This is a genomic window from Nocardia sp. NPDC050697 (genome assembly GCF_040654395.1).
Taxonomy (GTDB): domain Bacteria; phylum Actinomycetota; class Actinomycetes; order Mycobacteriales; family Mycobacteriaceae; genus Nocardia.
Genome location: NZ_JBFAHY010000003.1, coordinates 502999 through 557295 on the forward strand (window position 1 = coordinate 502999; position 54297 = coordinate 557295).

At 70.8% G+C, this 54297-nt stretch carries 60 protein-coding genes (1 of these 60 only partly in view); 30 read left to right on the plus strand and 30 right to left on the minus strand.

The window, feature by feature from the left end:
* Positions 1-569, plus strand: the 3' portion of a protein-coding gene (locus AB0H71_RS14110) for an ATP-binding protein (protein ID WP_357019622.1). 892 nt of this gene lie to the left of the window's left edge; 569 of the gene's 1461 nt are visible here — the last part of the coding sequence; its start codon lies beyond the left edge, outside the window; it ends in the stop codon at positions 567-569.
* Here the strand turns inward: AB0H71_RS14110 and AB0H71_RS14115 are convergent.
* The 12 genes from AB0H71_RS14115 to AB0H71_RS14170 all read right to left on the minus strand — a co-directional run bounded on the left by AB0H71_RS14115 (position 556) and on the right by AB0H71_RS14170 (position 12078).
* Entirely contained in the window at positions 556-1038 is a 483-nt protein-coding gene (locus tag AB0H71_RS14115) for a h domain protein (protein ID WP_357019625.1), read from the minus strand. The two genes, AB0H71_RS14110 and AB0H71_RS14115, sit on opposite strands and share 14 nt — an antisense overlap.
* Positions 1035-1847, minus strand: a complete 813-nt coding sequence (locus AB0H71_RS14120) for a hypothetical protein (protein WP_357019627.1) — start codon at positions 1845-1847, stop codon at positions 1035-1037. Before AB0H71_RS14120 ends, AB0H71_RS14115 begins: the two co-directional genes overlap by 4 nt.
* A complete protein-coding gene (locus AB0H71_RS14125; RefSeq protein ID WP_357019630.1) occupies positions 1844-3250 on the minus strand; it encodes an MlaD family protein in 1407 nt (468 codons plus the stop codon). Before AB0H71_RS14125 ends, AB0H71_RS14120 begins: the two co-directional genes overlap by 4 nt.
* Complete coding sequence (locus tag AB0H71_RS14130) at positions 3247-4485, minus strand: MCE family protein (protein WP_357019633.1); 1239 nt, start codon at positions 4483-4485, stop codon at positions 3247-3249. The genes AB0H71_RS14125 and AB0H71_RS14130 overlap by 4 nt, the downstream gene beginning before the upstream one ends.
* Positions 4482-5756, minus strand: coding sequence for an MCE family protein (locus AB0H71_RS14135; protein WP_357019636.1), 1275 nt, complete (start codon positions 5754-5756; stop codon positions 4482-4484). The genes AB0H71_RS14130 and AB0H71_RS14135 overlap by 4 nt, the downstream gene beginning before the upstream one ends.
* Entirely contained in the window at positions 5753-6817 is a 1065-nt protein-coding gene (locus AB0H71_RS14140; protein WP_357019639.1) for an MCE family protein, read from the minus strand. The genes AB0H71_RS14135 and AB0H71_RS14140 overlap by 4 nt, the downstream gene beginning before the upstream one ends.
* Positions 6814-7845, minus strand: a complete 1032-nt coding sequence (locus tag AB0H71_RS14145; RefSeq protein ID WP_357019642.1) for an MCE family protein — start codon at positions 7843-7845, stop codon at positions 6814-6816. Before AB0H71_RS14145 ends, AB0H71_RS14140 begins: the two co-directional genes overlap by 4 nt.
* Complete coding sequence (locus AB0H71_RS14150) at positions 7842-8975, minus strand: MCE family protein (RefSeq protein WP_357020372.1); 1134 nt, start codon at positions 8973-8975, stop codon at positions 7842-7844. The genes AB0H71_RS14145 and AB0H71_RS14150 overlap by 4 nt, the downstream gene beginning before the upstream one ends.
* Positions 8976-9067: 92 nt before the next feature.
* Positions 9068-9919: an ABC transporter permease gene (locus tag AB0H71_RS14155; protein WP_357019645.1), complete on the minus strand. Its 852-nt coding sequence runs from the start codon at positions 9917-9919 to the stop codon at positions 9068-9070.
* Between the two features lie 4 nt (positions 9920-9923).
* The gene (locus tag AB0H71_RS14160; protein WP_357019647.1) at positions 9924-10688 is read right to left on the minus strand and encodes an ABC transporter permease; all 765 of its coding nucleotides are present in this window, start codon (positions 10686-10688) and stop codon (positions 9924-9926) included.
* Between the two features lie 252 nt (positions 10689-10940).
* Positions 10941-11846 (minus strand): 3-oxoacyl-ACP reductase, encoded by a 906-nt coding sequence (locus AB0H71_RS14165; RefSeq protein ID WP_357019650.1) that lies wholly within the window; start codon positions 11844-11846, stop codon positions 10941-10943.
* A 43-nt stretch (positions 11847-11889) separates the two neighbouring features.
* Positions 11890-12078, minus strand: coding sequence for a ferredoxin (locus AB0H71_RS14170; RefSeq protein ID WP_357019652.1), 189 nt, complete (start codon positions 12076-12078; stop codon positions 11890-11892).
* A 165-nt stretch (positions 12079-12243) separates the two neighbouring features.
* Between AB0H71_RS14170 and AB0H71_RS14175 the strand changes: the two genes are divergently transcribed.
* Together AB0H71_RS14175 and AB0H71_RS14180 are read left to right on the plus strand one after the other, a co-directional pair.
* Positions 12244-13437 (plus strand): acyl-CoA dehydrogenase family protein, encoded by a 1194-nt coding sequence (locus AB0H71_RS14175; protein ID WP_357019655.1) that lies wholly within the window; start codon positions 12244-12246, stop codon positions 13435-13437.
* 25 nt (positions 13438-13462) lie between these two features.
* Positions 13463-14566 (plus strand): acyl-CoA dehydrogenase family protein, encoded by a 1104-nt coding sequence (locus AB0H71_RS14180; RefSeq protein WP_357019658.1) that lies wholly within the window; start codon positions 13463-13465, stop codon positions 14564-14566.
* On the opposite strand, the gene AB0H71_RS14185 is transcribed toward AB0H71_RS14180, so the two are convergent.
* From AB0H71_RS14185 to AB0H71_RS14200, 4 genes are all read right to left on the minus strand, one after another.
* Positions 14563-14802, minus strand: coding sequence for a hypothetical protein (locus tag AB0H71_RS14185; protein ID WP_357019661.1), 240 nt, complete (start codon positions 14800-14802; stop codon positions 14563-14565). The two genes, AB0H71_RS14180 and AB0H71_RS14185, sit on opposite strands and share 4 nt — an antisense overlap.
* Complete coding sequence (locus tag AB0H71_RS14190) at positions 14799-14996, minus strand: antitoxin Phd (protein WP_357019664.1); 198 nt, start codon at positions 14994-14996, stop codon at positions 14799-14801. Before AB0H71_RS14190 ends, AB0H71_RS14185 begins: the two co-directional genes overlap by 4 nt.
* Positions 14997-15062: 66 nt before the next feature.
* Positions 15063-15917: an acyl-CoA thioesterase domain-containing protein gene (locus tag AB0H71_RS14195; protein WP_357019666.1), complete on the minus strand. Its 855-nt coding sequence runs from the start codon at positions 15915-15917 to the stop codon at positions 15063-15065.
* A gap of 64 nt (positions 15918-15981) precedes the next feature.
* Positions 15982-17628, minus strand: a complete 1647-nt coding sequence (locus tag AB0H71_RS14200) for an acyl-CoA synthetase (RefSeq protein WP_357019669.1) — start codon at positions 17626-17628, stop codon at positions 15982-15984.
* A 61-nt stretch (positions 17629-17689) separates the two neighbouring features.
* Here AB0H71_RS14200 and AB0H71_RS14205 point away from each other — a divergent pair, with 61 nt between their 5' ends.
* Complete coding sequence (locus AB0H71_RS14205) at positions 17690-18469, plus strand: crotonase/enoyl-CoA hydratase family protein (protein ID WP_357019672.1); 780 nt, start codon at positions 17690-17692, stop codon at positions 18467-18469.
* A gap of 104 nt (positions 18470-18573) precedes the next feature.
* On the opposite strand, the gene AB0H71_RS14210 is transcribed toward AB0H71_RS14205, so the two are convergent.
* The gene (locus AB0H71_RS14210) at positions 18574-18993 is read right to left on the minus strand and encodes a VOC family protein (protein ID WP_357019675.1); all 420 of its coding nucleotides are present in this window, start codon (positions 18991-18993) and stop codon (positions 18574-18576) included.
* 119 nt (positions 18994-19112) lie between these two features.
* Here AB0H71_RS14210 and AB0H71_RS14215 point away from each other — a divergent pair, with 119 nt between their 5' ends.
* The gene (locus AB0H71_RS14215; RefSeq protein WP_357019678.1) at positions 19113-20114 is read left to right on the plus strand and encodes a sigma-70 family RNA polymerase sigma factor; all 1002 of its coding nucleotides are present in this window, start codon (positions 19113-19115) and stop codon (positions 20112-20114) included.
* A gap of 15 nt (positions 20115-20129) precedes the next feature.
* On the opposite strand, the gene AB0H71_RS14220 is transcribed toward AB0H71_RS14215, so the two are convergent.
* Positions 20130-21167, minus strand: a complete 1038-nt coding sequence (locus AB0H71_RS14220; RefSeq protein ID WP_357019680.1) for an LLM class F420-dependent oxidoreductase — start codon at positions 21165-21167, stop codon at positions 20130-20132.
* 149 nt (positions 21168-21316) lie between these two features.
* Between AB0H71_RS14220 and AB0H71_RS14225 the strand changes: the two genes are divergently transcribed.
* Genes AB0H71_RS14225 through AB0H71_RS14245 form a run of 5 tightly spaced genes read left to right on the plus strand, consistent with a single transcriptional unit; the run spans position 21317 to position 25752 of the window.
* Positions 21317-22243: an OB-fold domain-containing protein gene (locus tag AB0H71_RS14225; protein ID WP_357020375.1), complete on the plus strand. Its 927-nt coding sequence runs from the start codon at positions 21317-21319 to the stop codon at positions 22241-22243.
* A complete protein-coding gene (locus AB0H71_RS14230) occupies positions 22240-23289 on the plus strand; it encodes a thiolase domain-containing protein (protein WP_357019681.1) in 1050 nt (349 codons plus the stop codon). Before AB0H71_RS14225 ends, AB0H71_RS14230 begins: the two co-directional genes overlap by 4 nt.
* Positions 23286-24455 (plus strand): thiolase domain-containing protein, encoded by a 1170-nt coding sequence (locus AB0H71_RS14235; RefSeq protein WP_357019682.1) that lies wholly within the window; start codon positions 23286-23288, stop codon positions 24453-24455. Before AB0H71_RS14230 ends, AB0H71_RS14235 begins: the two co-directional genes overlap by 4 nt.
* Positions 24456-24463: 8 nt before the next feature.
* Complete coding sequence (locus tag AB0H71_RS14240; RefSeq protein ID WP_357020378.1) at positions 24464-25348, plus strand: TIGR03619 family F420-dependent LLM class oxidoreductase; 885 nt, start codon at positions 24464-24466, stop codon at positions 25346-25348.
* Entirely contained in the window at positions 25345-25752 is a 408-nt protein-coding gene (locus tag AB0H71_RS14245) for a nuclear transport factor 2 family protein (RefSeq protein WP_357019684.1), read from the plus strand. The genes AB0H71_RS14240 and AB0H71_RS14245 overlap by 4 nt, the downstream gene beginning before the upstream one ends.
* Positions 25753-25871: 119 nt before the next feature.
* On the opposite strand, the gene AB0H71_RS14250 is transcribed toward AB0H71_RS14245, so the two are convergent.
* Entirely contained in the window at positions 25872-27113 is a 1242-nt protein-coding gene (locus tag AB0H71_RS14250) for a cytochrome P450 (RefSeq protein WP_357019687.1), read from the minus strand.
* 113 nt (positions 27114-27226) lie between these two features.
* Between AB0H71_RS14250 and AB0H71_RS14255 the strand changes: the two genes are divergently transcribed.
* Both AB0H71_RS14255 and AB0H71_RS14260 read left to right on the plus strand, forming a co-directional pair.
* The gene (locus AB0H71_RS14255; RefSeq protein WP_357019690.1) at positions 27227-28390 is read left to right on the plus strand and encodes a steroid 3-ketoacyl-CoA thiolase; all 1164 of its coding nucleotides are present in this window, start codon (positions 27227-27229) and stop codon (positions 28388-28390) included.
* Between the two features lie 364 nt (positions 28391-28754).
* Positions 28755-29171, plus strand: coding sequence for a helix-turn-helix domain-containing protein (locus AB0H71_RS14260; RefSeq protein ID WP_011207048.1), 417 nt, complete (start codon positions 28755-28757; stop codon positions 29169-29171).
* A 309-nt stretch (positions 29172-29480) separates the two neighbouring features.
* On the opposite strand, the gene AB0H71_RS14265 is transcribed toward AB0H71_RS14260, so the two are convergent.
* From AB0H71_RS14265 to AB0H71_RS14285, 5 genes are all read right to left on the minus strand, one after another.
* Positions 29481-30488, minus strand: a complete 1008-nt coding sequence (locus tag AB0H71_RS14265; protein WP_357019692.1) for a hypothetical protein — start codon at positions 30486-30488, stop codon at positions 29481-29483.
* Positions 30485-30988 carry an ImmA/IrrE family metallo-endopeptidase gene (locus AB0H71_RS14270; protein WP_357019694.1) on the minus strand — a complete coding sequence of 168 codons (504 nt, stop codon included), beginning with the start codon at positions 30986-30988 and terminating at the stop codon, positions 30485-30487. Before AB0H71_RS14270 ends, AB0H71_RS14265 begins: the two co-directional genes overlap by 4 nt.
* The gene (locus tag AB0H71_RS14275) at positions 30985-32265 is read right to left on the minus strand and encodes a hypothetical protein (protein ID WP_357019697.1); all 1281 of its coding nucleotides are present in this window, start codon (positions 32263-32265) and stop codon (positions 30985-30987) included. Before AB0H71_RS14275 ends, AB0H71_RS14270 begins: the two co-directional genes overlap by 4 nt.
* A 181-nt stretch (positions 32266-32446) precedes the next feature.
* Positions 32447-33355: an SDR family oxidoreductase gene (locus AB0H71_RS14280; RefSeq protein WP_357019699.1), complete on the minus strand. Its 909-nt coding sequence runs from the start codon at positions 33353-33355 to the stop codon at positions 32447-32449.
* A gap of 17 nt (positions 33356-33372) precedes the next feature.
* Entirely contained in the window at positions 33373-34164 is a 792-nt protein-coding gene (locus tag AB0H71_RS14285) for an SDR family oxidoreductase (RefSeq protein ID WP_357019701.1), read from the minus strand.
* A 55-nt stretch (positions 34165-34219) separates the two neighbouring features.
* Between AB0H71_RS14285 and AB0H71_RS14290 the strand changes: the two genes are divergently transcribed.
* The 11 genes from AB0H71_RS14290 to AB0H71_RS14340 all read left to right on the plus strand — a co-directional run bounded on the left by AB0H71_RS14290 (position 34220) and on the right by AB0H71_RS14340 (position 43142).
* Positions 34220-34984, plus strand: coding sequence for an enoyl-CoA hydratase family protein (locus AB0H71_RS14290; RefSeq protein WP_357019703.1), 765 nt, complete (start codon positions 34220-34222; stop codon positions 34982-34984).
* A gap of 10 nt (positions 34985-34994) precedes the next feature.
* On the plus strand, positions 34995-35861 hold the full coding sequence (locus AB0H71_RS14295; RefSeq protein WP_357019706.1) for a CoA-transferase: 867 nt from the start codon (positions 34995-34997) through the stop codon (positions 35859-35861).
* Entirely contained in the window at positions 35858-36604 is a 747-nt protein-coding gene (locus AB0H71_RS14300; RefSeq protein ID WP_357019709.1) for a CoA-transferase, read from the plus strand. Before AB0H71_RS14295 ends, AB0H71_RS14300 begins: the two co-directional genes overlap by 4 nt.
* Positions 36601-37680, plus strand: coding sequence for a nitronate monooxygenase (locus tag AB0H71_RS14305; protein ID WP_357019712.1), 1080 nt, complete (start codon positions 36601-36603; stop codon positions 37678-37680). The genes AB0H71_RS14300 and AB0H71_RS14305 overlap by 4 nt, the downstream gene beginning before the upstream one ends.
* 88 nt (positions 37681-37768) lie before the next feature.
* The gene (locus AB0H71_RS14310) at positions 37769-38329 is read left to right on the plus strand and encodes a DUF3558 domain-containing protein (protein WP_357019715.1); all 561 of its coding nucleotides are present in this window, start codon (positions 37769-37771) and stop codon (positions 38327-38329) included.
* A gap of 7 nt (positions 38330-38336) precedes the next feature.
* Complete coding sequence (locus AB0H71_RS14315; protein WP_357019717.1) at positions 38337-38711, plus strand: hypothetical protein; 375 nt, start codon at positions 38337-38339, stop codon at positions 38709-38711.
* Positions 38708-39847: a hypothetical protein gene (locus AB0H71_RS14320; RefSeq protein WP_357019720.1), complete on the plus strand. Its 1140-nt coding sequence runs from the start codon at positions 38708-38710 to the stop codon at positions 39845-39847. The genes AB0H71_RS14315 and AB0H71_RS14320 overlap by 4 nt, the downstream gene beginning before the upstream one ends.
* Positions 39844-39999, plus strand: coding sequence for a hypothetical protein (locus AB0H71_RS14325; RefSeq protein WP_357019723.1), 156 nt, complete (start codon positions 39844-39846; stop codon positions 39997-39999). Before AB0H71_RS14320 ends, AB0H71_RS14325 begins: the two co-directional genes overlap by 4 nt.
* The gene (locus AB0H71_RS14330; protein WP_357019726.1) at positions 39992-40738 is read left to right on the plus strand and encodes an ESX secretion-associated protein EspG; all 747 of its coding nucleotides are present in this window, start codon (positions 39992-39994) and stop codon (positions 40736-40738) included. The genes AB0H71_RS14325 and AB0H71_RS14330 overlap by 8 nt, the downstream gene beginning before the upstream one ends.
* Positions 40739-40758: 20 nt before the next feature.
* The gene (locus tag AB0H71_RS14335) at positions 40759-41940 is read left to right on the plus strand and encodes a hypothetical protein (protein ID WP_357019728.1); all 1182 of its coding nucleotides are present in this window, start codon (positions 40759-40761) and stop codon (positions 41938-41940) included.
* Positions 41937-43142, plus strand: a complete 1206-nt coding sequence (locus tag AB0H71_RS14340; protein WP_357019731.1) for a hypothetical protein — start codon at positions 41937-41939, stop codon at positions 43140-43142. The genes AB0H71_RS14335 and AB0H71_RS14340 overlap by 4 nt, the downstream gene beginning before the upstream one ends.
* On the opposite strand, the gene AB0H71_RS14345 is transcribed toward AB0H71_RS14340, so the two are convergent.
* Positions 43125-43316 (minus strand): hypothetical protein, encoded by a 192-nt coding sequence (locus AB0H71_RS14345; protein ID WP_357019734.1) that lies wholly within the window; start codon positions 43314-43316, stop codon positions 43125-43127. The genes AB0H71_RS14340 and AB0H71_RS14345 overlap by 18 nt on opposite strands.
* 143 nt (positions 43317-43459) lie before the next feature.
* Between AB0H71_RS14345 and AB0H71_RS14350 the strand changes: the two genes are divergently transcribed.
* Positions 43460-43867, plus strand: a complete 408-nt coding sequence (locus tag AB0H71_RS14350; protein ID WP_357019738.1) for a hypothetical protein — start codon at positions 43460-43462, stop codon at positions 43865-43867.
* A gap of 34 nt (positions 43868-43901) precedes the next feature.
* On the opposite strand, the gene AB0H71_RS14355 is transcribed toward AB0H71_RS14350, so the two are convergent.
* A complete protein-coding gene (locus tag AB0H71_RS14355; RefSeq protein ID WP_357019741.1) occupies positions 43902-44378 on the minus strand; it encodes a hypothetical protein in 477 nt (158 codons plus the stop codon).
* 123 nt (positions 44379-44501) lie between these two features.
* Between AB0H71_RS14355 and AB0H71_RS14360 the strand changes: the two genes are divergently transcribed.
* Positions 44502-44843, plus strand: coding sequence for a hypothetical protein (locus AB0H71_RS14360; RefSeq protein ID WP_357019743.1), 342 nt, complete (start codon positions 44502-44504; stop codon positions 44841-44843).
* 46 nt (positions 44844-44889) lie between these two features.
* Here the strand turns inward: AB0H71_RS14360 and AB0H71_RS14365 are convergent, their stop codons facing one another.
* From AB0H71_RS14365 to AB0H71_RS14380, 4 genes are read right to left on the minus strand one after another with little or no spacing between them, the layout of a single operon-like run.
* A complete protein-coding gene (locus AB0H71_RS14365) occupies positions 44890-46056 on the minus strand; it encodes an acetyl-CoA C-acetyltransferase (protein ID WP_357019746.1) in 1167 nt (388 codons plus the stop codon).
* An 8-nt stretch (positions 46057-46064) separates the two neighbouring features.
* Positions 46065-46679: a TetR/AcrR family transcriptional regulator gene (locus AB0H71_RS14370; RefSeq protein ID WP_357020381.1), complete on the minus strand. Its 615-nt coding sequence runs from the start codon at positions 46677-46679 to the stop codon at positions 46065-46067.
* The gene (locus AB0H71_RS14375) at positions 46679-47479 is read right to left on the minus strand and encodes an SDR family oxidoreductase (protein ID WP_357019749.1); all 801 of its coding nucleotides are present in this window, start codon (positions 47477-47479) and stop codon (positions 46679-46681) included. Before AB0H71_RS14375 ends, AB0H71_RS14370 begins: the two co-directional genes overlap by 1 nt.
* Positions 47476-48678: an acyl-CoA dehydrogenase family protein gene (locus AB0H71_RS14380; protein ID WP_357019752.1), complete on the minus strand. Its 1203-nt coding sequence runs from the start codon at positions 48676-48678 to the stop codon at positions 47476-47478. The genes AB0H71_RS14375 and AB0H71_RS14380 overlap by 4 nt, the downstream gene beginning before the upstream one ends.
* 56 nt (positions 48679-48734) lie before the next feature.
* Between AB0H71_RS14380 and AB0H71_RS14385 the strand changes: the two genes are divergently transcribed.
* Genes AB0H71_RS14385 through AB0H71_RS14405 form a run of 5 tightly spaced genes read left to right on the plus strand, consistent with a single transcriptional unit; the run spans position 48735 to position 54292 of the window.
* Positions 48735-50288, plus strand: coding sequence for a FadD3 family acyl-CoA ligase (locus AB0H71_RS14385; protein WP_357019754.1), 1554 nt, complete (start codon positions 48735-48737; stop codon positions 50286-50288).
* Entirely contained in the window at positions 50288-51163 is an 876-nt protein-coding gene (locus AB0H71_RS14390; RefSeq protein ID WP_357019757.1) for an enoyl-CoA hydratase, read from the plus strand. Before AB0H71_RS14385 ends, AB0H71_RS14390 begins: the two co-directional genes overlap by 1 nt.
* Positions 51163-52302 carry an acyl-CoA dehydrogenase family protein gene (locus AB0H71_RS14395; protein WP_357019760.1) on the plus strand — a complete coding sequence of 380 codons (1140 nt, stop codon included), beginning with the start codon at positions 51163-51165 and terminating at the stop codon, positions 52300-52302. Before AB0H71_RS14390 ends, AB0H71_RS14395 begins: the two co-directional genes overlap by 1 nt.
* Positions 52299-53270 carry an acyl-CoA dehydrogenase family protein gene (locus AB0H71_RS14400; protein WP_357019762.1) on the plus strand — a complete coding sequence of 324 codons (972 nt, stop codon included), beginning with the start codon at positions 52299-52301 and terminating at the stop codon, positions 53268-53270. Before AB0H71_RS14395 ends, AB0H71_RS14400 begins: the two co-directional genes overlap by 4 nt.
* Entirely contained in the window at positions 53267-54292 is a 1026-nt protein-coding gene (locus AB0H71_RS14405; RefSeq protein WP_357019764.1) for an acyl-CoA dehydrogenase family protein, read from the plus strand. Before AB0H71_RS14400 ends, AB0H71_RS14405 begins: the two co-directional genes overlap by 4 nt.
* Positions 54293-54297: the final 5 nt, after the last annotated feature.

A 54297-nucleotide genomic window follows, 5' to 3' on the forward strand; every position in this document is an offset into this window, starting at 1 on the left:
GGATCGAGCGGGAATCGCAGCGGATGGGGCTGCTCGTCGAGGACCTGCTCATGCTGGCCAGGATGGACGCCGACCGCCCGCTGGACCGGGCGCCGGTCGACCTGCTGACGCTGGCCAGCGATGCCGTGCACAGCGCACGGGTGCTGGCCGGGACCGGCACCGAGCCGCACACCATCGAGCTGGAGGTGCGGCCGGGCACGGGAACGCTCGAGGTGCTCGGCGACGACACCCGGCTGCGGCAGGTGCTGAGCAACCTGCTGAGCAATGCGGTGGTGCACACCCCGCCCGGCACGGCCGTCACCGTGCGGCTCACGCCCGCCGAGGACGAGGTGCTGCTCGAGGTCGCCGATACCGGCCCCGGACTGCCGCGCGACGAGGCCGAGCGGATCTTCGAGCGGTTCTACCGCACCGATACCTCGCGGACCAGGGCGAGCGGCGGCACCGGGCTCGGGCTGTCGATCGTGCGGGCGCTGGTGACAGCGCACGGGGGTGAGGTGCGGGCGGCGAGTGAGCCGGGGCGGGGCAGCACCTTCACGGTGCGGCTGCCCCGGAGCGTCACACCGGAGTGACGGCGGCGACCAGCCAGCGGTCGCCGTCCCGGTCCAGCTCGACCTTGACCCGGCTGCCGCTGGTGGTGCCCTGCGGGCTGTCCTTGCTGGTGGTGATCTGGTTCAGGAAGAGCATGACCACGGCGTTGCTCGCGTCGGCGGAGACGATGCCCGCGGCCTGGGCCTCGGCCTGCACGCTGAGCTGCTTCTCCTTGGCTCCCGGGGCGATGGCGTCCTGGATCAGGGTGAGGTAGTCGGCGCGGAAGTCGGGGGCCAGATTGTCGGCGGCCTTGGGCAGCTCGGTGTCGACGGTGGTGAAGTCGTAGCTGAACATGGCGGAGACGGTGCGGCTCGCGGTGCTGGCGGCGTCGGTGCGGGCCTGCTCGGTGCGGCTGTCGTCCCAGAGGCGGTAGCCGTTCACGCCGGCCAGTACGGCGGCGGCGAGCAGCAGGACGGCCGCGGCACCGGCGATGATCTTGGTCCGATTCATGCCACGAACTCCACTTTCGATGCCGTGAGCCCCTCGTCGCCGCGGGTGACGGTGATGCGGAACCGGTAGTAGCGGGTCTGTGGCTCGGCCTGGCCCGCATTGGTCAGGGTCTGCTTGGCGGCGACCAGGACCTGGGCGGAGTCCTCGTCGTCGCGCTCCAGCGCGGCCTCGACGATCTCGCCGGTGGAGACCACCTTGGCCTGCTGGACGATGTCGGTGAAGGGGTCGACGCGGCCGTCGAACTCGGTCTTGAAGTCGCCGGAGGCCACGGAGAGGATGCGGTCGATGTCCTCGCGGGCCGAGTCGGCGCGGATGGTGGTGAGGTTCAGGACGGTCTGGCGGGCGGTCTGCAGGTACTCGTTGCGGCGCTCGTCCCTGGCGTCGTTCGCCCGGACGGCGAGGGTGGAGAGGACCGCGCTCGCCACGATGGCGATGGCGGCGATGGCCGCTGCCGCGGTCAGGGTGAGACGCTTCCAGGAGCGGGTCGATACGGGCGGCTCGGAAGCCGTCTCGTCGGCGTCCTTGTCGAGCGCGACCACAGCCGCGGGCTTCGCCTTCGGGGCCGCGGGCTCGGCCTTCGACGGCGCGGGATCCCCCGCAGCCACGGACTTCGCGGCCACGGACTCGGCCGGAGCAGCGGTATCGGATGCCTCGGCCTGCGCCGCACCCGAACCGGACGCCGACGCGCCGGGACCGACCCCGTCGGAACCCGCGCCCTCGGACGCTTCGACACCGTCGGCCGGCGGCGGCCCCGCCGAGCGCATCGCCCGGCGGCGAGCACGCGGCTTATCGTCGTTGATCTCGCTCATCGTTGCTGCTCCTCGAGCATCGCCTGCCAGCTCGACGGTACCGTGCCCGACCCGTCGGCCACATCGCCTTGCCGATACGAGCGCCCGTCGGGCCCCATGTAGACGCCGGTGCCCGGGTCGTAGGCACGGGCCGAGGCGGGGGTCACGGCCGTGCTGTCGGAGCCGCCGGTGTACCCGGCGGGCTCGACCGGCTGCGGCGGGCCGAACGGCGGATTGTTGCCGAGCGGGGTGTAGGCGCCGGTGCGGCACAGCTCCGGGGTGGGGGCGCGCCGGCCCGGGTACTCCTGGCAGGGCGTGTTGCGGATGCCGCGCACCGCCTCGGGGGCGTCCTGCGGCACCTTGCAGTACAGCCCGGATGGGGTGTCGGGGATGTCGAGCAGGGTGGGGTCGCGGCGCTGCTCCGGCGGGAGGAAGCCGGTGGTGCAGGGCGGCGGGTCGTTGACGGTGACCATGAAGTCGACCATGGCGCCGTACTCCAGCGGCCCGCGCACGGCGGTGAGCAGCGCCGCCACCAGCGGCGGGTAGACGACCAGGATCTGCTCCAGCCCGGCGTGGTAGATGGTGCCCACCTGCCCGACGCTCACCAGGTTGGCGAGCAGCAGCGGCAGCGTCGGCCGCAGCGTCTGGAACAGGTCGGTGACCTGCTGCATCGCGCCAGGGCCCGTGGTCAGGATGTTGCGCAGCGCCGGGTCGTGCGCCCGGAGCTGGTCGGTGACGGTGGCGAGGTCCGAGGTCCAGCTGCGGATATTCGCGTCCGACTGCACCTGGGTGTCGAGCAGCGGGCCGATCTGGTCGAGCAGCTGCTTGGTCGGCTCGACGCTGCTCTGCGCCTCCTGTACAAGCAGCGCGGCCGAGTCGATGAAGCGCTGCAGGTCCGGCCCGGCGCCGTTGAAGGCGCGGAATGCCTCGTCGATGACCTGGCGCAGCCGGGTGTCGGCGACGCTGGAGAGCAGCCGATCGGTCTGGTCCAGCAGCGATCCGACGTCCTGCGGCAGCTTGGTGCGGTTCACCGGGATGACGTCACCGTCGCGCAGGTTCCCGTCGTCGGCGCGGTTTTCCGCGGGGATGAGGTCCACGTACTGCTCGCCGATGGCGGAGACGCTGCGCACCCAGGCGTCCACGTCGGCGGGGACCTTGTGGTCGCTGTCGATGGAGATGACCGCGTCCACCCCGGCCGGCGTCAGTTTCACCTCCTGCACCTTGCCGACGTTGGTGCCGCGGTAGGCGACATTGGCGTTCGGGTACAGCCCGCCGGTGGCGGCGAGCTGCACCGTCACCTGGTAGCGGCCGATGCCGAGCATGGCGGGCACACCGACGTAGGTGCCGCCCATGATGATCAGCCCGACCGCGGTCAGGATCGCGAAGATCACCAGCTGGATGCGGACGAAGCGGGTGAGCGTCATTGCCCGGCACCTCCGGGTGCGGCCGCTGCTCCGGGCAGCGGCACGGTGAGGCCGGGAATGGCGGGCAGCCCCGGGATCGGCGGCAGCCCGGGAATGGTCGGGGCCGGGCCCTGACTCTGGTCCGGGCCGGCCAGCGGGCCGAGCGCGGGGTTGCCGGGCTGGCTGGCGGTCTCCGGCGCGATGGTGCCGAGCACGCCCTCGATGCCGCCGAAGCGCCCGCCGAGCGGGGTGCCGGTGAGCCAGTTGGAGTCCAGGCGGGCCGCGGTCAGGTCCAGCGTCATGAAGAGGTTCAGGTAGTCGCCCTTGATCGCCCGGTCCAGGTTCTTCATCGGGAACGGGAAGGTCGCGATGATCTTGAGCGACTCGGTGAGGTTGTGCCCGGTGTCGGCGAGCGTCTGGAGTACCGGGTGCAGCGCGGCGAGGTTGGCCTTCAGGTCGTCGCCGCTGGCGTCGATGATCCGCTCGGTGACGTCGCTGAGGTCGCCGAGCGCGGTGAGCGCCCTGGTGATCTCGGCCCGCCGGTCGGCGAGCACGGTGAGCGCCGGGTGGATATCGGTGATGGCGGCGGCGAGCACGTCGCGCTGCGCCACCAGCTCCCCGCCGAGCCGGTCCAGCCCGCCCATGGCGTCGATGATGCTCTGGGTCTGGCCGTTCAGGCTGATGGTGAGGTCGTTGAGCTGCACGATCAGGTCGCGGACGTCGCTCTCCCTGCCGGTCAGCGCGGTATTGAGCTCGCGGGTGATGTTCTCCAGCTGGGAGATGCCGCCGCCGTTCAGCACCACCGAGAGCGAGGAGAGCACCTGCTCGGTGGTCGGGTACACCGAGGCGCGGGCCAGCGGGATGGTGTCGCCGTCGCGCAGCTCGCCCTCGGGCGCGATGTCCTTCGGCGGCGTCAGCTCGACGTGGTTGCTGCCGAGCAGGCTGGTCTGGCCGATGGCGGCGGTGGCATTGGCGGGCAGCCGCACGCCCTGCTCCAGCGAGACGGTGACCAGCGCGTGCCAGCCCTCGACCTCGATATCGGCGACCGTCCCGACCGCGACGTCGTTCACCCGGACCGGCGAATTGCGGGTCAGCGTGGTGACGTTCGGCATCTGGATGCGCACCTGGTAGGCGCCGGCGTCGGTGCCCTTGGCGCCCGGCATGGGCACCGAGTTCAGCCCGTCCCACTCGCAGCCGGTGGTGCCGAGCACGATCGCGGCCGCGGCGGCGAGCCCGGCCAGACCTCGGCGGTTCATCGCCCACCTCCCGGAATGGCGAGCCCGGCCAGCCCCTGCGGCACCGAGATCGGCGCCTGCGCCGGCACGGGCCGCTGATCCCGCGGCCCCTCGGCGGCCAGGCTCGGCGGGCTGTAGACGAGCTGGTCGGGGAAGGCGGTGACGCCGGTCGCCGGGTTGGTCATGATCGGCAGGTAGTTCATGCCGAGCGACTGGATGACCGGGGCGAGGAACTCGTTGCAGAGATCCGCGCTGCGGTCGGACTGGTTCTTCTCCAGCGCGCGCACCGAGCCGCAGAGGAAACTCATCGGGTTGCCCGGGTTGGCGAGCGCGATGGCGCCGGTCAGCGTGCCCTGGGCGGGCTTGTAGAGCTGGTAGAAGTTCACCAGCGCGGTCGGGCCGGAGTGCAGCGCCTGCTCCAGCTCCGGGCGCTTGTCGGCGAGGATCTGGGTGGCCTGGGCCAGCTTCTGCACGCTGTCGGTGAGCTGGGTGCCGCTGTCGTCCAGGAAGCGGCTGACGTCCGCGATGGCCAGGTCGAGGTTGTCCAGCCCGGCGCCGAGCTCGGCCGACACCCCGGCCAGCACCGAGGAGACCGAGGCCAGCCTGCCGCCGAACTGCACGATCTGCTCGTTGCTCGCGCTCAGCACCTCGACGAACTTCTGCAGGTTGCGAATGGTGCCGAAGAGGTCGGTGCGGCCGTCGGAGAGCGTGGTCAGGGTGGCGGAGAGCTCGCGCAGCGTATCCCGGAAGCGGTCGCCGTTGCCGTCCAGGTTGTCCGCGGCGACGTTCACGAAGCGGCCGAACGAGCCCTGCTCGTCGTCGCCAACCGGGCCGAGCGTGGTGGCCAGCTTGGAGAGCTCGGTCTTGATGTCGTCCCACTCGACCGGGACGGCGGTGCGGTCGAGCCCGATGGTGGCGCCCTCGCCCAGCTTGGCGCCGCCGGTGTAGGCCGGGGCGAGCTGAATGAACCGCGCCGAGACCAGCGAGGGGGCGATCAGCACGGCGCGCGCGTCGGCGGGGACGTCGACGCCGCGGTTCAGCGTCATGGTCACCGCGACCTTGTCGTCGCCGGGCTCGATCTCGTCGATCCGCCCGACCTTGACCCCGAGGATCCGGATGTCGTCGCCCTCGTACAACCCCGCGGTTGAGGGGAACTCGGCGGTCACGGTCGTGGTGCCGATATTGCGCAGGCCGAAGTACCCGGCCACCGCGAGCAGCGCGACGACCAGGACCGCGGCCCCGATGACGAGCGTCCGGCGCGGGATATTGCTGACGGTGTTCCGCACGGTCATCGCGGCGGCTCCTGAGCGGCGGGCCCGATGGAGGGCGGTGGGTCGGCGAGGTACTGGCGCAGCGAGTCCGGCAGGTGCTGCGGCCAGACCAGCGAGTCGACCAGGATCTGCAGCCCGGTGCTGGTCGCGTTCACCACGTACGCCTGGAAGTACGGGCCGCTGCCGACCTGCTCGCCGAGCGCGGCGGAGAACGGGCCGAGCCGGTCCAGCGCCAGCGAGATGTTCTCCCGGTTCCTGGTCAGCAGGTCGAGCACCTGGTCCAGCTTCTGCAGCGCCGGGTTCAGCTGGGCCTCGTTGTCCGCGATCACCCCGCGCAGCTGCACGGCGAGGCCGTTCACGTAGACGATGAGCTGGCTGATCGCGGTGCGCCTGCGGTCCAGCTCGCCGAGGAGCTCGTTGCCGTCCAGCAGCAGCGCGTTGATCTGGGTGCCGCGCTCGGCCAGGATCTCGGTGACCCGCTGCGCCCTGGCCAGCAGGTCGGTGAGGGCCTGGTCGCGGGTATTGATGCTGCGGGAGAGCGCGGTGACGCCGTCCAGCGCGGAGCGCAGCGGGGCGGGGGTGTCGGCGAAGCTCACCGAGAGCGCGTCCAGCGTCTCGTCCACCCGCTGCATGTCCAGCCCCTGCACGGTGCCTGCCAGGTCGCCGAGCGCCTCGTTCAGCGAGTAGGGCGAGTTGGTTCGCTCCAGCGGGATGGTGTCGGTGGTGCGCAGCGCGCCCGGCCCGTCCGGCGAAACCTCGAGCGACTTGCGGCCGAGCACGGTATTGGTCTTGATCGCCGCGCCGGTCTTCTCGCCGAGCACGATCGACTCATTGAGGCTGAAGGTGACGAGCACCCTGGCGCCGTCCAGCCGGACGTCCTCGACCCGGCCCGAGCGCACCCCGGCCACCTGCACGGCGTCGCCGGGGACCAGCCCGCCGGCGTCGCCGAAGAAGGCGGTGTAGGTGGCGCCGGAGCGGATGAAGGGCAGCCGGTCGAACTGCAGCGCCGAGAGGGCGATCGCGACCGCGAGCACGAGGCCGACGATGCCGATGGTCATGGTGGGGGAACGCTGTTCGCTCATTCTGTGTCAGCGCACCTTCCACTCGACTGCGGACCGGGCAGGTTGATCTGGATCGGCTGTCCGTTCGGGCCGTCCATCACGATGTTCGTCTCGCAGACGTAGAGCTGCAGGAAGGAGCCGTAGGAGCCGATCCGGATGAGCTTGCGGTAGGTCTCCGGCAGCTTGTCCAGCACCCACTGCACGTCGGCCTCGCCCGCGTTCAGGTTGGTGGCCAGCCGGTCGGTCTGCGCGATGGTGGCGCGCAGGTCGGGGCGGGCCTGGGCGAGCAGGTCGGTGAGGTCGCCGGTCGCGCCGGCGATCCGGGGCAACGCGGCGCCGATCGGGTCGCGGTCCTCGGCCAGCCCGCTGACCAGGCGCTGCAGCTCGGCGATGGTGGTCTCGAACTGGTCGCCGCGCTCGTCGATGGTGGCGAGCACGGTGTTCAGGTTGGTGATCACGCTGCCGATCAGGGCGTCCCGGTCGGCCAGCGTGCGGGCGAAGGAGCCGCCGCTGTTCAGCAGCGAGACCAGCGTGCCGCCCTGGCCCTGGAAGATCTGCAGCAGCGCGTTGGTCAGGTCGTTCACCTGGCCCGGGTCCAGCCCGCGGAGCAGCGGCTTGAAGCCGCCGAGCAGCATGTCGAGGTCGAGCGCGGGCGCGGTGCGCTCCAGCGGGATGCTGCCGCCGTCCGGCAGCTCCTCGGCCGAGCCGGGCCCCTCCAGCAGCTCCAGGTAGCGGTCGCCGACCAGGTTCTCGTACCGGATGGCGGCCCTGGTGCTGGTGAAGAGCGGGAACCGGCGGTCCACGTCGAACTCGACGTGCGCGCGGTGGTCGTCGCCGACTTTCACCGAGGTCACCGAGCCGACCGGCACCCCGGCGATCCGCACCTTGGCGCCCGGCAGCATGCCGGACGAGCTGGTGAAGACGGCGTGGTAGCCGTCCTCCCTGGAGAACCGCATCTGGCTGAAGACCACGACCAGCCCGGCGAAGATCAGCGTCATCACCACGGTGAAGATCGCCAGTTTGATGGCGGTGGCATTGCTGCGTTTCACGGCTGTCCCACCCCCGGCATGCCGGCGAAGAGGATCTCGAACACCTTCGGGCCGTTCACCGTGATCCTGGTGCTCGGGGTGTAGGGCGCGCCCTCGCTGGTGTCGGTGACGGTGTAGTCGGAGTGCATGCCCGGCGTCCGGTCGGAGATGCCCGCGCAGCTGGGCCCGCCGGTGGCGTTCACCTTGGGCAGGTCCCGCGGGTAGGTGTACGGCTCGGCGCCGTACATGAAGTTGGTGTTCAGCGCGACTCCCTCCTGGCCGCCGCCGAAGACCGCCTCGCCCAGCGGCAGCGCGGTGGCCAAGCCGTTGACCAGGCAGTACAGCGCGGGCGAGTACTGGTTGAGCAGCCCGGTGGTCGGGGTGAGCAGCTCCAGCGCGGTGATCACCTGGGTTTCGTTCTCGCGCAGCACCGCGCCGGTGGTGTCGGCCATGCCGATCACGTTCAGCAGCAGGCCGTCGAAGTTGCGCTGCTCCTGAACGAGGGTGCCGCTGGTCACGGTCAGGTTGTCGACCGTGCGGAGCAGGTCGGGCGCGGCGTCGGCGTAGATATTCGTGACCTGGGCGGTGCTGTCGAGATCGCGCTGCAACGCGGGCAGGTACGGGTTCAGCTCGCGCAGGTAGGCGTCGCTGGTGCTGAGCAGCTCGCCGAGCTTCTGCCCGCGGCCGTCCAGCGCCGAGCCGAGCGCGGCCAGCGTGGCGTTCAGCTTCTCCGGCTCCAGCTCGTTCAGCACCTGCGAGAGGTGCTGGAAGATGGTGTCGAACTCGACCGTCACCGACTCCGCGGAGACCGTCGCGCCCGCCTTCAAGGGGGTGCCGGACGGGTCGTCCGGGATCACGAAGTTGATGTACTTGGCGCCGAAGACGGTGGTGGAGCGGATGTCGACGCGGGCGTTCGAGGGCACCATGTGCAGCTGGTCCGGGTCGAGCGCCAGCGATATCCTGGCGTCCTCGCCGGTGGTGTCGACCCCGGTGACCCGGCCGATCTCCACCCCGCGCACCCGCACCTTGGCGTCCGGGTCGAGCACCAGCCCGCTGCGCGGCGCCTCCACCGTGACCGCCGCGACCGGGGTGAACCCGCCGACGAACATGGTCAGCGCCACCGCGGCGATCGCCACCAGCAGGAGCACCATCGCCAGCCCGGCCAGCTTGAGCCCGTACCGCTCCCGGAACCGGGCGCCCCGGCCCGGCTCGGCCGCGCGTTGCTGCGTCGTCATCGTCCGCGTCACCCCGAGAGATGGAAGTTGCCGGAGGTTCCGTAGATCGCCAGCGAGATCAGCAGCGTCACCGAGACCACCGCGACCAGCGAGGTGCGCACGGCATTGCCGACCGCGATGCCGACCCCGACCGGGCCGCCCGCCGCGGTGTAGCCGTAGTAGGTGTGGATCAGCATGATCGCGAGCGCCATGAAGATGGCCTGCGCGAAGGACCAGAGGATGTCGCTGGGGATCAGGAACGTGGAGAAGTAGTGGTCGTAGACGCCCGCCGACTGCCCGTAGATCACCACGGTGGCGAAGCGGCTGGCCACGAAGGAGGCGATCACCGCGAGCGCGTAGAGCGGGATGATCGCGATCATCCCGGCCAGCACCCTGGTGCCGATCAGGTACGGCACCGGCCGGATCGCCATGGATTCCAGCGCGTCGATCTCCTCGGCCACCCGCATGGCGCCGAGCTGCGCGGTGGAGCCGGCGCCGATGGTGGCGGCCAGCCCGATGCCGGAGATCACCGGCGCCGCGATCCGCACATTGATGAAGGCGGCGAAGAAGCCGGTCAGCGCCTCGACGCCGATATTGCCGAGCGAGCTGTAGCCCTGCACCGCGATGGTGCCGCCGGCGAAGAGCGTCAGGAACCCGACGATCACCACCGTGCCGCCGATCACCGCGAGCGCGCCGGTGCCCATGCTGATCTCGGCGATCAACCGGATGGTCTCGGTGCGGTAGTGCGTGAGCGCGCGCGGCACCGAGGCCAGCGCCTGCATATAGAAGACGGCCTGCTTGCCGATGGCGTCGAGCGAATCCGAGCTGCGGCGCAGCCGCCGGACGGTGCGCGGGAAGCGGGACTGGATCACGAAGGCCATGGCGTCACCGCACCGTGAACTTGATGCCGGCCGCGGTGACCACGACGTTCACCACGAACAGGGCCATGAAGGCGAAGACGACCGTCTGGTTCACCGCGTCGCCCACGCTCTTCGGGCCGCCCTTGACGTTCAGCCCGAGGTAGCAGGCGACCAGCCCGGCGATCAGCCCGAAGAGCCCCGCCTTGATTTCGGAGATGATCAGCTCGGGCAGGTGGGTGAGCAGCGTGATCCCGTTGACGAAGGCGCCCGGGTTCACGTCCTGCAGGAAGACCGAGAAGAGGAAGCCGCCCGCGATGCCGATCGTGCAGACCAGGCTGTTCAGCATGAGCGCCACGAACATCGAGGCCAGCACGCGCGGAACCACAAGGCGCTGCACCGGATCGATGCCGAGCACCCGCATGGCGTCGATCTCCTCGCGGATGGTGCGGGCGCCGAGGTCGGCGCAGATCGCGGTGGCGCCGGCGCCTGCCACGATGAGCACGGTGACGATCGGCCCCACCTGGGTCACCGAGCCGAACGCGGCACCGGCACCGCTCAGGTCGGCGGCGCCGATCTCGCGCAGCAGGATGTTCAGCGTGAAGCTGACCAGCACCGTGAACGGAATGGCGACCAGCAGCGTCGGCACCAGCGACACCCTGGCTATGAACCAGGACTGATCGATGAACTCCCGCGCCTGGAACGGGCGGCGGAAGGCCGCGCGCCCGACATCGGCGGTGAGTTCGAAGAATCCCCCGACGGCCCTGAGGGGCACAGCAAGGACGGGGTTCATCGGCGATCCTCCTTGCTCGACCCTGCTTCGCATGATTAGAACATGTTCACCCCGGTCGAAGGGGGATTTCAGCACTTTGAAGTGCTGATTTCCTCCAATTACGGGGTTGAAATTGTAACGAGTGTCTATTCAGAACCGGACAGGTGTCTGTGAGGCACCCCACAGCGCAATCCCATGTCTACCCTGCGTGGCCGCCGCGATCAACAGTCCTGGACAGGTGATCAATACCGCGGTTCCGTGACCGGACGGCTATCAGCCCAGGTCGTTCAGCGACTTGGCGGAGAAAGTACGCCCCTCGGGGCGCTCGGCGAAGTAGGCGCCGAGTGTCTCGGCCAGTCCCGCGTCCGACCACTCCGAGCCGGCCGCGTCGAACCGCTGCTCGACCTCCGGCGCCGCCATCAGCGCCACCATCGGGCCGTACACCACGAACACCTGACCGCTCACCGCCTCCGCGGCGGGCGAGGAAAGATAGGTCACCAGCCGGGCCACGTGCTCGGGCGCCAGCGGATCGACACCGTCGGCCGGCGCGTCGCTGAAGACCGCCGCCGTCATGGCGGTGCGGGCGCGCGGGCAGATGGCATTGGCGCGCACGCCGAACCGGGCCAGGCCGCGCGCCGCCGAGAGCGTCAGCGCGGTGATGCCCGCCTTGGCGGCGCCGTAGTTCGCCTGCCCCTCCGGGCCGAGCAGCCCGGCCTCGGAGGAGGTGTTGACGATCCGCCCGTACACCGGCGCGCCCGCCGCCTTGGACTTGCCGCGCCAGTAGGCGCCCGCGTTGCGGGTGAGCAGGAAGTGGCCGCGCAGGTGCACCGCGATCACCGCGTCCCACTCCTCGTCGGACATGTTGAACAGCATGCGGTCCCGGGTGATCCCGGCATTGTTGACCACGATGTCCAGCCCGCCGAAGGCCTCGTCGGCAATGGCGATCAGCGCGTCGGCGGTGTCCCGCTCGGCGATGCTGCCCGCCACGAACTCGGCCTTGGCGCCGAGCGCCCGGATGGCGGCCAGCGTCTCGGCCACCGCTTCGTTCTCGCTCAGGTCGTTGACCACGACCGAAGCGCCCGCGGCGGCAAGGGCGAGCGCCTCGGCCCTGCCGAGCCCGGCGCCCGCGCCGGTCACGATGGCCACTCGCCCCGCCAGGATCGGTTCTGCTTCGCTCACGGCGCCGACTTTAGAACGTGTTCCAGTTCACCGCAAGCAATTCTCAGGAGAGCCGCAGCGCGGCCTTGGGGCACTGCGCCACCGCCTCCTGCACCGCGGGCCGATCGGCCTCGGCCACCTCGTCGCCGTGGATGTGCAGGTAGTCGTCATCGTCGAGTTCGAACACGTCGGGGGCGATTCCGACGCAGACGCCGTTCGCTTCACACTGGTCGGTATCCAGATTGATCTTCATCGGGTTCTCCTCTGCCGGGGCTGCGGCTCGCGCGCCGGATCCGATCCGGGTCGTGGATCAATACTGGAACATGTTTCAGCCGATATGCAATGATCGGGTCAATCCATTCCCGTCGAAGCCCCTCGAGTGGCTCTCCTCGACCGATCCGAGTATGAGGTTCTGCCGATGCGCATCGCGTACACGCCGCAACAGGAACAACTCCGCGCCGAGCTCCGCGCCTACTTCGCGAAGCTGATCACCCCCGAGCGCCGGGCGGCGCTGAGCGCGCAGACCGGCGAGTACGGCGAGGGCAATGTCTACCGCGAGGTCGTCGCCGAGATGGGCAGGGACGGCTGGCTCGCGCTCGGCTGGCCGGAGGAGTTCGGCGGCCAGAACCGGCCGATCCTGGATCAGCTCATCTTCACCGACGAGGCCGCCATCGCCGGCGCGCCGGTGCCCTTCCTGACCATCAACTCGGTGGCGCCGACGATCATGCACTACGGCACCGACGAGCAGAAGAAGTTCTTCCTGCCCAAGATCGCGGCGGGCGAGCTGCACTTCGCCATCGGCTACTCCGAGCCGGGGGCAGGCACCGACCTGGCCTCGCTGCGCACCGCCGCGGTGCGCGACGGCGACGACTACGTGATCAACGGCCAGAAGATGTGGACCAGCCTGATCGCCTACGCCGACTACATCTGGCTGGCCGTGCGCACCGACCCGAGTGCCCGCAAGCACAAGGGCATCTCGATGCTCATCGTGCCGACCACGGCCGATGGCTTCTCCTGGACGCCGGTGCACACCATGGCGGGCCCGGACACCAGCGCCACCTACTACCAGGACGTCCGCGTTCCGGTGAGTTCCCGGGTGGGCGAGGAGAACGGCGGCTGGTCGCTGGTGACCAACCAGCTCAACCACGAGCGGGTGGCGCTCACCTCCGCCGCGGCGCTGCAGCTCGCGCTGCGACAGACCGTCGAGTGGGCGCGGGAGACCACCTCGCGGGACGGCAGCCGGGTGATCGACCAGGAGTGGGTGCAGCTCAATCTGGCGCGGGTGCACGCCAAGGTCGAGCACCTCAAGCTGCTGAACTGGGAGATCTCCAGCCGGGCCGATGCCGGTGGCGACGCCGCGCCGCGGCAGTGGGACGCCTCGGCCTGCAAGGTCTACGGCACCGAGCTCTCCACCGAGGCGTACCGGCTGCTCATGGAGGTGCTCGGCCCGCAGGCGTACCTGCGCCAGGACTCCCCCGGCGCGGTGCTGCGCGGGCGGCTGGAGCGCATGCACCGGGCCGCGCTCATCCTCACCTTCGGCGGCGGCACCAATGAGATCCAGCGCGACATCATCGCCATGACCGCGCTGCGCCAGCCCGCCGCCGCCCGCTGAACTTTCCCGAAGAGGTCGATGAATCATGGATTTCACCCCCACCGAGGCGCAGCAGGACCTGGGCAAGCTGACCGCGGAGGTCTGCGGCAAGCTCGTCACCGCCGACCGGCTGCGCGAACTCGACACCGCCGCCGTGCGCTTCGACGAGCCGCTCTGGGCGGCGCTGACCGAGGCCGGAGTACCTGCCGCGACGCTGCCGGAGGCGGCGGGCGGCAATGGTTTCGGCGTGCTGGAGCAGACCGCGGTGCTGCGTGAACTGGGCAAGCACGTGGCCGCGGTGCCGTACCTGTGGTCCGCGGTGCTCGGGGCCGGCGCGCTCGCCGAGTTCGGCTCCGGGGCGCAGCGCGAGCTGGCCGGGCGGGCGCTGCTCACCGTCGCGCTGGCCGAGGAGCGGAACTGGGGTGCGGCTCCCGCCGCCACCGGGGTCGCCGCCGGTGACGCGCTGACGGTGACCGGGGAGCTGATCACGGTGCCGTTCGCGGCGCAGGCGGAGCGGATCCTGGTGCCGGTCGCGGTGGGCGATTCGGTCGCCGTCGCGCTGGTCGACCCCGCGGGGTCCGGCGTCACCATCACCCAGCAGCTGGTGGTCGACCGCAGCCCGGAGTACCTGGTCGCGCTCGACGGCGCCCCCGCCGAGCTGGTCGGCGCCCTGGACGACGGCGCGCGCATCCTCGACTGGCTGCGGCTGCGCGCCTGGCTCGGGCTCGCCGCGCTGCAGCTCGGCACCCTGGAGCGGGCGCTGGAGCTGGTCGCCGGGTACGCCCGCGAGCGCGAGCAGTTCGGCAAGCCGGTCGGCAGCTTTCAAGCCGTCGCCCAGCGGCTCGCCGACGCCTACATCGACGTCCAGGGGCTGCGCCTCGCCGTCACTCAGGCCGCCTGGCAGCTCGCCGAGGGGCTGGACGCGGCCGGTGCGGTGCACACCGCCAAGTTCTGGGCCGCCGAGGCCGGGCACCGGGTCGCGCACACCGTGGTGCACGTGCACGGCGGTGTCGGCATCGACCGCGACCACATCGTGCAGAGCTACTTCATCGCCGCCAAGCACAACGAGTTCGCCCTCGGCGGCGCCACCGACCACCTCCGCGCCATCGGCGCGCTCTTCGCCGAGCGCGCGGATATCGCGGCGATCTAGGGGGTCGCGGCGAAGCTCGGCAACGCTGCCGCGATAGCCGGGACGTCGAGTTCGCCTTGGCAGACGGCCAGCACGAAACGCTCGGCTCGGTCGACGTGGAACGCGGCGTCCAGCGGGTGCCCGTTGAGGTGCAGGTACACCAGTGCCGAATCGAGCAGGCCGTAGTCGCGGACGTCCGGCGTCCCGAGCCGCTTCGCGAGGCCGAGCAGCTCGGGCAGCGTGAGGTACTCGGTCAAGCCAGCCTCCGGTTGAGCTCCTCACTCGCCCGGAGGACATGATCCGCTGCCTCGTTGAAGATCCGCGCCCGCTCGCTGATCGCGGTGATCACCGCGTTGCGCACGAACTGCTGCACGCTTGTTCCCTCGGCCTCGGCACGCTGCCGCAGCGCATCGAGTTCGTCGTCCGAGAAGCGGATGTTCAAGCCGGCCATGCAGCCGATGGCACCGCGCGGTACCACCCGGGAGAGCGAAGCCGGATCACCAGGGGTGAAACCGGCTCACGCGCCCCGCCGCTCGGCCGCGGCTTTGCGCCGCGCGTCCACCGCCTCGTTGTCCCGCGAGAAATCCACCTGCGCCGCCGGATTCGCGACGGCGGTGACGATGCAGCTGCCGAAGACCCCGTCGGCGTCGAAGAGCGTCGCGGTGCCGACCGAGACTCCATCGACCGCGATGTGGTTGTCCGCCTCGACCCCGATCGACGTCCCGCGCGGCAACCGGGCGAGGGCGAGCGTCAGATCACCGTTGATGAACCCGACCCCCTCGCTCCCCCAGTTCGTCATGAGGCTGGTGGACTCCCCGATGATCGCCGCGGCGGCGAAGGGGCCGGCCGGCTCGTCGAGCAGCACCGGGACCGGCTCCTGCCAGCAGCGTTTCCGGCTGTCGTTCTGGTGCTCGCCGAGCTCCGGGCTCCACCCGGCCGGGTGCGCGTCGCTACCCCAGATGTGCGTGGCCGGCCCGGCGCGCAGCGCGGCGGGCGGCGGCGCGGGCTGCTCGGCGCGGGTCCAGAGCGCGCCGGGCGGCTGCTCGGAGCGGCGCAGGAAGACCGCGCTGGCCCGCGCCACCACCTGGCCCTCCTGGCGCAGCTCGGCGTCGGCGACCACGATCCGGCGGCCGGTGCGGGCCGCGCTGGTGGTGAGCTCCACCGGCTTGCGCAGGGTGGGGCGGAAGAGGTCGACGGTGAGCCGGGCGGGCACGAACTCCGGCGCGCCGTACTCCCGATCCAGACACTCGGCGAGCAGCCCGCAGAGCGCGGGGCCGTTCACCATGTCCGGCGACCAGGCGCTGGCCGCCATGGCCAGCGGCGTGAACACCCGCTCGGCGGTGCGCTCGAAGAACGCCCACGGAAGATCCATCTCACCCTCCACACAACAGCGACGGGCCGCCGCGCGTCCCCGCGCGACGACCCGTCGAAAGCCCCTACTTACCGGTGCTCGCCTCGGCGTGCTCGTCGGCGGGCCTTGCCTCGGTCTGATCCTTGGCCCAGCGGTAGTCCGGCTTACCGGCCGGCGACCGCTTGATCTCGTCCACGAACCACAGGCTGCGCGGCAACTTGTACCTGGCGATGGTCTCGCACATCGTCGGGTGCAGCTCACTCAGGGTCGGCCGCGCCCCGTCGCGCGGCTGCACCACGGCGACCACGCGCTGACCCCAGCGCTCGTCCGCGACCCCGACCACCAGGGCGTCGAAGACATCCGGGTGCGCCTTGAGCGCCCCCTCGACCTCCTCGGGGAAGATCTTCTCGCCGCCGGAGTTGATGCTCACCGAGCCGCGGCCGAGCATGGTGACCGAGCCGTCCTCCTCCACCCGCGCGTAGTCGCCGGGGATGGAGTAGCGCACGCCGTCGTACTCCCGGAAGGTCGCGGCGGTCTTGACCTCGTCCTTGTAGTAGCCGAGCGGGATGTGCCCCTTGCGCGCCAGGATGCCGATCTGGCCGGAGCCGGGGACCACCGGCTTGCCGTCCTCGCCGAGCACCGAGGTGGAGGCGTCGATCTTGACCCGCGGCCCGCCGTCCGAGGCGCTGCCCTTGGCGACCACGCTGAGCCCGGCGAAACCGGTCTCCGACGAGCCGATGGAGTCGGTGATCATGGTGTTCGGCAGCAGCTCCAGGTACTTGTCCTTGAGGCTGGGCGAGAACAGCGCCGCCGAGCTGGCCAGCGCGTAGAGCGCGGAGTGCTCGTACGGCTTCCCGGTCTCCGGGTTGCCCTCGATCAGCGCGTCCAGCATGGGCCGCGCCATGGCGTCGCCGGTGATGAAGACGACGTTGATGGTGTGCCGGTCGATCTGCTGCCAGACCCCGTGCCCGCTGAACTCCGGGATCATCACCAGCTTGCCGCCGCTGAACAGGCTCTGGAACGAGGCCCACTGCGAGCCGCCGTGGATCATCGGCGGGATCGGGAACCGGGTCATCCCCGGGTTCGCGGCGCCCTGCTCGGCCAGCTCGGTCTCGGTCTTGACGTACTCGCCGGTCAGGAAGTTGATGCCGCCGCCGAGCACCCGCCACACGTCCTCCTGGCGCCACATGACGCCCTTCGGCAGGCCGGTGGTGCCTCCGGTGTAGAGCATGTAGATGTCGTCCGGCGAGCGCTCGCCGAAGTCCCGCTCGCCGCTCGCCGCGGCCAGCGCGGCCTCGTACTCGACCGCGCCATCCGGGTACGGGGTGTCGGTGCCGTCCTCCACCACGACGAGCGAGCGCAGCGCGGGCACCCGGGCCCGGACGGCCGCGACCTTGTCGCCGTAGCGCCGCTCGTGCACGAGCGCGACCATGTCCGAGTTCTCGAAGATGTGCTGCAACTCGTTCTCGACGTAGCGGTAGTTGACGTTGATCATCACCGCCCGCGCCTTGAAAACCGCGACCATGGCCTCGATGGCCTCGATCGTGTTCCGCGAGTAGATGCCGACTTTGTCACCCGGACGCACGCCCTGTTCGAGCAGGTGGTGAGCGAGTTTGTTGGCCCGCTCCTCCAACTGGGCGTAGCTGATCTCCCGGGCGCCGTCGACCAGGGCGATCCGGTCCGGCATGAGATCGATGGCGTGTTCGACGAGATCCGCTATGTTGTAGCTCACAGAGCTAAAAATAGAACGTGTTACTGTTTCTGACAAGCCTCAGAAGTCAGGAGAACCCGATATGGCGCAGTGCCTCGTCGAGCAGCGGGACCATGTCCTCATCGTCACCTTGAATCGGCCCGAGGCGCGGAACGCGCTCACCACCGAGATGATGGGCATCATGCTCGATGCTTGGGACCGGGTGGACGAGGATCCGGAGATCCGGGTGGCGATCCTGACCGGCGCGGGCGGCGCCTTCTGCGCGGGCGCCGATCTCAAGGGCATGACCAAGCAGCACCCCGGCGAGACCTTCACCGGCGGCTTCGACGCCACCACGCTGCCCGCGCTGCTCAAGGGGCGCCGGCTGCGCAAGCCGCTGATCGCGGCGGTGGAGGGGGCGGCCATCGCGGGCGGCACCGAGATCCTGCAGGCCACCGATATCCGGATCGCGGGTGAGAGCGCCAAGTTCGGGGTCTCCGAGGCGCGCTGGGGGCTGTACCCGCTGGGCGGGTCGGCGGTGCGGCTGGTGCGCCAGCTGCCGTACACCGTCGCGGCCGACATCCTGCTCACCGGGCGGCACCTGAAGGCCGCGGAGGCGAAGGAGATCGGGCTGATCGGTTACGTCGTGCCGGACGGTAGTGCCCTGGACAAGGCGCTGGAGATCGCCGACGTGATCGCCGGGAACGGCCCGCTGGCGGTGCAGGCCATCCTGCGCACCATCCGGGAGACCGAGGGCATGCCGGAGGACGAGGCGTTCAAGATCGACGGCGAGGTCGGGATGGCGGTCTTCAAGACCAAGGACGCCAAGGAGGGGCCGCGCGCCTTCGCGGAGAAGCGGAAGGCAGTCTTCACGGGCGAATAGGCGTCCCGCGCCCGGCACGCCGGGGGGCTGGCGGGGCACCCCCGGGGCCGGGCGCGCAGCCACCGCGGCGCGGAGTGCGCCGGGTCGGGTGGCCGCTCGGCGGGCTACTCCGCGCCCGGGTGCTCCATCCAGAACGGCTCCCAGGTGTGGCCGTCGAGGTCGATGAAGTTGCGGCCGTACATGCCGACCTCCGCCTCCTCCGCCTTCTTGGTCTCGTCGACCTCCTCGGTGGCCCCCGCCGCGAGCGCGGCGTCGACGAGCGCGTCCACCTCCTGCGCGCTGCCGAGCGCGAGCGCGTACGAGGCGGCGCGGGCGGCCACCGTGTCCGCGGTCGGCCGCTTGCCGAAGGTCTGGAAGTACTCCCTGGTCAGCAGCATGAGGCAGATATTGTCGTCGATCACGATGCAGGACGCGTTGGCGTCGGTGAAGTCCTCGTTCACCTTCCAGCCGAGCGCCTCGTAGAAGCGCTTGGCGCGCGGCAGATCGGCGACGGGCAGGTTCACGAAGATCATCTTGCTGGCCACGGTGGCCTCCTGACGTGGTGCGTTCGGGGGTCACCAGGAAAGACGCCACGGCGCGGCGGAAATCATCGCGCGGAATTTCGGGGCTCAACACTGTCGGAGGGCTGTGGCAGGGTGAGCCCATGGAGACCCCCACCGCTGCTCACAGCGCCGGTGTCACCCCGGAGGTGCTCACCGCCTTCGAAGGGCACCGGCGCGAACTCTGCGCCTACGCGTACCGCATGCTCGGCTCCTCCTTCGAGGCCGAGGACGCGGTGCAGGAGACCTTCACCCGCGCCTGGAAGTCCTACGGCTCCTTCGAGGGGCGGGCCAGCCTGCGCTCCTGGCTGTACCGGATCGCGACCAATGTCTGCCTGGACATGCTGGACGGCCCGCAGCGCCGGGCCAGGCCGATGGATATGAACGGGCCCTCCCGCCCGGATTCCACGCTGCCCGCCCCGCAGCCGGATTACGTCTGGATCGAGCCCATCCCGAACGCGCTGGCCTTCGGCGCCGACCCGGCCGAGCACGCCAGCACCAAGGACACGCTGCGGCTCGCCTTCGTCGCGGCCTGTCAGCATCTTCCGGCCACCCAGCGCGCCATCCTGATCATGCGCGAGGTGCTCCGCTTCTCCGCCAACGAGACGGCGCAGGCGCTCACCATGTCGCCCGCCTCGGTGAACAGCGCGCTGCAGCGGGCCCGCGCCACCATGTCCAAGGTGACCCCGGCCGAGACCGACGAGTACGACGAAGCGAACGAGCAGCAGCGCAAGCTGGTCGACGATTTCGTCGCCGCCTTCGAGGCCTACGACATGGACACGCTCACCACGCTGCTCAAGACCGACGTGGCGCTCTCCATGCCGCCGCTGGAGCTGTGGGTCTCCGGGCCGGAGGATGTCGCCGCCTTCATGCTCGGGCACGGCGCCGCCTGCCGCGATTCCCGCATGGTGCGGCTGGCCGGCGCCAACGGCCTGCCCGCCTTCGGCCACTACAAGCCGAGCGGCGAGCCGGGGCTCTGGAAGCCGTGGTCGATCACCGTGCTGGAGCTGGATGGCGGCGCGGTCGCCGGGCTCAACTTCTTCCTCGACACCGACCGGCTCTTCCCGCTCTTCGGGCTCCCGCCGGAGCTGCGGGAGCCCGCCTGATTTCTAGAACGAGTTCTACCCCTGCACGAGGGGGGCGATCCGGCGCATGGACTCCAGGTCCGGCACCGAGATCAGGAGCATGGTGACGCCGGCCTTCTCCCAGACCGGGAGCTGCGCGCGCACGTGGTCCTCGTCGCCGATAATGGCGGTGTCGAGGATCATCTCGTCCGGCACCGCGGCGGCGGCCTCGGCCTTCTTCCCGGCCCGGAAGAGCTCGGTGATCTCGTCGACCTCGCGGTCGTAGCCCATGCGCCGGTACACCTGGGCGTGGAAGTTGAGCTCCGGCGCGCCCATGCCGCCGATGTAGAGCGACATCACCCAGCGCATGCGCTCGATCTCGGCCGCGGCGTCGTCGGTGACCACCACCTGGCAGCTGGCGGCGATCTCGAAGTCGGCCCGCGAACGCCGGGCGCCCGCGCGGGCGAACCCCTCGTCCAGCCACTCGTTGTACATCCCGGCGAGCCGGGGCGCGTAGTAGATAGCTAGCCAGCCGTCCGCGATCTCGGCGGTGAGCGCGACGTTCTTCGGCCCCTCCGCGCCCAGCCAGATGGGCAGATCCGCGCGCAGCGGGTGCGTGATCGGCTTGAGCGGCTTGCCGAGCCCGGAGGCGCCGGGGCCGTCGTAGGGCAGCGGGTAGTGCGGGCCCGCGCTGGTCACCGGCGCCTCGCGGGCCAGCACCTGGCGCACGATATCGACGTACTCCCTGGTGCGCTGCAACGGCTTGGCGAACGGCTGGCCGTACCACCCCTCCACCACCTGCGGGCCGGAGACGCCGAGCCCGAGCACCGCCCGGCCGCCGCTCAGGTGGTCCAGGGTGAGCGCGTGCATGGCGGTGGAGGTGGGGGTGCGCGCGGAGAGCTGCACCACCGAGGTGCCGAGCCGCACCCGGCTGGTCCGCGAGCCCCACCAGGCGAGCGGGCCGAAGGCATCCGAGCCCCAGGACTCGGCGGCGAACACCGCGTCGAACCCGGCCTCCTCGGCCGCCGTCACCATCTCCCCGGCATTGGCGGGCGGGGCGGCCATCCAGTACCCGAGCTGCAGTCCGAACTTCATGATCGACTCCCTTTCCGGCCAACTGCTTGCCAGCAGAATAAGAACCTGTTCTACTCGATATCGTGACTCAGGGGAATACTGCTTCCGCCGTCGTCGCGGCCGCACCCGGCAATGATCCGGACAACGCGCCCGACGTACTCAGCGCGCCCCTGCGGGTGCGATTCGACTACACCAGATCGGCGGGCCCGATCATCGGCGCCTTCCTCGGCGGGCTGCGCGCCGGCCGGATCACCGGTATCCGCGGCTCGGACGGCCGGGTGCTGGTGCCACCGGCCGAGTTCGACCCGGTCACCAGCGAGCCGCTGACCGAGTTCGTCGACGTGGCCGAGGTCGGCACCGTCACGTCGTGGAGCTGGGTGAGCGACCCGCTGCCCGGCCAGCCGTTCGACCGGCCCTTCGCCTGGGCGCTGATCAAGCTGGACGGCGCCGACACCGCCCTGCTGCACGCGGTCGACGTGCCGAGCGCGGACGACATCAGCACCGGCCTGCGGGTCCGGGCGCGGTGGGCGGCCGAGCGCACCGGCTCGATCCAGGACATCGCGCACTTCGTGCCCGGCGAGGACGCCGAGCCCGCCGCCGGCACCGCGGACGCCGAGCCGGTGACCATCCTGACCACGCCGGTGGAGCTGCACTACAACCACACCGCCTCTCCTCAGGAAACGGTTTACCTGCGCGGGCTGGCCGAGGGCAAGCTCATCGGCGGCCGCACCGACGCCAATGGCAAGGTGTACTTCCCGCCGCGCGGCGCCAGCCCGACCGACGGCATCCCCACCGACGACATGGTGGAGCTCAGCGACAGGGGCACCGTCACCACCTTCTGCATCGTCAACGTGCCCTTCCTCGGGCAGCGGATCAAGCCGCCGTACGTCGCGGCCTACGTGCTGCTGGACGGCGCCGACATCCCCGTGCTGCACCTGGTGCTCGGCTGCGACGCGAGCGAGGTGCGGATGGGCATGCGGGTGGAGGCGGTCTGGAAGCCGCGCGAGGAGTGGGGCCACGGGCTGGAGAACGTGGACCACTTCCGGCCCAGCGGCGAACCGGACGCCGACTACGAGACCTACAAACACCACCTGTGAGGCCAACCGTGACCGACCACGCCACCGACATCGCAGTCGTCGGCTTCGCCCACGCCCCGCACGTGCCCGAGACCTTCGGCACCACGAACGGCGTGGAGATGCTGGTGCCGATCTTCCAGAAGCTCTACGACCGGCTCGGAATCGACAAGTCGCACATCGACTTCTGGTGCTCCGGCTCCTCCGACTGGCTGGCCGGGCGTGCCTTCTCCTTCATCTCCGCGGTGGACTCGATCGGCGCGGTGCCGCCGATCAACGAGTCGCACGTGGAGATGGACGCCGCCTGGGCGCTCTACGAGGCCTGGGTGAAGCTCCGCTCCGGTCAGGCGCAGACCGCCCTGGTCTACGGCTTCGGCAAGTCCTCCGCGGGCACGCTGCGCCGGACCCTCACCATGCAGCTGGACCCGTACCTGGTCGGGCCGCTCTGGCCGGACGCCGTCTCGGTGGCCGGGCTGCAGGCGCGCGCCGGGCTGGACGCCGGGCGCTGGTCCGAGCGCGACATGGCCGCCGTCGCCGCGGGCGCCGACGGCGATGTCGATGCCCTGCTGGCGAATCCGTACACCGCCAACCCGTTCCGCGCGCACGATGTCGCGCCGGTGACCGACGGCGCCGCCGCCGTCGTGCTCGCCGTCGGCGACCGGGCCCGCGAGCTCTGCGAGCGCCCGGCCTGGATCACCGGCATGGCGCACCGCATCGACCCGCAGGCCTTCGGCGTCCGCGACCTCACCGTCTCGCCGTCCACCACCGCGGCCGCGCAAGCCGTCACCGGCGGCGACACCGCCGGCTTCGACGTCGCCGAGCTGCACGCGCAGTTCAGCCACCAGCAGCTGATCCTGGCCGACGCCATCGGGCTGAAGCCGGAGACCAGGATCAACCCCTCCGGCGGCGCGCTGGCGGGCAACCCCATGTTCGCCGCCGGGCTGGAGCGCATCGGCTACGCGGCCGAGGCGATCATCTCGGGCTCCGCGAACCGGGCGCTGGCGCATGCCACCAGCGGCCCCGCCCTGCAGCAGAACCTGGTCACCGTCATCGAATCGGAGAACCGATGAGCTTCCCGGCCGCGGTGCTCGGCACCGGTCAAACCAATCACGTGACGAAACGCACCGACGTGTCCATGGCGGGCATGTGCCGGGAGGCGATCGATCGCGCCCTCGCCGATTCCGGCCTCACCATCGCCGACATCGACGCCGTCGTGGTCGGCAAGGCGCCCGACTTCTTCGAGGGCGTCATGATGCCGGAGCTGTACATGGCCGACGCGCTCGGCGCGGTCGGCAAGCCGATGATCCGGGTGCACACCGCGGGCTCGGTGGGCGGCTCGACCGGCGTCGTCGCGGCGAATCTCGTGCAGGCGGGCGTGCACCGGAAGGTGCTCGCGGTCTCCTGGGAGAAGCAGTCCGAGTCGAATGCCATGTGGGCGCTGTCGATTCCGGTGCCCTTCACCATGCCGGTCGGCGCCGGCGCGGGCGGGTACTTCGCCCCGCACGTGCGCTCCTACATCCGCCGCTCCAACGCGCCGCTGCACATCGGCGCCATGGTCGCGGCGAAGGACCGGCGCAATGGCGCCAAGAATCCGCTCGCGCACCTGCGTCAGCCGGACATCACCGTGGAGTCGGTGCTGGCCTCGCAGATGCTCTGGGACCCGATCCGCTTCGACGAGACCTGCCCCTCCTCGGACGGCGCCTGCGCGCTGGTCATCGGCGACGCCGAGGCCGCCGAGGCGGTGGAGGCCACCGGCCGCAAGGTCGCCTGGGTGCACGGCACCGCCATGCGCACCGAGCCCACCACTTTCGCGGGCCGCGACCAGGTGAACCCGCAGGCCGGGCGGGACGCCGCCGCCGCGCTCTGGGAGGCCGCCGGGATCAAGGACCCGCTGGCCGAGATCGACGCGGCCGAGATCTACGTGCCGTTCTCCTGGTTCGAGCCCATGTGGCTGGAGAACCTGGGCTTCGCCGCGCCGGGCGAGGGCTGGAAGCTCACCGAGAAGGGCGAGACCGAGATCGGCGGCCAGCTGCCGGTGAACCCCTCCGGCGGCGTGCTCTCCTCCAACCCCATCGGCGCCTCCGGCATGATCCGCTTCGCCGAGGCGGCCAAGCAGGTCATGGACCGGGCGGGCGACTACCAGGTGCCGGGCGCGCGCAAGGCGCTCGGCCACGCCTACGGCGGCGGTTCGCAGTACTTCTCCATGTGGGTCGTCGGCTCGGAGCGTCCGGCGTGAGCGCCCCGCTGAAGTTCACCGCCGGGATCGCGCTGAGCCCGCTGGAGCAGCTGCCCGCGCTGGCCAAGACCGCCGAGGAGGTCGGCTTCGCCTCGATCGCGCTGCCGGACTCGCTCTTCTACATGGAGTCGGCGGCGGCGAAGTACCCGTACACCGCGGACGGCAGCCGGTTCTGGGGCCCGGACACCCCGTGGGTGGATCCGCTCATCGCCACCGCCGCGATGGCGGCGGTCACCTCCACGCTGCGCTTCTACACCAATGTGCTCAAGCTGGGGTCGCGGAATCCGCTGCTGCTGGCCAGGCAGGTCGGCTCGGTGGCGAACCTCTCCGGGAACCGGTTCGGCTTCGGCGTCGGGATCGGCTGGGCGCCGGAGGAGTTCGAGTGGTGCGGGGTGCCGTACGAGCGCCGCGGCGCGCGGGTGGACGAGATGATCGAGGTCATCAAGCTGGTGCTGGCGGGCGGGATGGTCGAGTACCACGGCGAGTTCTTCGACTTCGACCGGCTGCAGATCAGCCCCGCGCCGAGCGAGCCGGTGCCGTTCTACATCGGCGGGCACACCAAGGTGGCGCTGCGCCGGGCCGCGAAGGTCGGCGACGGGTGGGCCTCGGCCATGATGACCTACGACGAGCTGGTCTCGACCATCGGCACGCTGCGCGAGCTGCGCGCCGAGTACGGCCGGGCCGATGATCCGTTCGAGATCCAGGCGGTCTGCGTGGACAAGTTCGGGCGCGCCGGGTACCAGGATCTGGCCGATGCCGGGGTCACCGACGCCATCACCATGCCCTGGCTGGCCGATGGGATCGGCTTCGACGGCCCCATCGAGGCCAAGCAGGAATCGATGCGGAAGTTCGCCGCCGAGTACATCGCCGACCCGATCGTGGCCGCCTCGTGAGCGGCACCGCGCGCGAGGCCGGGCTGGCCTCGCAGGCGGCGGTGCGGGCCCGCGACAAGGACGCCTGGCTCGCGCTCTTCGCCCCGGACGGGGTGGTCGAGGACCCGGTCGGCCCCTCCGGTTTCGATCCCGAGGGCAAGGGGCACCACGGGCCGGAGGCCATCGCCGCGTTCTGGGACAAGGCGATCGCCCCCACCGACGCCATCGAGTTCCACTTCGGCGACTCCTTCGCCTGCGGGAGCGAGATCGCCTTCACCGGGCTCATCCGCTCCACCCTCGGCGGCCACGTCATCGACGCCGAGGGCGTCTTCACCTACCGCGTCGACGCCGAGGGGCGCATCGCCGCCCTGCGCGCCTTCTGGGAAGTGGACCGGGCCATGAAGACCGCGCGTCCCGCGGGCTGACCGCGGACTTGCAAAGCCGGTCGGCGTACGCGCCGACCGGCTTTGCGCTGTCGTACGAAGCAGGCGACATACGGCAGAGGCCCCGCGGGGGCAACCCGCGGGGCCTCTCAGCAGCAAAACTACGGCGTGTAGTTCACCGGCAGGTGCTTGATCCCGTTCAACCACCCGGACCGCAACCGCTTCTCCCCGCCGACCCGGCTGATGTCAGGCAGGTGATCCGCGATCGCATTGAAGATCAGATCGACCTCGAGCCGGGCCAGGTTGGCGCCGATGCAGAAGTGCGCCCCGGTCCCGCCGAACGACAGGTGCGGGTTCGGGTCGCGGGTGATGTCGAAGGTGTCGGCGTTCTCGAACACCTCTTCGTCGAAGTTGGCCGAGCGGTACAGCATGACCACCCGCTGCCCCTTCTTGATCTCCACCCCGCCCAGCTCGACATCCTCCAGCGCGGTGCGCTGGAACGAGGTCACCGGCGTGGCCCAGCGGATGATCTCGTCGGCCGCCGTGGCGGGGCGGTTCTTCTTGAACAGCTCCCACTGCTCGGGGTGCTCGAGGAACGCCATCATGCCGTGCGTGATGGCATTGCGCGTGGTCTCGTTGCCCGCCACCGCCAGCATGATGACGAAGAAGCCGAACTCCTCCTCGCTGAGCTTGTGGCCGTCCAGATCCGCCTCGATGAGCTGGGTGACGATGTCGTTGGCCGGGTTGGCCTTGCGATCCGCCGCCATCTGGTACGCGTACATGAGGATCTCCGCCGAGGAGGCGGCCGGGTCGACGTCGATGTCCGGGTCGTCGTACCCGGTCATCTCGTTGGACCAGGTGAAGAGCTTCATCCGGTCCTCCTGCGGCACGCCGATCAGCTCGGCGATGGCCTGCAGCGGCAGCTCCGAGGCGATCTGCTCGACGAAGTCGCCGGTGCCGCGCTCGGCGGCGGTCTTGACGATCTGCTCGGCCCGGTTGGAGAGCTCCTCGCGCAGCCCGTTGATCACCCGCGGGGTGAAGCCGCGGCTGATGATCTTGCGCAGCTTGGTGTGCTCCGGCGCGTCCTTGTTGATCAGGACGAAGCGCTGCAGCTCGATCTGCTCGCGGGTGATGTCGTCGTTGAACCGCGGGATCGCGGTGTTCTCGTGCGTCGAGAAGACGTCGCTGCGGCGCGAGATCTCCTTGACGTCGGCGTGCTTACTGGCGACCCAGAACCCTCCGTCGCGGAACCCACCGACCTCGCGCGACTGCTCGTTCCACCAGATCGGCGCAGCCCGCCGCAGCTCGGCGAATTCCGCGGCCGGAACCCGCTCGGCGTAGATGGCCGGGTCGGTCACATCGAAGCCCTCCGGCAGGTTCGGCCGGTTCCGTGTGTCTACCACCAGATGTCTCCTTCGACACTGTCCTCGAACGACAAACTGAAACACGTTCTACACTCATTACAGCACATAGTGCGTGAACACGTTTCATTTTTATCCCGAAGGAAAGGGTGGAGATGGGCACTCCCGTCATCGTCGAAGCGGCCCGTACCCCGATCGGCAAGCGCCGCGGCCAGCTCTCCGGCTTACACGCCGCGGAGCTTCTGGGCGCCGCGCAGCGCGGCATTCTGCAGCGGGCCGGGGTCGATCCGAGCCAGGTGGAGCAGGTCATCGGCGGCTGCGTCACCCAGGCAGGCGAGCAATCCAACAACATCACCAGGGTGGCGTGGCTTAACGAGGGGCTGCCCTGGCAGACCGCCGCCACCACCATCGACACCCAGTGCGGCTCGGCCCAGCAGGCCGCGCACCTGGTGGCCGGGCTGATCGCGGCGGACGCCATCGAGATCGGCCTCGCCTGCGGGGTGGAGGCCATGAGCCGGGTTCCGCTCGGCGCCAACGTGGGCGAGAACGCGGGCCCGCGCCGTCCCGACTCCTGGACCATCGACCTCCCCAACCAGTTCGAGGCGGCGGAGCGGATCGCCAAGCGGCGCGGCATCACCCGAGCCGACGTCGACGAGTTCGGCGCGCGCTCGCAGCGGCTGGCCGCGCAGGCGTGGGCCGAGGGCCGGTTCGACCGCGAGGTCCTCACGGTGACCGCGCCGGAAGTGGACAAGGAGGGCAACCGCACCGGGCAGACCCTCACGGTAAACCGGGACGGGGGGCTGCGCGAGACCACCGCCGAGGGGCTGGCCGCGCTGAAGCCGGTCCTGGAGGGCGGCATCCACACCGCGGGCAGCTCGTCGCAGATCTCGGACGGCGCCGCCGCCGTGCTGCTCATGGAGCAGGCCGCCGCCGAGCGGGCCGGGCTGCGGCCGCGGGCCCGGATCGTCACCCAGGTGGTGGTCGGCGCCGAGCCCGAGTTCCACCTGGACGGCCCGGTGCAGGCCTGCACCCGGTTGCTGGAGAAGTCGGGGATGAAGATCGGCGATCTCGACCTGTTCGAGATCAACGAGGCGTTCGCCTCGGTGGCGCTCTCCTGGGCGCGAGTGCACGAGCCCGACTTCGACCGGGTCAATGTGAACGGCGGCGCGATCGCCATCGGGCACCCGGTCGGCTCGACCGGATCCCGTTTGCTCACAACGGCTTTGCACGAGCTCGAGCGCACCGGCGGGAGCACCGCGATGGTGCTGATGTGCGCGGGCGGGGCGCTCGCCACCGGCACCATCATCGAGCGGCTCTAGCCCGGAAGTGTCGATTCCGGTCGGTTTCGTTGAACGTTCATCTCCCAGTGGCGAGAACGTGTTGTACACCACACGTGACGGAACCGGCCGGAATAGATGAGACATCAGCTACTTTCGAGCGAACTTCGGTCCGTAGTCGACCGTTCGCCCGACAGGCGAGAACCGTTGCCATGTGCCGGTCGCCCAGAGACCCTCGCGTCAACCCGCAAACGTCGATTCGAAGCCACTTCAGCCGACGGAGTGGCGTGAGGCGTCAGGAAATACGCAATCAGGCGTAGGTTTTCAGTTACTGAGCCGCTAATATCAATGATAGGTATCCGAGATAACCTCTCTTAGTACAGCGAAGGGAATTGGGCGGCTCACAATGGCTGATTTCGCGGCGCGGCTGAACAAGCTGTTCGAAACCGTGCATCCCCCGGGGCGCAAGCCGCACACCAACGCGGAGGTTGCGGCAGCGCTGACAGCCTCCGGGCATCCGATCTCGAAACCGTACCTGTCGCAGTTGCGCTCGGGGCAGCGGACGAACCCGTCGGACGAGACGGTGGCGGCACTGGCCAAGTTCTTCAAGGTCAAGCCGGACTACTTCTTCAACGACATCTACGCGGCCAAGATCGACCACGACCTGGAGCTGCTGTCGCAGCTCCAGGGCTACGGGCTGCGCAGGCTGTCGAGCCGGGCGTTCGACCTCTCCGAAGAATCGCAGAACCTTCTCACCTCCATGGCGGAGAAGTTGCGAGCCAGTGAGGGCCTACCGGAAATTCCTCCGGACGGGACGGAATAGGGTTCCACGACAACGCGGCGCGGTGCGGTCCAGGGGGCCGCACCGCGCCGCGTTGTGAGCTATCACAACGCGGCGGCCCCGCGCCGGGACACTTCCCGGACATCCGGGTGTCCACTGTGTGCGCTTAACGTTCATCTGCACGTGCATTCGCAAAAATGCACGAGCGAAGCGAAACAGATTCTCGTCAGATGGATAGCGCGGTTCCGCCGACTTTCCGGACGGCAGTGATTCCGACCCATCGGTCCGATCGGCGAATCTCCAGCGGACCCCCGAGTGCCCCCGAAATTACGGGCACCCGGATTCATCCGATCATTCGCGAACGTGCGCGCCGCCCCCCGGTTCGAACGCGCGGGCAATCGCCCGCACCCATCCGCGCGGGCTGATTCCGGCGGGCGGGGCGATCCAGCGCGCGTCCACCCCGTCGCTGCCGCGCGGGTCCCGCGCCCAGCGGGCGACCGCGGCCGCCCGTTCGGGCACCGAGGCGGGCGGCCCGCCCGCGGCGAACCGCGCCCCGCCCCCGGCCTGCAGGTAGAGCGCATCCATGATCTGGGTGATCTGGTCGGAGGCGCGCAGCTGGGTCGACCACGCCGACTGCTCGTGCGCCACGACCTGCGGAAAGCGGCGGACCAGCAGGCTGTGCAGTGCGTGCGTGCGGCGCATGAGCAGCCGGGCACGCAGCCACAGCTCCACCACGATCCAGACCGCGCCGAGCCCGATCAGCAGCCCCGCGAGCTCCCACAGCCGGGCGAACGGGAGCGCCGCACCGGCCGCGCGCGCCGGCTCCCCAGCCCAGGCCCGGCGCAGCTCCGCGGCGGCCAGCAGCCCGATCAGGGCGGTGCCGGCGGTGTAGAGCGCGATGCCGCGGCCGAGCGCGGTCCAGTCCAGGTTGCGCAGCCCGGTGACCACGATCAACAGGCAGCCGAGCGCGACGACGGCCCAGCCGAAGGTGGTCGACCAGGCGAGCGTGACCACCGCGGCCCCGGTGCCGACGCCGTAGATGCCCGCGGCGATGCGGCGCAGGTTGCCGCGCGAGACCACCGGCCAGGCCGCCGAGGCCACCACCGAGGTGGCGGTGGCGAAGCCGATCCAGGCGGCGGTGTGCAGCGCGCCGGAGAGCAGCCCGGAGGGCACCCCGCCGGGGAGCGCGTTGTCCAGCGCGAGCCCGATCTCCGGGACCGCGACGGTCGCCGCGGCGGCGACGGCGGCGACCGCGAGCACGATCGCCACCCGCGCGGTGGTGGCCGGCTTGACCAGCACCCGCCCGACCCGGGCGCCCGCGGCGATCCAGACCAGCAGGGCGGTGATCCACGGCGTCATCCGAGTGCCTCGTCGAATCGCAGGACCGAGACGCCCGCGCCCCGGTTGGCGAAGACGCGCAGCCGCGTCATGAGCATGGCGGCGAAGGTCTCGGCCTCCCACTCGGCGTGCTCGTCCGCGCCGTCCTCGACGATCTCCTGGTGCGAGCGCTGGCTGAGCATGTAGGCGATGAGGTCGTCGCCGGCGGCCAGCGTGACCTCCTCGGCCGGGGCGCCCTCGTGCGCGAAGACGATGTGACCGAGTTCGTGGGCCAGCGTGTGGTCGCGGCCGGGCAGCGCCTCGGCGAGCACGATGACGTCGCGCTCCGGGTAGCGGCGGCGCTGGCCGCAGACGCCCGGCCCGAGCCGGGCGCTGGTGATCTCGATCTCCCGGCCGCGCTCCCGGCCGATGGCGTGCACCACCTCGTCCAGGGTGGTGGCGTCGGAGTCGGCGGCGACGGCGCAGACGGCGTCGACCGCCGCCGCGACGCGACGGTACGAGCGGGTGAGGGTCCTGGTCATCGGCGGGCTCCGGGTCCGAAGAATTCGGCTCTGGCGGCGTCGGTGCGCGCCTGGGCCGCGGCGGCGCTGCGGAAGCTCACGGTGCCGGCGGCGGCGGCCGCCATGGCCATGGCGGCGAGGCCGCCGAGTACCGGGAGGAGCGGGGCCGACGGGAGGGGGTCGGCGTCAGCGGAGGTGCGGACGTCGGGTGGGGCGTTTTCCGGGGCGCCGATGGGGATCGGGGTGCCGGGTGGGGCGGCGTTCGGCGAGGCGCCGGGGTTCGGCAAAGCGCCGGGGCTCGGCGGGGCGCCAAGGTTCGGCGAAGTACCGGGGTTCGGCGAAGCGCCAGGGTTCGGCGAAGCGCCAGGGTTCGGCGAAGCGCCGGGGTCCGGCGAGGCGGCCGGGTCCGGCGAGGCGCCGGGTGGGGCGGAGTCCGGGGCGGCCGGGGCGCCCGGTGCCGCTGGGCGGTCGACGGAATCCGTATCGCCGCCCGGCGCTGTGAAGGGGCCCGGCTCGCCCGACGCGTCCGCACCGTCGTCGGAATCCGAGCTGTCACCACCCGGCGCGCCCGGACTCTCCGGGGCATCCGCGCGTTCCGGCGCTCCGAGCGTGCCGGGGCTCTCCGATTCGCCGGGAGCGGGCTCTTGCGGATCGACCGGCTCGACGCCGGGCTGGGACAGCACCGGGAGGGCGGGAATCGGAATGAGCAGGAGCAGCGGGACAGCGGAGGTGAGGGAGAGGGCCGTCGCGGCGGAGATGATCGCGGCCGGAGCCAGCGCGATGGGGCCCGCGGAGCCGGAGGGCACGGACGTGTCACCCCCGGCAACGCCGCCGACCGAGACAACCCCGCCAAGCTCGAGCCCCGCCGAAACGGAGAGCCCCACACCGGCGGAACCCCCTGCCCCGAAACCGATCCCGGCCGACCCACCGAACATCAACCCGAGCCCGGCCGACCCCGCCCCCAGCAGCACCGGCGGCACGACCGCAGCCGGAACGGCGGTCGTGGTCCCCGCCACCTCGGCCTCGGTGGTGCGCACCGGCTCGGCCGTGCTCTGCACGACCGGAGGCACCTCGGCAACCGTCTCCTCGACGGTCCGGCTAACCGACACGCCGGTGGACGACGGCCCCTCCTCGGTGACCGTCGACGGCCGCACCTCTTCGGTAGTGTCTGGCACAGACGCCGTGGTGGTCGGCGCGACCGACGTCGTCACGCTCGGCGTCGCGGTCGCGGAGGGCGTAGCGGTAACCGTCTCGGACGGCTCGGCAAGAGCGACGACCTGCACTGACAGCGCAATCACAGCAACAGCCGCAGCAACTGCTATCGGACGTCCCGAACGACCACCGGCCATGCGCCAGCCTTCCCCTCCTGAAACGAGCTCGACCCAGCGGCCTGCTGCTGTTTCAGTCAGGGGTTTCGGGCGAACGCGAGCCCATCATAGCCGGGCTCTACCGACTGGGAAGGTGCTCGCCCAAATCGGCTCAGGCGCCGTAGACCGGCTCCTGCGGCACCGATTCGGCAATCAGTTTGGCAACCACCGGGCCGAGCTCCGCCGGATCCCAGCGCTGCCCCTTGTCGATCGGGGTGCCGTGCCGCCAGCCGTCGGCCAGCGCGACCTTGCCGCCCTCGACCTCGAAGATCTTCCCGGTGACATCGCCGGATTCCGGGCTGCCGAGCCAGACCACCAGCGGCGAGATGTTCTCCGGCGCCATGGCGTCGAAGTCGGAGCCCTGGGTGGACATCATCTCCGCGAAGACCGTCTCGGTCATCCGGGTGCGGGCGGAGGGCGCGATGGCGTTCACGGTGACCCCGTAGCGGCCGAATTCCGCCGCGGCGGTGAGCGTCAGCGCGGCGATCCCGGCCTTGGCGGCGCCGTAGTTGCCCTGCCCGACCGAGCCCTGCAGCCCGGCCCCCGAGCTGGTGTTGATCACGCGGGCGGCGACCGCGCGCCCCGCCTTCGACTCCCCGCGCCAGTACTCGGCGGCGTGCCGCAGCGGCGCGAAATGGCCCTTGAGGTGCACCCGGACCACCGCGTCCCACTCGTCCTCGGCCAGGTTCACCAGCATCCGGTCGCGCACGAAGCCGGCATTGTTGACCAGCACGTCGAGCCCGCCGAAGGTGTCGATGGCCTGGTGCACCAGGTTGCGCGAACCGGCCCAGTCGGCGACGTCGTCACCGTTCGCCACGGCCTCGCCGCCGGCCGCGCGGATCTCGGAGACCACCTGCTCGGCCGGGGTCTCGCCGGTGGCGGCGCCGTCCAGCGCCGAGCCGAGGTCGTTCACCACGACCCTGGCGCCCGCGGCGGCGAAGGCCAGCGCGTGCGCCCGGCCGATGCCGCGGCCGGCCCCGGTGACGATGACGGTGCGCCCGGCGCAGATCTGCTCGCTCATGCTCGTCCTTCTCCTGGTCAGCTCAGCTGCTCGTGGTGTTCGGTGGTCGCGGCGCCGAGGAAGGCGGGCAGCTCGCCGCCGCCGTGCACCAGCAGCGCCGCGCCGGTGACGAAGGACGCCAGCGGCGAGGCGAGGAAGACGGCACAGCGGCCGATGTCCTCCGGGCTGGCCAGCCTGCCCATGGGTATGGTCCGGCCCACCGCGGCGACGCCGTCGGCATCGCCGTAGTGCAGTTCGCTCAGCTCGGTCTCGACCGGGCCCGCGACGATCGTGTTCACCCGCACCTTCGGCGCCCACTCCACGGCGAGCGAGGTGGTCATGCTGTCCACCCCGGCCTTGGCGGCGCCGTAGGCGGCGGTGCCCGGCGACGGCCGGACCCCGCTCACGCTGGTGATGCTGGTGATGGTGCCGCCGCTCGGCTGGTCCCGCATGACCGCCTGCGCGGCCTGCGCGAGCTGCAGCGGGGCGAGCAGGTTCAGCGCCACGATCTTGCTGTGGAAGCTCGCGCTGGCGTCGGCGGCGAGCGCGAAGGGCGCGCCGCCCGCGTTGTTGACCAGGTGGTCCAGCCTGCCGAACCGCGCCACGATCGCCTCGATCAGCGCCGCAACGGATTCCGGATCCCGGACGTCGGCGGGCAGGTACTCGACCGCGCGCTCCCCGACCGCGATCGGCGCGTCCGGCGGACGCCGCGCGCAGGCCACGACGGTGGCGCCCGCGGCCAGGAAGACCCGGCTGATTCCGGCGCCGACGCCGCGGACACCGCCGGTCACCAGCACGACGTGGTCGGTCAGGTCGATATCGATGGCCACCGTGCTAACCTACCAAGCAACTGCTTGCTTTGCCAACGCTTCGATGGGACATGCGATGGGAATCAACCGTCACTCCGCCGCCCCGGGCGTCGCCGTCGTCACGGTCGACTACCCGCCGGTCAATGCCATTCCGTCGGCCGGGTGGTTCACCCTGGCCGATGAGATCCGCGCGGCGGGCCGCGATCAGGAGACCAGGGTGGTGGTGCTGCGCGCGGAGAACCGGGGGTTCAACGCGGGCGTGGACATCAAGGAGATGCAGAGCAAGCCGGGGCACCAGGCGCTGATCGACGCCAACCACGGCTGCTTCGAGGCGTTCGCCGCGGTGTACGACTGCCCGGTGCCGGTGATCGCGGTGGTGCAGGGGTTCTGCCTGGGTGGCGGGATCGGGCTGGTCGGCAATGCCGACATCATCATCGCCAGCGACGACGCCACCTTCGGGCTGCCCGAGGTGGACCGCGGCGCGCTCGGCGCGGCCACGCACCTCTCCCGGCTGGTCCCGCAGCACCTCATGCGCGCGCTCTTCTACACCGCGGGCACGGTGACGGCGCAGCAGCTGCAGCACTTCGGCTCGGTCTTCCAGGTGGTGCCGCGGGAGGAGCTGGATGCCGCCGCGCTGAAGGTCGCGGAGAACGTCGCCGCCAAGGACGGCCGGGTGATCCGGGCCGCCAAGCGCGCGCTGAACGGCATCGACGTGCAGGACGTGCACCGCAGCTACCGCTTCGAGCAGGGCTTCACCTTCGAGCTCAACCTGGCCGGGGTCTCGGACGAGATCCGGGCGCGATTCGACGAGGATCTGGCGGCGCGCCGGTCCGGGAACTGAGGGAAAGACGATGCGCGACAAGCGGATGTCGCTCGACGACGTGGTCGGCGAGCTGCGCAGCGGGATGACGATCGGGATCGGCGGCTGGGGCTCGCGGCGCAAGCCGCTGGCGCTGGTCCGGGCGATCCTGCGCTCGGACATCACCGATCTCACCGTGGTCAGCTACGGCGGCCCCGACCTGGGGCTGCTCTGTTCGGCGGGGAAGGTGCGCAAGGCGTACTACGGCTTCGTCTCGCTGGATTCGGCGCCCTTCTACGATCCGTGGTTCGCCAAGGCGCGCACCGCGGGCGAGATCGTGGTGCGCGAGATGGACGAGGGCATGGTCAAGTGCGGCTTGGAGGCGGCCGCCGCGCGGCTCCCCTTCCTGCCCATCCGCGCCGGGCTCGGCTCGGACGTGCCGAACTTCTGGGAGGGCGAGCTGAAGACCGTCGCCTCCCCCTACGGCGACGAGACCCTGATCGCCATGCCCGCGCTGAACCTGGACGCCGCCCTGGTGCACCTGAACCTCGGCGACAAGCACGGCAATGCCGCCTACACCGGCATCGACCCCTACTTCGACGACCTCTACTGCCTGGCCGCCGAGCGCCGCTACCTCTCGGTCGAGCACGTGGTGGAGACCGAGGAGCTGGTGAAATCCGTTCCGCCGCAGGCCCTGCTGCTGAACCGGATGCTGGTGGACGGCGTGGTCGAGGCGCCCGGCGGCGCGCACTTCACGCTGGCCGCCGACGATTACGGGCGGGACGAGAAGTTCCAGAAGCACTACGTGGAGTCGGCCAAGACGCCGGAGGCGTGGCAGCGGTTCGTGGACACGTATCTGGCGGTGTCCGAGGACGAGTACCAGGCCGCCGTGCGGCGTTTCGCGGAGGAGGAGCAGTGACCATTACTCGTGCCGAGGTCTGCGCGGTGGCGTGCGCCGAGATCTTCGCCGGGGCCGGGGAGATCATGGCGAGCCCGATGTCGCCGCTGACCACGCTGGGCGCGCGGCTGGCCAAGCTCACCACCGAGCCCGACCTGCTGCTCTCCGACGGTGAGGCCCGGTTCTTCGCCGAGACCCCCGCGCTCGGGCGCTCGGCGCCGATCGAGGGGTGGATCCCGTTCCGCAAGGTCTTCGACGTGGTCGCCTCCGGGCGCAGGCACGTCGTCATGGGCGCGAACCAGATCGACCGCTACGGCAACCAGAACCTCTCCGCCTTCGGGTCTTTGCAGCAGCCGACCCGGCAGATGTTCGGCGTGCGCGGGGCGCCCGGCAACACCATCAACCACGCGACCAGCTACTTCGTGCCCAAGCACGGTAAGCGGGTGTTCGTGGACAAGGTGGATATCGTCTCCGGCGTCGGCTACGACAAGGTCGATCCCGCGAACCCCGCCTACCGCTTCCACCACCTGCACCGGGTGGTGAGCAACCTGGGCGTCTTCGACTTCGAGGGCCCGGACCACACGCTGCGCGCGCGCAGCCTGCACCCCGGGGTCACCGCCGACGAGGTCGCGGCGAACACCTCCTTCGAGATCGCCGGGCTGGCCGAGGCGCCGGAGTCGCGGCTGCCCACCGCCGAGGAGCTGCGGCTCATCCGCGAGGTGCTGGACCCCAAGTCGGTGCGCGACCGCGAGGTGCCGCAGTGACCGCGCGGCTGCGCACCCCGCTCACCGAGCTGGTCGGGATCGAGCACCCCGTGGTGCAGACCGGCATGGGCTGGGTGGCCGGGCCCGGCTTGGTCTCCGCCACCTCCAATGCCGGTGGGCTCGGCATTCTCGCCTCCGCGACCATGACGTACGCGGAGCTGGAGGAGGCTGTCGCCAAGACCAAGGCGCGCACCTCCAAGCCGTTCGGGGTGAATATCCGGGCGGATGCCTCGGACGCTCCCGAGCGGATCGATCTGCTCATCCGCGAGGGTGTGCGGGTGGCCTCGTTCGCCCTCGCGCCCAAGAAGGAGCTGATCGCCAAGCTCAAGGACGCGGGCGTGGTGGTGATTCCGTCCATCGGCGCGGCCAAGCACGCCGTGAAGGTCGCCTCCTGGGGTGCCGACGCCGTGATCGTGCAGGGTGGTGAGGGTGGCGGGCACACCGGCCCGGTCGCCACCACCCTGCTGCTGCCCTCGGTGCTCGACGCGGTCGATATCCCGGTCGTCGCCGCCGGCGGCTTCTTCGACGGCCGCGGGCTGGCGGCCGCACTGGCCTACGGTGCGGCCGGGGTCGCGATGGGCACGCGGTTCCTGCTCACGCAGGAGAGTTCGGTGCCGGATTCGGTCAAGCAGGAGTACCTCGTCCGGCAGCTCCAGGACACGGTGGTCTCGCTCAAGGTGGACGGTATGCCGCACCGGGTGCTGAACACCGAGCTCGTTTCCCGGCTGGAGAAGTCGGGGCGGGTGCGTGGGTTGAGTGCCGCCGTCGCGAACGCCGCGAAGTTCAAGGGGATGACCGGGATGAAGTGGTCGACCCTGGTTCGGGATGGATTGGCCATGCGCAAGGCCAAGGATCTGACCTGGTCGCAGGTGGTCATGGCGGCCAATACGCCGATGCTGCTGCGGGCCGGGTTGGTCGAGGGGAATACCGAGGCGGGGGTGCTTGCCGCCGGGCAGGTCACCGGGATCATCGAGGATCTGCCCACCTGTGCGGAGCTCATCGAGCGGATCGTCAGCGACGCTGTCGCGCGGATCGGATCGCTCTCCGCGCTGGCGGGGAGTCCGGCCGAGCACTGATTGCCGGTGTTCGTGCCGAGCGGTACCGTCTGACCCGTCCGGGGCGGGGAGACGGTACCGGCCCCGCATCGGCAGGGAGGGTGCGGAGATGCGCAGGGCAGGGGTTATTGCTGGGGCGCTCGCCGTTGCGTGCCTGAGTGCGGGGTGTGGGCCGACGGTGGAGGAGGTTGCGCCGGAGTCATCGGTGGTCGCGACGGTTGCACCGAGCACGAAGGCTGATCCCGATGCCGGGCTGTGGGATCCGTGTGGACTGCCCGATTCGGCCATATCCGCGACCGGGCTGGATCCGAGAACGAAGGTCTCGGACGTCGCCGGCGTTGCGTTCGACGGCTGGAAGGTGTGCAACTGGCGCGCCGGGGCCGACTGGTACGACCTGACCCTCTTCTCCGGCCGGCCGACACTCGACGAAGTTCGCCAGCGGACAGACTTCACCGCATTCACCGATCGCACGGTAGGCGGGCGGCCCGCAGTGCAGTTTCTCGACGCCAGCGACTCCCGGGGCTTCATCTGCACTGTCGCCACTGAAGTCCCCGATGGCACCGTCGCCTTTCGTCTCATCGTCCGGCCGACCAAGGGACGGCAGGGCGACCCCTGCTCCGCTGCGGCGGGTCATGCGGATGACTTGGCCGCGCAGCTACCGGCGGGATAGAGCACCGATGGAACCGGAGATTTCAAACGTCGAGTGGCAGCGTGTGCTGACCGATGCGGAAGCCGGCGAGCTGTCGCTGGATCCGAATGTCGGGCAGGGCCTCGACAAGGTGTGCGACGACTACCTGCTTCGGCTCGAGGAGATCTACATGCAGGTCGTCCGTCTCCAGTACCTGGATGGCTTCGGCGGATTTCCCTCATCGCAAGTGCTGCAGGACAAGTTCTCCCGGAAGGCGAAGGGCGGCGAGCGATCCCTCGAAGTCGTGCTGTTGCAGCACATGGACGCCGTGAACGTCGCCAAACAGGCCGTGGCGAAGGCCGTCCAGAACTTCGCCGAACAGGACACCATCTCCGGCGACCACATCTCGGGAACCACACAATGACCTACGACGACTACCGCGCCCGCATCATCGACGCCCAGGAGCAGTGGAACCGCGAACGCGACACCATCTACGACTTCACCGCCCGCGCGAACACCGGCTTCACCGGTGAGTACGACCCACCGAACATCCCCGCCCCGGACAACTACGACAGCATGACGCTGACCCAGATGGTGGACGCGGTGAACGACATGCGCCCCTCGGTGGCCCAGCAGGCGGCGGAGGCGTGGACGGGAATCGGCATGAACCTCACCGGCGCGGTGAGCGTATTCAACGAGGAGTTCGCGCGCACCGTGCAGGGCGGCTGGCAGGGTGCAGCAGCGCAGTCGGCGGTCACAGCTGTGCAGAACTACACCCAGCGGTCGGAGGATCTGGCGACGGCGGCCGCGATGGTCGGGCTCAAGCTCGCCGAGCTGCACACCGGGCTGCACCAGACGCAGGCGCTCATGCCGTACGTGACGGAACGCCCGGACGTCACGGGCAAGACGCTTCCGCAGGACGGGGTGATGAAGGCGGGCGACTACGCGGAGGAAGAGGCGACGCAGGAGGCACGGCGGGTGCTGCGAACCGTGTACGGGCAGGTGGCGCAGCAGACCGATCACGGCGTCCCCGTACTGCCCGACGCCCCGGTGATCGTGAACGGGCCGGGATCGGACGGGCCGCCCGCGAACACCCCGGGAACCACGGCCCGCACCGAAAGCACCGATCCGGCCGGAACCGGTGCCCCCACCGCCGAGGAGGAACCGGCGGCCGACACTCCGGCCACCGATTCTCCGGCCACCGACGCCGGAACGCCGACCGAGGATCAGCCCGGCAGCGAGCCACAGACCGAGGCCGCGGGTACCGATCCCACCACCCGGTCCGCAACCCCCACGTCGACAACATCGAGCACCACACCCGCGAGCACCACACCGAGCCCCACCAGCACAGTGCCCGGCACGCCGTCGACCCCGACCACACCCGGCACCCCATCGAGCCCGAGGCCGGGAACCCCCCCGGAACCCCCTCCGGCACACCGGTCACCACCCCCGCACCCGGCCGCAGCATCGCCGGAACGCCGCTGTCGACCACCGTCGCCCCCGCAACCACCACCGCAACCACCACCGGCACCCGCTCCAGCACCGGCACGCCCGGCATGATGGGCGCGGGAGCGGGAGCAGGCCGCCGAGACGACGAGAACACCACCGGCACCAAGGACTACCTGGTGAACCAGCGCAACGGCGAGGAACTCACCGGCCTGGACGCACTGCCGAGGACGGTGCCGCCGGTGATCGGCGGCGGCGATGGCTGAGTGGCGGTTCAGCGGCCTCGAGTTCGAGCTGCTGTGGAGCGCCTACGGCCGCGACCGCCTCCCCTACCCCCTGCGGTACCGGCCGGAGCCTATGGACTTCCGTGATCTGCGGCGGCTCAGGGAGGCGGCGGTCGAAACCCTCACCGGCATGTACGCGGTGGAGCTGGAGCGCGCGCTCGACGTCCTGCTTGAGCCGGATGTCCGGATCGAGGTCACAGGTCTGGGTCACCTCGACCCGGTGCGCTTCCACGGCGCGATCCGCGCCAATGCGGGCACCGCGCTCACCCAGCAGCCCGGCCCGGCCCCGGACACCGGCGCCGACATCGTGCTCCGCTACGGCAGGGCCGGGCAGGTACCAGCGGCCGCCGTCGCCGCGCTACCCGCACACCCGCCGGGCTCACAACCGCCGATCCGCCTGCCACGAGCGGATATTCGCGCCGATCGGGACCGTCCGCTGCGCGCGACGAACGGCGCCATCGCCCAGCTCGACCGCGTCTTCGCCCGGCGACGCCGCGCACTCGGCGAGGTCGCCGTCTTCCCCGGCCCCGCCATCGACGCCCGCCCGGCCCCCGGCGACGGCTTCTGGTGGATGGACTACGACGACGGCCGCTACCTGGTCCGCACCGGCGACCCGATCGAGGCCGCTCCGCTGAGCGCGGCCGCCATGGTCACCGAGATCGAGCGCCGCGCGGTGCGCGCCCAGCGGTGGCACCGCGAGAACGAGCGTGCCTCGGGCTGATCCCCGCTACTGTCTGGCGCATGGACGCCGTGCAGGTGCAGAGGAACCTCGAATTGTCGCCCGACGAGGACTTCGTCCTCACCGCCTGGCAGTACCGAATGATGCAGCGCGACATCGCGGCATCGAAGGGCAAATACCTCCCGGCCAAGCGCGAAGTCCGGAATGCCTTCCGCACCGCGACCGCTGCCGCCATCGCGGGCCGACACTGGGACTGGTCCCCCGCGGTGGCCGAGATAGTGCACCTGATCAGCGCGAACGACGCCGCACCGAACTTCGAGGCGCTCGAATCCGCCGGCCCGGAGATCTCCTCGATCGTGACGCGGCGATCCAGGGGCCTGCTTCTGCTCATCGACCTCTACGGCTTCGAGCCGTGGGCGGAGGGCAAGTGGGAGAAGGCCGCGCGCGCCGAAACCCTGAGCGCCGCGCACGCTTCGATGAGCCCGCTTCATCCTGAGGATCTCGAGGCAGTGCAGAATGCCTACCGGCACGCGATCAAGAAACTCTCCACATCGGGTAACTGGACCAAGTACGCGCTCCTCGCGGGGGCGGGCCTCGGACTCGGCGTGCTGACCGGCGGGCTCGCCGCACCGGCGATCGCGGGGGCGTACGGCGCGCTGGTGCTCGGCTATTCGGGCGCGGTCGCCACCTCGGCGGGGCTGGCCGCGCTGGGCGGCGGCTCCATTGCGGCCGGCGGGCTCGGCATGGCCGGTGGCGCCGCGCTGATCACCGGGTTCAGCGGCGCGGCGGGGGCGGGGGTGGTCACGCTCGCGGGGAAGGCCGCCGGGCTCACCGCGGCGCGGATCGCCGCCGATGCCGTCCGGCTGCACGTGGTCACCCAGCTCGTGCTCCGCGATGTGGACGGCAACGAAGAGGCGGCGAAGGCCGTGATCGTCAGCCTGCGCGAGCGGGTCACGAACCTCGGCAAGACCGTCGCGGCGCTCGCCGAGCACATCGAGAAGCTGCGGGCGCAGGTCGAGAGCAAGCAGGCCGAGCTGGATGCGGAGCGGGTCGCGGGCGAGGATCGCGTCGCCCGGTTCCGTATGGTCGCCGATCGACTCAAGGAGCGGGTTACCGGCCCCGAGGACGACGAACTCAAGACGCTGATCGCCGAATTGGACGAGCTCACAGACGAGAAGAAGACCGTCGAGACCCTCGCCGAGGGGGTCGCCGGCCTCGCCGACGACCTCGAGGAAGCGAAGTGAGCGTCGCCGACGCCGACTACATCGGCAACCTGGACGTCCTCACCCGCGACCTCGACGCCATCGAGCAGCTCGCCGCGGCGGCACTCGCCGACGAGCCGATCGATCACGCGGTCGGGCAACGTCTCGCGAGTACCCCGGCCGGACTCGGCTACGCCGAACTCACCGACCATCATCGGGAGCAGCGCGAAGGTGACGTCGAGTTCGCCGACCTCCTCGACCCGGTCGCGCTCGCGCAACTCGACGAATGGCGGGCCACCCAGCGGCTGCCATGGGGGCGCGGTGATCTGCTGGTCGTCGGGATCTCCGGCCTGCTCGGCGCACTCGCCAACCTCTACGACCACCGGGTGGACGCCGCCGCGCTCGGCGGCCTGACCCAGTTGAAGAAGAGCGGCCTGCTGCGCCGCTGGGAGCGGGAAACCGCCCGGCTCCCCATCGACTACACCGGCCCGAAGTTCGGTGGCGCGACCCATCGGGTCAAGTCCCCCGGCCACGACATCGCCCGATTCTGCACCGCCCTGAACCAGATCCGCACCGGCACCTTCGAGGGGACCTGGTGGGAGGAGGGCAGGCGCATGACCGGCCTGGCGACGACGACCCGCTCCGGGCTGCTGTTCGCGCAGGCGCCCGAGCGGCACCTCGCGATCGCGCTGCTGCTGAAACACTGGGCCGCCGACTTCGTCACCCCGATGAGCCTCCCGCTCCCCGGCTGGACATGGCTGTGCGAGATGCCGGACCCCACCCTGCGCAAGTTCGCCCATGACGCGTACGCGAGCGGCCTGAACCTCCGCTCCGGACTCCTCACGCCCGGGCTCGGCGTCCTCGCGACCGAGGTCGTCATCCGAACCCATACCCATCTCGCGGCCCATCGGTCGACGGGCACCGCACGCCTCTCGCCCGGCGCGGCAGCCAAACGCACCGAGATGCTGCTTGCCGCACACGCAGCCGCCGGGGCCATCAGTGTGTCGAAGACGGCCGCAGCTGCGGTCGCCGGTGAGACAGCGGTCGCGGCCCGGCACCTGAATGTGCCGGTCCTCCTCCGGATCGGCACGCTCGCGCTACGGGTCCGCTCCGATGCCGCGGCCCGCACGGGTGCCCCCGCATGGGAGGAGCTGCTCGCCGAGGAGGCCGCGACATGGACCATGCCCGAGGCGCTCACCATCGCGGACCTGCTGGCGGACCACCCGTTAGAGTTCCCACAGTGATGCGCAGGGGATCTCGGGGAGTTCATCGGTGACGTGATCGTCGACGACCACCCGGACGTCCGGCGCCCATCGCGAAAGCTCGCTCCGGAGTTTGCCTGCCGCAGTGTCGGTGATCCGGTAATCGAACGTCGCGCCTATCGGGTAGATGATCTGTCTGTGCATCTCCACGATCACTCCCACTCGTCGCCCGAGGCGGGCTCGGACAAGTAGGCGAGAGCTGCTATCTGAAGGACGCAGGTATCCCCGCCGGTGCCAGCCCACGTTGAATCCGGCAGCGGCGGTGTTCCACTCGGCTGTTCCCCGCATCGAGGCGGCTCATGGCGCAGGGTCTGGTCGACGATGGCGTTCCGCCCCCGCCGCTCCCCGACCTGGTGCGCGGTGCACGTCGGACGCTGGAACTCCGCGCCGAGTGTGACGACACGCAGCTCGCCGGCGTACTGCCCGGCCTCATCTCGGGGCTGTACACCTACACCCGGAGCGCCAGTGACGAAGAGCGGCGCCAGGCTTGGGAAGCGCTCGGAGTGGGTCGGGCATACGGCATGGAGAAGAATTACGAGCGGGCGCTGTACGTGCTGCTCCGAGCCGAGTACATCGCACCGGAGAAGGTTCGGTCCATGACCTCGGTTCGGGAGCAGGTCGGCTCCATGATGCGCCGGGCTAGGCGCGAGCTCACCACGGGCGATCTCGGCCAGCTCGCGCAGCGTGTGGGGGCGATTCCAGCCTGATTCCGCCAGCGGGACTACCGAGGCGGGTTGCGATTCAGCAGTCCGATGAGGGTCGCTCGAACACGGACATAGTCGCGCACATCCAATTTCGCTCGATCTTCCAGGATGTCCCCTCGAAAACGAACGGGACCTCCGCCGTATCGGGAATCGGCGTGCCGTCGATGGTGGTGCGCACCGTGGCCAGAACCCTCGAAGTGCTCTCGGGCCGGACAGCAATCACGGGATAGGCGAAAACCGGCGCTTCGGGGTGCCAGTCGATCAGCTGGAAATCAGTGCCGTCGCCCTCGACTGTGCCGCGGCGCAAATCCGCCGAAGGGCTCACCGCGCGCGCCAGCACGGCGTCGAGCTCGGCGACAGAGGGAACGCTCGGCGCGGCGGAGGGAGTGGACGCGGCCGGTGACGATGGCGTGCGCGAGCCGGGTTCGGCGCAGCCGGTGACGATCGCCCCGAGCACTGCGCACGTGCTTACCAGCACGGCTCCGGCAATGATGGCAGGTCGGCGACCGATCATCGCTTCATTCTCGGCCCGCTCGCATCCCGACTCCTGAACGACACGGATTGCGACGTGTCCGCAGCCGGTGACGCCGCAGCCGTGAACAGCTGCCCGAATCGGGTGAACTGGCACAGTGGGGTTGTGGCTACCGAAAACTGCGATGGACTTCCGGACGATGCTCGTCCTGGCGCCGGGGGCGAGCTTTGCACCCTGGTCGTCGACGGAGAGACGTTCTCGGTGACAGTGCACCCCGACGGCCGGTGCGACTACGACTGGGAGTCGGGCCCCAACCCCGGTTACGGGTTCTCCTCGGGCCCACCCCGGATCGCGTGGCTGTGGGACGGAGACGGGCCGCGGCCCAGCTCACTGCTGCCGTACAGCGTCCCCGGTGATACTTCACCACCGACGATCGGCGCCCACCGCCACGCGATCCGCATCTTTCTGGCCCAGATCAACCCCGATATCGGCTACATCGGCGACTGAAGCGACGCCTCCCGAAGCGCCCGAACTCAGGACGTACTGCCCGACCTCACAACCGCTCGATGATGGTGGCGTTGGCGGTGCCACCACCCTCACAGATGGTGAGCAGCCCGTACCGCCCGTTCCGCCGCTCCAACTCGTTCAGCAGCGTCGCGAACAGCTTCGCCCCGGTGGCACCGAGCGGGTGCCCGAGCGCGATCGCACCACCATTGGCATTCACCTTGTCCGGGTCGGCCCCGGTCTCCTTCAACCAGGCAAGGACGACCGGCGCGAACGCCTCGTTGATCTCGACCACGTCGATGTCATCGATGGTCAGCCCGGTCTTCTCCAATGCCCACTTGGTAGCCGGAATCGGCGCGGTGAGCATGAAGATCGGGTCGGCGCCGCGGGCGGAGACGTGGTGGATGCGGGCGCGCGGCTTCAGCCCGTACTCCTGCACCGCCCATTCCGAGGCGAGCAGGGTGGCGCTGGCACCGTCCGAGATCTGGCTGGCGACAGCCGCGGTCAAAGGGCTGCCCTCGGCCAGAGCGGGCAGCGAGGCCATCTTCTCGAGGGTGGTCTCGCGCGGGCCTTGGTCGACGCGGAAGTCGCCGACGGGGACGATCTCGTTGTCGAATCGGCCGTTCTTGATGGCATCGCGAGCGCGCTCATGGGAACGCAGCGCCCACTGCTCCATGTCCTCCCGGCTGATCCCCCACTTCTCGGCAATCAGCTGCGCGCCGCGGAACTGCGAGACCTCGTCGGTGCCGTAGCGGGCGTCCCACCCCTTGGCCCCGACGAACGGCGAGTCGAACCCGTACTCCTTCCCCGCGAGCATCGCCGCGGAGATCGGAATGGCGCTCATGTTCTGCACGCCACCGGCGACGATCAGCTCGGCGGTGCCGCTCATGATGGCCTGGGCGCCGAAGTTGATGGCCTGCTGGCTGGAGCCACACTGCCGGTCGACGGTGACCCCGGGCACCTCTTCCGGGTACCCGGCGGTCAACCACATGGTGCGGCCGATATTGCCCGCCTGCGGCCCGACATTGTCGACGCAGCCGACGATCACGTCATCGACCAGCGCGGGGTCGACCGGGTTGCGGTCGAGGAGGCCGCGCAGCGCGGTGGCGCCGAGGTCGGCGGGGTGCACCTGGGCGAGCGCGCCATTGCGCTTGCCGACGGGGGTGCGGACGGCGTCCACGACATAGGCATCGAGGGCGCGGCGGGGTGCGGACATCGGAACTCCTAGCTGTGCCCGGGGGCGGTGAGCCCGTCGAGCACGATGGTCAGGTACTGCTTGGCGAGGTTCTCGACCGTGACCGGGCCGCCGGGGCGATACCACCGGACGGCGACCCACACGGTGTCGCGCAGGAAGCGGTAGGCGAGTTCGACGTCGAGCTCGGCGCGGAAGGTGCCGTCGGCGACGCCCGCCGTCAGCACCTGGTGCCAGAGCTCGCGGAACTCGCGGTTGTACTCCTCGATGTAGGCGAAGCGCTCCGAACCGCGGAGCCGCTTGGCCTCGGTCTGGTAGATGGCGACCGCGGCGTGGAAGCGGTCGAACGACTCGTAGGAGCTGAGGACCAGCGCCTCGAGGGTGTCCCGCGAGCCGAGCCCGGCGCCGACGATCTCCCGGTAGCGGCCGAAGAGGTCGTCCAGGAAGCCGCGCAGGATCTCGTCCACCATGGATTCCTTGGAATCGAAGTGGTGGTAGAGGCTTCCGGAGAGGATTCCGGCGGAGTCGGCGATATCGCGGACGGTGGTGGCCCGCAGCCCGCGCTCGGCGAAGAGTCCGGCGGCGAGCGCGAGCAGTTCGGCGCGCCGGTTGGGCTTCGCGGCATCGGGAGCGGTCACCCGGTTCATCATGCCCGCTGGCTACTGACGGAGACCACCTCGCCGGTCAGGTAGCTGGTGTAGTCGCTGGCCAGCATGGCGATGGTGGCGGCGACCTCCCACGGCTCGGCGGCCCGGCCGAAGGCCTCGCGCTCGGAGAGGCGGTCCAGCAGCTCCGAGGAGCTGGTCTTGTCCAGGAAGGCGTGCCTGGCGATGCTCGGCGAGACGGCATTGATCCGCACCCCGAGCTCGGCCGCCTCCACCGCGCTGCACCTGGTGAGCGCCATGACGCCCGCCTTGGCGGCGGCGTAGTGGGCCTGGCCGTACTGCGCGCGCCAGCCGAGCACGCTGGCATTGTTCACGATCACGCCGCCGTGCCCGGCCTCGCGGAAGTAGCGCAGCGCGGCGCGGGTGCAGCGGAAGGTGCCGTTCAGGGTGATGTCGAGGACGCGGTCCCACTGGGCGTCGTCCATGTCGACCACCGGGGTCTCGCCGCCGAGCCCGGCATTGTTGACCAGGATGTCGACCCGGCCGAGCTCGGCGACGGCCCCGGTGATCAGGGCGTCGACCTGCTCGGTGCTCTGCACGTCGCACACCACGGCGCCGATGGTGCGCTCCGGGAACTCCTCGGCCAGCGCGCTCCTGGTCTCGCCGAGCCTGCGCTCGTGCCAGTCGGAGACCACCACGTCGGCGCCCTCGGAGAGCAGCCTGCGCGCGGTCGCCGAGCCGATCCCGGTGCCCGCGGCGGCGGTGACGACGGCTTTGCGCCCGGTCAGCAGCCCGTGTCCGGCAACGGGTTCCGGCGCGACGGAGAGCGGCCCGGCGGTCACGGGCGGGCCTCGCGGGGAAGTCCGAGCACCCGCTCGGCGATGATGTTGCGCTGCACTTCGTTCGAACCTCCGTAGATCGTGTCGGCGCGGGTGAAGAGGTACAGCCGCTGCCATTCGTCCAGGTCGTCGGCGGCGAGCAGCCCGGCGGGGCCGCGCACCGCCATGGCGAGCTCGCCGAGGGAGCGGTGCCAGTTGGCCCACAGCAGCTTGCCCACCGAGGCCTGGCCGCCGTCGTCGGTGCTGTCGCCCATGGTGCGCAGCGCGTGCGCGCGCAGGACCCGCAGCCCCACCCAGGCATCGTCGATCCGGGCCGCGATGGCCGGATCGCCGTCCACCCCGGACGCCTGCGCCAGCTCCTCGATCGAGGCCAGCTCCCGCTCGAAGCGGATCTGCTGCCCCAGCGTGGAGATGCCGCGCTCGACGGCGAGCGTGCCCATGGCCACCCGCCAGCCCTGGCCGGGCTCGCCGACCACCAGGTCGGCGGCGGTGCGGGCATTGTCGAAGAACACCTCGTTGAACTCCGAGGTGCCGGTGAGCTGGATGATCGGGCGCACCTCGATCCCCGGCTGGTCCATGGGAACGAGCAGGTAGGAGAGGCCCTTGTGCCTGCTGGAGCCCTTCTCGGTGCGGGCGATCACGAAGCACCAGTCGGCGACGTGCGCCAGCGAGGTCCAGATCTTCTGGCCGGTGATCGACCACTCGGCGCCGTCCAGCTGCGCGGCGGTGCTCACCGCGGCGAGGTCGGAGCCGGCGCCGGGCTCGGAGTAGCCCTGGCACCACAGCTCGGTGACATTCCGGACGCCGGGCAGGAAGCGCTGCTTCTGCTCCTCGGTGCCGAAGGCGAGCAGCGTCGGGCCGAGCAGCTCCTCCCCCACGTGCGAGACCCGCGCCGGCGCGTTCGCCTTCGCGTACTCCTCGTGGAAGATCACCTGCCTGCGCACGCTCGCGTCCCGGCCGCCGTACTTCTCCGGCCAGCCGAGGCAGGTCCAGCCCGCGGCGGCGAGGTGCCGGTCCCAGGCCAGCCGCTCGTCGAAGGCCTCGTGCTCGCGGCCGGGGCCGCCGAGCCCGCGTAACCCGCTGAACTCGCCGGACAGATTGTCGGCCAGCCACTCGCGCACCTCGCGGGCGAAGGCGGCATCGCCGGAATCGGCCCCGCCGGGACCCGCCGTGCCGGATTCTGAGGTCTGGATCGCACCCACGACGCTAGGGTAACCTACCAAGCACTTGCTTTGTAGCTTCGACGGTGAGGACATTCGTGAGCACCTCGGCGAGGACCATTCCGGCCGCGCTCAGGGCGGCCGCGGCCGAGTTCGGCGCCGCCCCCGCCATCGCCGACGGCTCGGCGCGGCTCGACTGGGCGGACCTGCTCGAGGAGGTGCGCCGGGTGGCGGGCGCGCTGATCGCCCGCGGGGTCCGGCCCGGCGACCGGGTCGCCATGTGGGCGCCGAACACCCACCACTGGGTCGCGGCCGCGCTGGGCGCGCAGTACGCGGGAGCCGCCCTCGTCCCGCTGAACACCAGGTACGTCGCGGCCGAGGCCGCGGACGTGCTGGAGCGGGTCGACGCCGCCGCGCTCTTCATCGCCGGGCCGTTCCTGGGCCGGGACCGGCTGGCAGAGCTCCGCGCCGAGGCGCCACAGCTGGACATCCCGTCGATCGTCGTCATCCCGGTCGACCCCGATGCCCCGCGCTCGGCTGCCGCAGCGCTGCACTGGGACGACCTCGCCGACCTCGCCGAGCAGACCCCGCGCACCGAGGTCGAAACCCGCGCCGACGCCGTCACCCCCGACGACATCGCCGACATCCTCTTCACCTCCGGCACCACCGGCCGCAGCAAGGGCACGCTGGTGGCGCACCGGCAGGCGCTCGACGTGGTGCGCGGCTGGGTCGAGTGCGCGACCCTCCGGCAGGCCGACAACTACCTGATCATCAGCCCGTTCTTCCACAACTTCGGCTACAAGGCGGGCATTCTCGCCTGCGTCCTGACCGGCGCGACCATGGTCCCGCAGGCGGTATTCGACGTGCCGGAGGCCATGCGGCTGATCAGCGCCGAGCGGATCTCGGTGCTGCCCGGCCCGCCCACCATCTACCAGACCATCCTCGACTTCCCGGACCGCGCGCAGTTCGACCTCGGCACGCTGCGGGTCGCGGTGACCGGCGCGGCCACCGTCCCGGTGGTGCTGGTCGAGCGGATGCGCGACGAGCTGGCCTTCGAGGTGGTGCTCACCGCGTACGGCCTCTCCGAGGCGTCCGGTTTCGGCACCATGTGCCGCCCGGACGACGACCCGGCCACCATCTCCGGCACCTGCGGCCGCCCGATCGCCGATTTCGAGCTGCGGCTGGCCGATTCCGGCGAGGTGCTGCTGCGCGGGCCGAATGTCATGCTCGGGTACCTGGACGATCCGGAGGCCACCGCGGAGACCATCGACGCCGAGGGCTGGCTGCACACCGGCGATATCGGGGTGGTCGACGAGCGCGGCTACCTGAAGATCACCGACCGGCTCAAGGACATGTACATCTGCGGCGGCTTCAATGTCTACCCGGCCGAGATCGAGCAGGTGCTGGCCCGGCTGGACGGGGTCGCGGAGTCCGCGGTGATCGGCGTGCCGGACCCGCGGATGGGCGAGGTCGGCAAGGCGTACGTGGTGCGCAAGGCAGGCGCGCGGCTCACCGCGGAGCAGGTGCTCTCGCACGCCACGGGCACGCTGGCCAACTTCAAGGTGCCGCGCTTCGTCGAGTTCCGCGACCAGCTGCCCTACAGCGCCGCAGGCAAGGTGCTGAAACGTCGTCTACGTGAGGAGATTTCGTGATGTCCGCTGACGGTGTGCCCGACGAGGGCGAGGTGGTCACCTACGAGCGGCGCGGCCCGGTCGCGGTCGTCACGATGAACCGGCCGGACTACCGCAATGCGCAGAACTCGGTGATGACCTACGCGCTCGACGCCGCCTTCCAGCGCGCGGTCGAGGACGCCGAGGTCACCGTGATCGTGCTGGCGGGCAATGGCAAGCACTTCAGCGCCGGGCACGACATCGGGACGCCGGGCAAGGACCACCACGTGCACTACGACAACAAGGCCGTGCTCTGGTGGGACCACCTCGACCGCAAGGGCGGTGACCAGCGCTTCGCCCGCGAGTCCGAGGTGTACCTGGGGATGTGCCGGCGCTGGCGGGAGATCCCCAAGCCGATGATCGCGCAGGTGCAGGGCGCCTGCATCGCGGGCGGGCTCATGCTGGCCTGGGTCTGCGACCTCATCGTCGCCTCGGACGACGCCTTCTTCTCCGATCCGGTGGTGCGCATGGGCATTCCGGGCGTCGAGTACTTCGCGCACCCGTGGATGATCGGCCCGCGCGCCGCCAAGGAGTTCCTCTTCACCGGCGACCGCTTCGGCGCGGCGCAGGCCAAGGAGTGGGGCATGGTGAACCGGGTGGTGCCGCGCGCCGAGCTGGAGGCCGAGGTGACCGCGCTGGCCGAGAAGATCGCGCAGATGCCGCAGTTCGGGCTGGCGCTCACCAAGAAGGCGGTGAACCAGGCCGAGGATCTGATGGGCATGCGCACCGGCATGGACTCGGTCTTCGGGCTGCACCACTTCGCGCACGCGCACAATGCCGAGGTCGGGGCGGATGCGCTCGGCGGCATGAACGCCCGCTCCATGCGCGACACCGCCACCGAGAACGGGAAGTCCTGATGGATCTGGATCTCGACGAATCCGCGCGCGCCTTCCAGCAGGAGGTCAGGGACTTCCTGGTGGACTCGGCGCCGCGCACCCCGCTGCCATCGATGGACACCGCCGAGGGCTTCGAGGCGCACCGGGAGTGGGAGCACACCCTGGCCGACGCCAGGTTCTCCGTGGTCTCCTGGCCGCACGAGCACGGCGGCCGCGACGCCTCGCTCCTGGAGTGGGTCCTCTTCGAGCAGGAGTACTACGCCGCGGGCGCACCGGGCCGGGTCGCGCAGAACGGCATCTTCCTGCTGGCCCCGACGCTCTTCGAGCACGGCACCCCGGAGCAGCTGGCCCGCATCCTGCCGCGGATGGCACGCGGCGACGACATCTGGGCGCAGGCCTGGTCCGAGCCGGAGGCGGGCAGCGACCTGGCCGGCATCCGCTCGACCGCCAAGCGCACCGAGGGCGGCTGGCTGCTCAGCGGCCAGAAGACCTGGAGCTCCCGCGCCTCCTTCGCCGACCGCGCCTTCGGCCTGTTCCGCAGCGACCCGGCGGCCGAGCGGCACCGCGGGCTGACCTACGTCATGTTCCCGCTGGACGCCGAGGGCGTCTCGGTGCGGCCGATCCCGCAGCTGGACGGCGAGGCCGGGTTCGCGGAGATCTTCCTGGACGAGGTCTTCGTGCCGGACGCCGATGTGATCGGCCCGCCGAACGAGGGCTGGCGGGTCGCCATGAGCACCTCGAGCAATGAGCGCGGGCTCTCGCTGCGCAGCCCGGGCCGGTTCACCGCCACCGCCGAGCGGCTGCTCGAGCTGTGGCGCACCGCGGGCGACCGGGCGAACACCGCCCAGCGCGATGCCGTGGTCGACGCCTGGATCGGCGCCGAGGCGTACCGGCTGCACACCTTCGGCACCGTGACCAGGCTGGCCGAGGGCGGCAAGCTGGGCGCGGAGTCCTCGATCACCAAGGTGTTCTGGTCCGAGCTGGACGTGGCCATGCACGAGACCGCGCTGGACGTCCTCGGCGGCGCCGCCGAGCAGGCGGGGCCGTGGACCGACGGCTACCTCTTCTCGATCTCGGGCCCGATCTACGCGGGCACCAACGAGATCCAGCGCAACATCATCGCCGAGCGGCTGCTCGGACTACCGAGAGGGAGCCGATGAGATTCGCGCTCAGCCCGGAGCAGACCGATTTCGGGGCCAGCGTGCGCAAACTCCTGGAGGCGGGCCGCACCCCGGCCGCCGTCCGGAGCTGGGCGGGCGGCGAACCCGGGCCCGGGCTCGCGCTGGTCCGCGGCCTGGCCGAGGCCGGTGTGCTCGGTCTCGCCATTGCCGAGGAGCACGGCGGGCTCGGCGCCGAGCCGGTGGACCTGCTCGTCGCCTTCCAGGAGATCGGCCGCGCCGCCGCGCCGGGACCGCTGGTCGAGTCGGCCGCGGCCATTCCCGCCCTGCTCCAGGCGCTGCCGGAGCCGGCAGCCGAGATCCTGCCCGGATTGGCGGAGGGCGCGCTCGGCACCATCGCCTTCGGCGAGCCGCTCGCGCTCGACGCCGATATCGCGGAGACCGTGCTCGTCGCCGACGGCCCGCGGCTGAGCCGTGGCACCGTCGGCGAGCCGGTGCGCTCGGTCGACCCGGCGCGCAGGCTCTTCCGGGTCGAACCCGGCGAGCTGCTCGCCGAGGGCGAGGAGGTGCGCGCCGCCATCGCCACCGGCTTCGACCACGGCGCGCTCGCCGCCGCCGCGCAGCTGCTCGGCGCGGGCAAGGCGCTGCTCTATGCCACCACCGAGTACGCCAAGCAGCGCAAGCAGTTCGGCGCGCCGATCGGCAGCTTCCAGGCGGTGAAGCAGCAGCTCGCCGATGTGCTCATCGCGCTCGACCTGGCCGAGCCGCTGCTGCTGCGCGCCGCGCTCACCACCGCCGAGCCGACTCGCGGCCGCGATGTTTCCGCGGCGCTGCTGACCTGCGCGGATGCCGCGTACCTTGCCTCGCGGGTGGCGCTGCAGGTGCACGGGGCCATCGGCTACACCGCCGAGTACGACCTCTCGCTCTGGATCACCCGGGTCCGTGCGCTGCAGAGCGCGTGGGGCACCGCCGATTTCCACCGCGCCCGGATCGCGGAGGCGCTGCGGTGAGCGACGAACTCGCGGAGTTCCGCACCTCGGTGCGGGCCCTGCTCACCAAACACGCCGGTTCCGCCGCGGTGCGCGCCGCCCTCGACACCGACCTCGGCTACGACGAGAAGCTCTGGCGCCTGCTCTGCGAGCAGATCGGCGTCGCCGCGCTCGCCATCCCGGAGGAGTACGGCGGGATCGGCGCCGGGCTCACCGAATCGCTGCTGGTCGTCGGCGAGCTCGGCCGCACCCTGGCCGGGGTGCCGATGCTCGGCTCCGCCGTGCTCGGCGTCCAGGCGCTGCTGCTCGCCGGTGACGCCGAGACCTGCGCCCGGCTGCTCCCCGAGGTCGCCGAAGGCACCCGCACGCTCGCCGTCAGCTGGGCCGATGCCCGCGGCTGGGACGCACCCGGCGTGCGCGCCGACGGCGACGTCCTGCACGGCACCGCGCACTACGTCCTCGACGCCGCGGGGGCAGGTACCCACCTGGTGCTCACCGACGCCGGGCTCTACGAGGCCGAGCCGACCGCGGTCCGCACCATCGCCACCATGGACCCCACCCGCCGGGTGAGCGAGGTCGAGTTCGACGGGGTCACCGGGAGCCGCATCGGCGACGTGGACCCGGTCGCCCTGCGCGAGATCGCCTGGACCGCGCTCGCCGCCGAACAGGTGGGAGCCGCAACGCGCTGCCTGGCGGACACCGTCGAGTACACGAAATCGCGGGTGCAGTTCGGCCGCCCGATCGGCAGCTTCCAGGCGCTCAAGCACCGAATGGCCGATCTGTACGTGCTGGTCGAGTCGGCCGAGTCCACCGTGCTCGCCGCCACCTCCGCCCTGGTCAGCGGGGCGGAGAGCACCGCCGAGGACGTCTGGGTGGCGCGCACGCACAGCACCGCCGCCTTCTCCGCGGTGGCGGCGGACTCCATCCAGCTGCACGGCGGCATCGCCATCACCTGGGAGCACGACGCGCACCTGTTCTTCAAACGCGCGCACGCCGACGCCCAGCTCTTCGGCAGCGCCAGACGCCCGGCCCGCGCCGGGTGAGCGAC

What these genes read in the sequence shown, in the direction of transcription:
- AB0H71_RS14115 (WP_357019625.1), bottom strand. Translation starts at nt 1,038, where the DNA reads ATGAATCGGACCAAGATCATCGCCGGTGCCGCGGCCGTCCTGCTGCTC.
- AB0H71_RS14120 (WP_357019627.1), bottom strand. Translation starts at nt 1,847, where the DNA reads ATGAGCGAGATCAACGACGATAAGCCGCGTGCTCGCCGCCGGGCGATG.
- AB0H71_RS14125 (WP_357019630.1), bottom strand. Translation starts at nt 3,250, where the DNA reads ATGACGCTCACCCGCTTCGTCCGCATCCAGCTGGTGATCTTCGCGATC.
- AB0H71_RS14130 (WP_357019633.1), bottom strand. Translation starts at nt 4,485, where the DNA reads ATGAACCGCCGAGGTCTGGCCGGGCTCGCCGCCGCGGCCGCGATCGTG.
- AB0H71_RS14135 (WP_357019636.1), bottom strand. Translation starts at nt 5,756, where the DNA reads ATGACCGTGCGGAACACCGTCAGCAATATCCCGCGCCGGACGCTCGTC.
- AB0H71_RS14140 (WP_357019639.1), bottom strand. Translation starts at nt 6,817, where the DNA reads ATGAGCGAACAGCGTTCCCCCACCATGACCATCGGCATCGTCGGCCTC.
- AB0H71_RS14150 (WP_357020372.1), bottom strand. Translation starts at nt 8,975, where the DNA reads ATGGTGCTCCTGCTGGTGGCGATCGCCGCGGTGGCGCTGACCATGTTC.
- AB0H71_RS14155 (WP_357019645.1), bottom strand. Translation starts at nt 9,919, where the DNA reads ATGGCCTTCGTGATCCAGTCCCGCTTCCCGCGCACCGTCCGGCGGCTG.
- AB0H71_RS14160 (WP_357019647.1), bottom strand. Translation starts at nt 10,688, where the DNA reads ATGAACCCCGTCCTTGCTGTGCCCCTCAGGGCCGTCGGGGGATTCTTC.
- AB0H71_RS14170 (WP_357019652.1), bottom strand. Translation starts at nt 12,078, where the DNA reads ATGAAGATCAATCTGGATACCGACCAGTGTGAAGCGAACGGCGTCTGC.
- AB0H71_RS14175 (WP_357019655.1), top strand. Translation starts at nt 12,244, where the DNA reads ATGCGCATCGCGTACACGCCGCAACAGGAACAACTCCGCGCCGAGCTC.
- AB0H71_RS14180 (WP_357019658.1), top strand. Translation starts at nt 13,463, where the DNA reads ATGGATTTCACCCCCACCGAGGCGCAGCAGGACCTGGGCAAGCTGACC.
- AB0H71_RS14190 (WP_357019664.1), bottom strand. Translation starts at nt 14,996, where the DNA reads ATGGCCGGCTTGAACATCCGCTTCTCGGACGACGAACTCGATGCGCTG.
- AB0H71_RS14195 (WP_357019666.1), bottom strand. Translation starts at nt 15,917, where the DNA reads ATGGATCTTCCGTGGGCGTTCTTCGAGCGCACCGCCGAGCGGGTGTTC.
- AB0H71_RS14205 (WP_357019672.1), top strand. Translation starts at nt 17,690, where the DNA reads ATGGCGCAGTGCCTCGTCGAGCAGCGGGACCATGTCCTCATCGTCACC.
- AB0H71_RS14215 (WP_357019678.1), top strand. Translation starts at nt 19,113, where the DNA reads ATGGAGACCCCCACCGCTGCTCACAGCGCCGGTGTCACCCCGGAGGTG.
- AB0H71_RS14220 (WP_357019680.1), bottom strand. Translation starts at nt 21,167, where the DNA reads ATGAAGTTCGGACTGCAGCTCGGGTACTGGATGGCCGCCCCGCCCGCC.
- AB0H71_RS14235 (WP_357019682.1), top strand. Translation starts at nt 23,286, where the DNA reads ATGAGCTTCCCGGCCGCGGTGCTCGGCACCGGTCAAACCAATCACGTG.
- AB0H71_RS14255 (WP_357019690.1), top strand. Translation starts at nt 27,227, where the DNA reads ATGGGCACTCCCGTCATCGTCGAAGCGGCCCGTACCCCGATCGGCAAG.
- AB0H71_RS14260 (WP_011207048.1), top strand. Translation starts at nt 28,755, where the DNA reads ATGGCTGATTTCGCGGCGCGGCTGAACAAGCTGTTCGAAACCGTGCAT.
- AB0H71_RS14265 (WP_357019692.1), bottom strand. Translation starts at nt 30,488, where the DNA reads ATGACGCCGTGGATCACCGCCCTGCTGGTCTGGATCGCCGCGGGCGCC.
- AB0H71_RS14270 (WP_357019694.1), bottom strand. Translation starts at nt 30,988, where the DNA reads ATGACCAGGACCCTCACCCGCTCGTACCGTCGCGTCGCGGCGGCGGTC.
- AB0H71_RS14280 (WP_357019699.1), bottom strand. Translation starts at nt 33,355, where the DNA reads ATGAGCGAGCAGATCTGCGCCGGGCGCACCGTCATCGTCACCGGGGCC.
- AB0H71_RS14290 (WP_357019703.1), top strand. Translation starts at nt 34,220, where the DNA reads ATGGGAATCAACCGTCACTCCGCCGCCCCGGGCGTCGCCGTCGTCACG.
- AB0H71_RS14295 (WP_357019706.1), top strand. Translation starts at nt 34,995, where the DNA reads ATGCGCGACAAGCGGATGTCGCTCGACGACGTGGTCGGCGAGCTGCGC.
- AB0H71_RS14310 (WP_357019715.1), top strand. Translation starts at nt 37,769, where the DNA reads ATGCGCAGGGCAGGGGTTATTGCTGGGGCGCTCGCCGTTGCGTGCCTG.
- AB0H71_RS14315 (WP_357019717.1), top strand. Translation starts at nt 38,337, where the DNA reads ATGGAACCGGAGATTTCAAACGTCGAGTGGCAGCGTGTGCTGACCGAT.
- AB0H71_RS14320 (WP_357019720.1), top strand. Translation starts at nt 38,708, where the DNA reads ATGACCTACGACGACTACCGCGCCCGCATCATCGACGCCCAGGAGCAG.
- AB0H71_RS14325 (WP_357019723.1), top strand. Translation starts at nt 39,844, where the DNA reads ATGATGGGCGCGGGAGCGGGAGCAGGCCGCCGAGACGACGAGAACACC.
- AB0H71_RS14330 (WP_357019726.1), top strand. Translation starts at nt 39,992, where the DNA reads ATGGCTGAGTGGCGGTTCAGCGGCCTCGAGTTCGAGCTGCTGTGGAGC.
- AB0H71_RS14335 (WP_357019728.1), top strand. Translation starts at nt 40,759, where the DNA reads ATGGACGCCGTGCAGGTGCAGAGGAACCTCGAATTGTCGCCCGACGAG.
- AB0H71_RS14350 (WP_357019738.1), top strand. Translation starts at nt 43,460, where the DNA reads ATGGCGCAGGGTCTGGTCGACGATGGCGTTCCGCCCCCGCCGCTCCCC.
- AB0H71_RS14355 (WP_357019741.1), bottom strand. Translation starts at nt 44,378, where the DNA reads ATGATCGGTCGCCGACCTGCCATCATTGCCGGAGCCGTGCTGGTAAGC.
- AB0H71_RS14365 (WP_357019746.1), bottom strand. Translation starts at nt 46,056, where the DNA reads ATGTCCGCACCCCGCCGCGCCCTCGATGCCTATGTCGTGGACGCCGTC.
- AB0H71_RS14370 (WP_357020381.1), bottom strand. Translation starts at nt 46,679, where the DNA reads ATGAACCGGGTGACCGCTCCCGATGCCGCGAAGCCCAACCGGCGCGCC.
- AB0H71_RS14390 (WP_357019757.1), top strand. Translation starts at nt 50,288, where the DNA reads ATGTCCGCTGACGGTGTGCCCGACGAGGGCGAGGTGGTCACCTACGAG.
- AB0H71_RS14395 (WP_357019760.1), top strand. Translation starts at nt 51,163, where the DNA reads ATGGATCTGGATCTCGACGAATCCGCGCGCGCCTTCCAGCAGGAGGTC.
- AB0H71_RS14400 (WP_357019762.1), top strand. Translation starts at nt 52,299, where the DNA reads ATGAGATTCGCGCTCAGCCCGGAGCAGACCGATTTCGGGGCCAGCGTG.